Source organism: Pseudomonadota bacterium, from assembly GCA_027624715.1.
Lineage (GTDB): Bacteria > Pseudomonadota > Gammaproteobacteria > Burkholderiales > Eutrophovitaceae > Eutrophovita.
The window spans coordinates 1-57,671 of sequence record JAQBTV010000002.1 but is presented as its reverse complement, the minus strand read 5'-3'; the positions used below and the strand labels follow the sequence as shown (position 1 = coordinate 57,671).

Genomic DNA, 57,671 nt, shown 5'->3' with positions numbered 1-57,671 from the left:
CATACAATAAACAGTCCTATTCGGAGAACCCACATGCCCCATCTGCGAGGACATATTGACGACACTCGCACCTTTCTCAACTAAATCTGCAGACTTCAGCATCACTTGGACTGCTGACTGCGCAACTACAAAACAAGCCCGAACATTTAAATCAAGCATAATATCCAAATGATCGTCACTGACGTCGAGAAAAGGTTCTGGAAAATTTGTACCCGCATTATTAACAAGAATATCTAAACGTGATAACCCGCCTATCGCACTGCGTAGGTTTCTGTCATTCGTAACATCGCAGACGATTACAGAGGCCTCACCACCATTCTGGCGTATGGAATCAGCATTTTCTTGTAGGTAACTTTCGGTCCGCCCAAGTAAAACAACTGACGCGCCGGCCTTAGCATAAGCCATGGAAATCGACGCACCAAGGCCTTGGCCAGCTCCTGTTATCAGCGCCACTCGCCCGTCAAGTCGAAAAGAAGACATGGAAAACCGATCCGTCATGAGCTGATCCGTCGTGACTTCATGCTCCATTCCCGATTTACCACTACCGAACTAAGTCACCTCAAGTATCAGGCTGACTTACCAAACATATCGTCAACGTGTGCTTGTGGTAAACGTTTTGTTAATAGACTCACCACGATCATCGTGACTGCTGCCGCAATAATGCATAGGCCTGCGATCGAAAACGGATTTTTATAGGGCTCATCTTTAAGCACATAACAATAGATGATGCTGGCTCCAAAACCAAACACACCCACCAAGAATGAGGCAATTGCCCCAGCCTTAGTAGCCCTTCTCCACAGAGCACCAATCAAGAGAGGTCCCGTTGCTCCGGAGAGAATGCCACCAACCCCAATCCACAATAACACCACCAAAAACTGCGGTGGTTCCCACGCTAGCCAGCAAGCCACCACGCCAACCAAAACAACGCCAACTCGAGAAATATTGAGCGCTATTTGTTCAATTTGCTCTTTGGATTTGTGTTTATGGATGACTGGTGCAAAGGTCCTTTTATACAGATCGTTACTGAAAATAACCGCGATGGAGATAAATAGGCCATCAGCCGTCGACATAATGGCTGACAACACACCAATGCCTAAGAGTCCAGCAAAAAACGGGTGTAAGAGTTGTGTGAATAAAACAGGAATGGCCGCATCAGGTTTAATGTCTGCACCAAATAATGCTCGAGCGTGCAATCCACCCAAAACAGTAAAGCCTAAGATGGAACCGACTGGAATGGCGATTAGCATGAATGTACGAATTTGTTTGGGGTCTTTGAGCGCAAACGCTAACTTTCCGACATGTGGATTCATAGCGAACGGGAGGTGCGCAACGAAAAGCAATGTAACCAACCAGAAACTACCGAAGTATAAGTCACCCTCCTTAAAGTAGTTATCCCAACCCAAACTCGGGTCTTGCAGGACCAAGGCGTCGTTAATGACCGATGGACCCGTACCTTCGAGACCGACACCCATGAAAAATATCACGGCAATGAAAAGCGCGACCAAAACCATCACTACACCTTGTATGCCATCCGTCATAATGTCAGCATGAGAACCGCCCATAGCAACATAAAGGGCAATCACCCCAACACTGACTATAACTCCAACTTTATAATTTAGATTGAGTAATACCTCAAATATTGTAGCTGCTGCAACAATTTGAGCGGCTATATAATACACCAGCAAAATCGAGACGAGCGCAAACCCAATTCTCAAAAAGTCACTGTTATAACGCTGCCCCAAGAATTCAGGCAGTGAATTTGAGCGAAACTTATCTCCAGCACGCTTAATCAGTCTGATCGCTAAAAGCATCCCTAAGTAAATCGCAATCGGATATGTCGCAGGATACCAAATTGCTGCGAAACCTTTGGAATAAGCCATTCCCGGCACACTCATGAACGTCGCCCCACTCGCGATTGTTCCGGCAAAAGCAAATGCCAACGTTACGGGGCCATAAGCGCCACGAGCCACCGCGAAGTCCTCGTCTGTTTTGGTTTTCTTCATCCCCGCAAAACCAATACCGATAAACATCAATATAGACGCGGCTAATAAACCCCATCCCCACATTCCGATATACGTATCCATAGATTATTTGCTCTCTAAAAAAAATTTAAAACGAGACTAAATTGCACTTAGATACTTCATTTTTCCCAATCTGATTTTCTAGCTACATAGGTCATAGCAATTACCCAATAGCCGACGACGATAATGCACATGAGGGTTAGAACGTTCATAATGTATTCTCCTAACTAAATATTTTTTAGTTTTGAATTAATTAAAGAATGCTAACACTAATACAGCCAATACTATTTTTTTTAACTTATGCCACCATTTTTGCAAAGCACAAATATCCGCCTAATCAAACGTAATAACTGTAGCAATTAAAGCAATGCAATATTATTTTAACAATGACAATACGTTTGTGGCATCAGTAAGACAGATCTTAATCATATATTTATTAGGGAGAATTCTTCTACTTTTTGTCGGCGGGTTCTTCATTTCTGCGCATGCAGCATCAACTAATGTGTCAGTCATAAGTTTGGGAGAAATTGTGACCTACCCAAGCACGACCGCCTTCGCGTCCGTCATAACACTTAACGACAGTAGATTATCTGCAGAGGTGTCCGCTAGGATCTTGGCCATCAACGTAGAAATAGGTCAAGTGGTTGAAAAAGGTGATGTCTTAATCAAGCTAGATCCAACAGATCACAATATTGCATTGCAACAGGCAGAAGCAAATCTGACATCCGCTCAATCTAAGTTTGATCTCAGCAAAAGACAACTAGACAGAGCGCAAGCATTAGTCTCCAAAGGATTCATTTCTTCGGAAGCGCTAAACGTGAAGGAAACCGACTTTGCGAGCACTGAATCTTTGGTCGCCCTCTATCGAGCACAGTATGAGGCTGCAAAGCGATCGGTAGCAAAATGTACGATTAGAGCGCCGTTTAAATCGATCATTCGAGAACGGTTGGGCCAAGTTGGCGAAATTACAACACCAGGCTTTTCTCTGCTACGATTGAGCGATCTTGAGAAAATAGAGGTTGAAGCCAAAATTCAACCTAGAGATGTTGAATCTCTAAGAGCCAGCTCCTCCGTTAAGTTTATAAGTAGCGAGCAATCCTACCCTGTAACAATTAAGCGGATCGTTTCCGTGGTGAACGAGAAAGACCGCAATCAAAAGGTTCGTTTACGGTTTCTGAAAAAGAAACCACCAATAGGGTCAGCCGGAACCATTATGTGGTACACCAATAAACCGCATGCGCCAGCGAGTTTAATAGTTAAAAGAAATGGACAACTAGGCTTATTTACATACACCGCGGGGAAAGCAAGATTCTTGGCACTTCCTCATGCATTAGAGGGAAGCCCAGCATTCATTAACCTTCCACTCGAAACTTTAGTGATTCATCAAGATCAATATAGACTGCAAGACGGCCAACCTGTTTCGATTTCTGGTGGTCAGTAAATTATTAATGTCCCGCTAAATCATGTCACTGATTAAGCAATTCTTATCCAATCATGTGATCGCAAACTTGACATTTGTGATCGTCATACTCATGGGCATTGGTGGTTATCTCTCGATACCAAGAGAGCAAGATCCAGAAATTAATTTTAATTGGATCAATGTCACTACTGGATTGAGAGGTGCCTCAACCGAAGATATAGAGAAATTGGTAACGCAGCCACTAGAGGATGCAATTCGACAAGTTTCGGACATTCGTTATGTGTCATCGCGCAGCCAAGAGGGCGTTTCCACCATACTGGTACGTTTTCAAGATCTCTCGAGCGCAACCTTTGATAAACGTATTAACGATTTGCGTCGAGAAATACAAAACAAAGCCGGTCAAGAATTGCCAGCTGGAGTCAGTGATCCACGCATTATAGAAGTGACGACATCCAACGGTTTTCCATCGGCAATGGTTTTAGTTTTAGGTCAAGCTGATGACGAACTATTACGCAATTCGGCACGTCAAGTACGTGATGAGTTAGAAAGGTTATCAGGGGTAGATGACGTATTTGCCGTTGGGTTACATGACCCAGAATTGCTCGTCGAATTCAATCCTAGACAATTAGAAGCACATCAAGTATCCCCAACCCATGTTGCAGATTCGGTCTTTGCGTGGTTTCAAGACGTTTCTGCTGGCGGCATCACGGCGGGCAACCAAGATTGGCTAGTTCGTTTAGTGGGGAAAAAAAATGACCCGGAATTTCTGAATTCCATTCCGGTTAAGCTGATTAAAAACGCCGATTATGTCCCACTATCAGCAGTAGCTAACGTTTCGACATCCAGAGAAAAACCCATTCAACTTGCTAGCCAAAATGGGCAACACGGCATACTTCTATCAGTCACCAAAAAAAGCTATACGAATACGATTGATCTGGTTGATCGTATTAGCGCTTATCTTGATGAAAAAAATACCACTCTTTTTAAAAACGGTATCAGTCTGAACTTAGTGGACGACCAAACCATTCCGACCAAAGAAGCCATCAACGTCATGCAGGCCAATGCCGGCTTTGGATTGTTATTGGTCCTCGTAACAACTTGGGCTTTTCTCGGTAGTCGTATGGCCATTTTGATCAGCCTCGGTATTCCATTTTCAATTGCAGGAACCTTCGCCGTTATTTATGCCATTGGTTGGACACTTAACGTATCCATACTCCTTGGGGTCGTAATTGCTTTAGGCATGTTGGTGGATGACGTTGTTGTTGTTGTAGAGGCAATTTACTATCGACTTTCAAGAGGGTTTGACGCAGCTACAGCTTCTATAGAAGGGTTGCGAGAAGTTTTTGCCCCTGTACTGACGTCTGTACTCACAACAGTTGCGGCCTTTTTGCCACTCATGCTGCTACCTGGAATTGTGGGGAAATTTATGCTCGTGGTGCCCGCTGTTGTGACGCTGGCACTTGCATTTAGTTTATTGGAAGCGTTTTGGATCCTACCCGCGCACATCATGGCTATGAAGCTAAACTTAAACAGTAAATCCCGCGTGCACCGCATCAGAGAAAGTAAGACACGATTGATACGACACAGATATAGCAAAGCACTCCTGTTTGCTATCAGATGGCCAAAAACATTTTTATCAATTACGGGACTTAGTTTTGCCATCGCGGTATATGCATGCGTGGCGGGCTTCGTGCAGATTCAATTTTTCGCCTTTGATCCCATACGTATTTTTTATGTCAACGTTGATATGCCCTCTGGCACCCCATTAGAAGAGACCATGCGATGGACTAAAAAGATCGAAGCAAAAGTTAGAAATCACGTCTCTCCTGAAGAAGAACGTGCCATCACATCAATAGCGGGTATCAAATATACGGATACTGCTCCGCTTTATGAAAGCCGTTATGGTCAGGTGATTGTTAGCCTCAAACCGCATGAGGGCAATCTTAGGGAAGTAGATATGGTGATCGAAGACATGAGGGCTGAGGTAGGCACTAACAATGGGGTCGCGAATGTAACGTTTACCCGCATCTCGGGAGGACCTCCTCTCACCAAACCTATTAGCGTCAAAATCCGAGGTGATAATTTTGGGGACTTAAGAGCGGTTACCTCTCACTTGCAAAACTTTCTGGGCACGATCGAATCTGTATCGGATATCAGTAGTGACGATAGTCCAGGTCGAAACGAATTAAATTTGAAACTTAATTACGAATCAATCAATCAGATCGGAATAGACCCCCTATCGGTAACTCGATCAATCCGATTATTCGTCGATGGTGAAATCGTCACTTTCCTACAATCGGAAGGTGAAAAAATAGAGGTTCGTGTTAAAGCTCAATCAAACGACTTAGCGGGAATAGATGAACTTCTATCCCGTTCGATTTCAACGCCCTCGGGCGAGCAGGTCGCGTTGCGAGAATTAGTACATGTCGAAACAGGAAGGTCAAGCGAGAGCATTCAACATCACAACTTTCGAAGAACCATTACGCTTGAAGCGGATATTGATCGAGAAAAAATCAACGAAATAGAAGTTAATGGTCTCATTAAGAATGAATGGGAAAAAATCAAGTTAGATCACCCTAATGTCTCGCTCGATTTCTCAGGTACATTGGACGATATACAAGAAAGCCTAGATGCCATGCTGTTACTTTTCCTATTCGGTATCAGTCTCATTTACTTATTGATAGGAACACAATTCAAAAGTTACTTCCAACCACTGATGATTCTAGTTACCGTTCCCTTAACATTTATAGGGGTCGTTATTGGCCTCATCATTACGCAGCATCCGCTGAGTCTATACACGATGTACGGCGTTGTCGCCCTTGCTGGAATTTCTGTGAATAGCGCAATCGTTCTAATCGATGCTGCGAATACTCGCAGGAAAGAAGGTATGAATAGTACTCAAGCCATCGTATTCGCAGCACGTCGGCGCGTTATTCCTATTTTGATTACCTCTTTCACGACGATCGCAGGATTACTCTCACTCGGATTAGGTCTTGGCGGAAACTCTCTATTATGGGGACCGATTGCGTCGGCAATTATGTGGGGGCTGGGTGTGTCTACCTTAATGACGTTATTTGTGATCCCCCTGCTTTATAAAACGTTCTCGCGTTAAGTTCATTTTTTATCAGCGACCCAAATAGTTTCCAGCTCTCGTTCAGCGGCTTGCATCTGGCTAATTAAGTCAAGCGGACAATGAGAAATATGCAAGCTATCCAGATGCCGTTGACTCAAAAACTCCTTACTTACCATCTGATGGAGATATCCAATTAATCCGTCAAAATATCCTTCTACGTTCAAGATCCCTACCGGCTTTACATGAATGCCTAATTGGTACCAAGTCCACGCCTCAAAGAGCTCGTCCATCGTGCCTATGCCTCCAGGCATCGCTATAAATGCATCGGCCAAATCAATCATCTTCGCTTTACGCTCATGCATTCCTACCACCGTCACCAACTCAGTTAAGTTTTGATGTGCGCGTTCCTCTCCGCATAGTCCATGTGGTATCACGCCAGTCACCCGACCACCATGAGCGATAACCGTATCCGCCACAACCCCCATCAACCCGACTTTACCGCCGCCATAAACTAGCTCAATACCCGATTCGACAAGAACCCTACCAAGCTGAGTCGCCATAGATTCATAATGTTTCGAGATCCCTTTTTTGGATCCACAATAAACTGCAATACGCTGAATCATGTGTGATATTTTCCAGGCAATGGCAAAGCTGTTTTGTACTTAACTTGCTTGAGCGCAAAGCTTGATTTGATGTTACCAACGCCAGGTATCCTTGACAAAAAATTTAAAATAAAATCCTGTAGCGCCTGAATATCAGCAACTACGACTCTTAGCAAATAATCAGATTCTCCTGTCATGAGATAACACTCCATGACTTCTGGTCGTGACTGAATCGACTCTTCGAATCGCTCCAATGCGGACTCAACTTGTCGCTCTAATGCAACATTGATAAACACACTCACCTTCAGCCCAACCTTCAATGAATCAACCAATGACACATACTGGCTGATATATCCAGACTGCTCGAGAGCTTTAACTCGAGCTAAGCTCGGGGAAGGGGAAAGTCCAATAGCTTTGGAGAGCTCAACATTTGTAATTCTTGCGTTGTCCTGGAGGAGTCGTAAGATCTCCCAATCAATTGCATCAAGCATAATAAACAATATTAAATTTTGTATTTGAAGTATTTATAACATGATTATGCTTTATTTACCATTATTTATAAGCATAAACAGAATCACATGCTGAAAGAAATTAGCTATGATATGGGCCTGAATTTTAACGTTATAGCACAAAGGCTGGAGTAGGTTTAGATGACTGACATCTCCGATCAGAAACAAATGAATGTATCCGCGTTCTGGCGTGTACTGCCCCAAGATTTAGACCCCACCGAAACGCAAGAGTGGATCGACGCCTTCAATCAACTGATCGCAATCCAAGGCGAAGAACGGGCGACCTTTTTACTGATGAAGCTTATCGAGCGAGCAAGACGCCTGCGCGTTCCAATGCCGCCAATCCTTAACACACCTTACTCTAATACCATATCGCTATCGGATCAGCCCCCATTCCCAGGCAACCTCGAGACTGAGGCCAAACTCTCCGCCATCATCAGATGGAATGCCCTTGCCATGGTTGTCAGAGCAAACCGTGTGAATTCCGATTTGGGTGGACATATTGCGACCTACACCTCATCAGCCGATCTGTTTGAGGTCGGTTTTAACCACTTCTTTAAAGCTGGGCAAGTTGGTGACTGTGTTTACTTTCAACCCCACTCTGCCCCAGGCGTCTACGCGCGAGCCTTCTTAGAAGGCCGACTGAGCGAAGAGAATATTGCCAACTATAGACAAGAGACCGGAGGAGTAGGCTTATCATCGTATTGCCATCCATGGCTCATGCCTGATTTTTGGCAATTCCCAACAGGGTCAATGGGGCTTGGCGCAATTACTGCAATCTACCAAGCGCGATTCATGCGATATCTCGAAAATAGAGAGATACATGCCGATAGCGATCGAAAAGTATGGTGCTTCGTAGGCGATGGTGAAATGGATGAACCAGAATCAATTGCTGGTCTTTCGATAGCTTCGCGTGAAGGGCTCGACAACCTTATTTTCGTAGTTAACTGTAACTTACAAAGACTAGATGGCCCCGTTCGTGGCAACAGTTCTATTGTTCAAGAACTTGAAGGCCTTTTTGCAGGTGCGGGTTGGAATGTAATCAAGGTGATGTGGGGCTCCGATTGGGATCCATTATTTGCGCTGGATCACGATAACGTCCTCATTAAAAGACTGCATGAAACGGTCGATGGTGAGTTCCAGAAATATGCCGCAACAGATGGGCAATTTAACCGCGAAGCATTTTTCAATAAATATCCAGAATTACAAAAACTCGTATCTCATCTATCCGATGAAGATATTGACCGTCTCGAGCGTGGCGGGCACGACCCGATTAAGATTTATGCGGCCTACCACGCCGCTGTAAACCACAAAGGAAGGCCGACAGTTATTCTTGCGCAAACCAAAAAAGGGTACGGCATGGGCCATTGGGGCCAGGGGAAAATGACATCCCATCAACAGAAAAAATTAGAGAATGACGCGTTGTTAGCTTTTAGAGATCGCTTCTCTATTCCTTTGTCCGACGAAGATGTAGAAAACCTTCTTTTTTATATGCCTGAGGCTGGAACACCAGAAATGAAGTATCTGCATGGCCAACGACAAAAGCTGGGCGGCTACCTGCCTGCTCGGGTCAGACACGTAAAACCTATAATCGCCCCAAAATTAGAAGAATTTGCAAAGCTCACTGGCGGTACGGGAGAAAGAGCGCAGTCGAGCACGATGGTATTCGTACAAATGCTCTCCCAGTTATTAAAAAATAAAGAGTTTGGCAGTCGCGTGGTTCCCATTGTGGCCGACGAAGCGCGCACCTTTGGTATGCAGTCCTTATTTAGACAAGTTGCGATCTACTCCCCATTCGGTCAACTGTATGACCCTGAGGATCGGGATGAGCTGCTCTACTATAAAGAAGCTAAAAATGGTCAGATACTCGAAGAGGGTATTACCGAAGCGGGAGCAATATCATCATGGATAGCAGCTGCCACGTCGTATTCCACACATGGCACCACGATGCTTCCCTTTTATATTTTTTATTCATGCTTTGGCTTTCAACGAATCGGTGATCTAGTCTGGGCAGCTGGAGACTCTCGAGCACGAGGATTCTTACTCGGCGCAACGGCCGGACGTACCACGCTATCAGGCGAAGGGCTACAACATGAAGATGGCTCGAGCCACCTTTTATTCTCAACCGTTCCGAACTGCGTGGCTTATGATCCCACATACGGTTATGAAGTCGTGACTATTATTCAAGACGGCATGAGAAGAATGCTCGAAGAGCAAGACGATGTTTTCTACTACGTCACAGTAATGAATGAGAATTACCTCCATCCAGCCATGCCTCACAACGCTTCAGAGGGTATTATTAAAGGTATGTATCGCATCAAAGAGTGCGACACACACAAAGGCGCGCATGCCCAATTGCTGGGGTCAGGAACAATTCTTCGAGAAGTTTTGGCTGCGTCAGAACTACTACAAGCTGACTGGAATGTATCGACAGATGTTTGGAGCGTTACAAGCTTTACTGAGCTCAGACGTAATGGCTTAAGTATCGATCGAGAAAACATGTACAACCCTGAAGTGGCAGAAAAAAGTACCTGGGTTGAGCAGTGTCTTAAAGCCACGAAGGGGCCAATCATCGCCACAACCGATTACATGCGTTCCGTACCCGACCTCATCCGAACCTGGGTTCCTAGGCGCTATATAACCTTAGGCACCGACGGATACGGACGAAGTGATACAAGGAAATCCTTAAGAGATTTCTACGAAGTCGACCGCTTTCATATCACCCTTGCAACGCTCAAAGCACTCGCTGATGATGGAGCAGTTGCAAAAAAGATACTCTCAAAAGCAATCCAAAAGTATGGCCTTGAAGGCAACAGACCAAACCCATGGGACGTTTAATTTGTTTAACAAAAGTTTATAGTCACTCTTGGTAGTCATCAAAATGATGGGGGAACGTCCAGACCTTTGCAGTTCAGCTGTGCTTAAAATTGGCTTGTTTGTGTTCAGTCTATTTGTGTCGACCGCCTTCAGCGCGCCAATAAACAAATTTGTTCCCTGGGGAGAGAATCCAGCCCCCCCAACCCTCAACGTCACCACGCTAAAAGGGGAAGCAACCAGTCTTAAAAAATTTTTAGGGAAAGTAGTCATCCTAAATTTTTGGGCAACGTGGTGCGCCCCTTGCCTAAAAGAAATTCCCTCGCTTTTAGCACTCAAGAGACGATTGCCTGCAAAATATTTTGCAGTCGTCTTTGTAAACTACGGAGAATCAAAAACCCAGATAGAAAAAAAGTGGGCCGAAATTGGCGAGGGGGAGATTACACTTATAGATCCTGGCGCTCAAAACATCAGAGCTTGGATCGATATAGGACTTCCAACAACTGTTGTGCTTAATCAAGATCATAAAATTGTCTACAAAATTGTTGGTGATATTGATTGGTCACAACCCGACATAGTATCTATCATTAAAAGTATCCGTTAAGCATCATTTCTGCTCAAAGTTAAAGGCTAACAATCCGATTAAAATCATGAGTAACAAATAGTTCAAAATATCCGCAACTGGTAAGACTGAGAATGAGTTTAAGTAAGACAATCATAAATGACTTAGGAAATCAGCTATACGAAGCTTGGAATAATGCCACTCAAATTGTACCCATCACGGACTCCGTACCTGGCATTACAATTGAAGAGGCTTATCAGGTTCAACTAAGCATGATTAATCGACGACTATTGCAAGGTGAGTCAATCGTTGGAAAGAAAATTGGGATTACTGCTAAAGCCATCATGAACATGTTGGGCGTCAATCAACCAGATTTTGGACACCTCATGTCCGGGATGCAATTTAAAGAATCGCAAAGCCTACCCTTCGAAACATTTTGTCAGCCTAAAGGAGAGGGAGAAATCGCATTTCTGCTCAGAAAAGATCTCATGGGACCAGGCATCACAACGGATCAAGTAATAACCGCAATTGATTGCGTGGTGCCCGCTTTTGAGATCGTAGACTCACGCATTAAAAATTGGAATATCAAAATTCAAGATACAGTAGCAGACAATGCTTCAGCTGCAGCCTTTGTGCTTGGCTCTCCTCAAAGGAGCATCAAAGGTATTGACCTGGCGACTTGCGGCATGGTGTTAAAAAAAAATGGAGAAATAATCGGTACAGGCGTTGGGGCGGCAACGCTAGATCACCCACTCAACGCGGTCGCATGGCTTGCCAATATGTTAGGGAGCCTAGGCATGGGTCTTAAAGCTGGGGAGATCATCCTGTCTGGCTCGTTATCGATCATGTTTCCTATACATTCCGGTGATACATTGGAAATGGAAATAGCAGGAATTGGAAAAACGATCTGTCACTTCGATTAAAAAAGTTGACTCAACGCTTCCAAACACTAGGATGGCATCTCTGATAATTGGGCCCGTAATCAATATCTACACCTAATGCTTGCGCCGCGCGCCATGACCATCGAGGATCATCCATTGCCGCTCTCGCAATAGCGACAAGGTCTGCGGCACCTGAAGTTATCGCCTCTTCCGCTTGTGCAGGCGTTGTAATCATACCAACACCCATAGCTGCCATCGTAGTATCACTCTTAACCTTCTTCGAGAATGGTAAATTAAACCCGGGCGCAAATTCGATTTGCTGACGAGGATCAAGTTGACCCGATGTCACATCAACAAAGTGACACCCTCGTTGTTGTAATTCTTTCGCAAATACAATCATCTCTTCCGGATTTAAACCATCTTGCACCCAATCCGATCCAGAAATGCGAGCCCCTAGTGCAATACGATCCGGAACAACGGCCTTGACGGCATCAAAAACCTCGAGGGGATATTTGAGCCTATTAGACAAATCACTCCCACCGTATGTGTCAGTTCGCTTATTAGAAAGAGGGGAGGTAAATTGATTAAGAAGATACCCGTGAGCCGCATGAAGCTCTACAACATCAAACCCGAGACGCACCGCCCTCTTAGCCGCATCAACGAATTCAGCTTTAATTCTGGAAAGATCCTCAGTTTCCATCATTTTTGGCACATGCCAACCGTCCGTAAACGCTAACGCACTTGGAGCTACCGTCTCCCAAGGATTCTCGTTTGCTTTAAGTGCCGAGCCTCCCATCTTCGGTGTTTTCGCTGATCCTTTTCTCCCAGCATGCGCGAGCTGAATGCCTAATTTCGACTGACCATGCTTTTTACAAAACGTCACCACGTGCGCCAATGCACGCTCTGTCTCTTCATCATAGAGTCCAAGACACCCATGCGATATACGACCTTGGGCAGAAACATGTGTTGCCTCAAAAATCAACAAGCCGCCAGCTCCGATTGATAAATTGCCGTAATGCATTAAATGCCAGTCGTTAGCCCTGCCCTCTTCAGCCATGTATTGACACATGGGAGAGACGACGATTCTATTGAGCAAATCAATCGGGCCTAACCGAAAATGGGAAAAAAGTTTAGATGCCATAATTGTTCGCTGACTTAGACACTGCAGTCACTTGTAACACTCAAGCCTTTATATCTCTAATTTTTTAACTATTGTTTGTTGGGCACTTTCCACAAGCACCCGTAGGTTCGCATCCGAAACAACCTTTGGCACTCTTAGTTCCTCGGAAACCAGCCGCCGCATCGGGTATCGTTATGAAACTATTAGCCCACGGAAAAAATCTAAGAACTATTTGTGAAATAGCAACCTTTTGATTGGGAAGCCACCTATTCATGAGATAGATCAAACTACCCGATACAACCAACAGTAGAACAACAGATTCAATCACCTGATAAGACATCATCCGCACCTAAGAAAAGAGTTGGTAGACCAATAAGGACGCCAAATACGCCAAGCCAAACAAATACGTCGTGGCGACTAGAACAACCTTCCATGATTGTGTTTCTTTTTTAATAACTGCTAATGTAGCTAAGCACTGCGGTGCGAAAATGTACCAGACGAGTAAGGACATTCCGGTTGCAAAGCTCCAATAGGCAGATACGATTGGTAAAAGCTGAGCCGAGGGATCCTCAACACTTGCTGAAATCGCGTAGACCGTCCCCAGGGCGCTAACCGCTACCTCTCGAGCAGCCAAACCGGGTATCAACGCAACACAAATTTGCCAATTAAACCCGATCGGTTGAAATAACCATTCGATCGCATGGCCAATTCGACCCGCAATACTGTAATCAATCGGGACACCAACCCATCCCTCCGGAGGAGTTGGATACGTTGAAAGTACCCAAAGTATCACTGTGATTGCCAGAATCACTTTTCCCACCCTTAGAAGAAAAATACGTGTACGCTCCCACAACCCAAGCAAGATATCCCGCACATTAGGTAATCGATACGAAGGGAGCTCTAGCAATAACGTCGCAGCCTGGAGGCTACTACGTCTTAGTTTTTTCATTACAAATGAGACGATAAGTGCGCTGATGATTCCCGCAGCGTACAGGGCAAACAAGGTTATCCCTTGCAAATTAAACAACCCCCAAACAGTTTGATCTGGGATGAAAGCCGCTATTAACAGCGCATAGACGGGAAGCCTCGCAGAACAAGTCATCAAAGGCGCCACAAGGATTGTAGTAATGCGATCTCGCTGATTCTGGATCGTACGGGTTGCCATAATCCCTGGGATCGCGCAGGCAAAACTAGAGAGCAAGGGGATAAACGAACGTCCCGAAAGCCCTGCCCCAACCATAAAACGGTCTAGTAGAAATGCCGCTCGTGGAAGATAACCCGATTCTTCCAAAATTAAAATGAATAAAAATAGAAATAAAATTTGAGGCAAGAAGATTACGACACTGCCCACGCCACCTATCAGACCCTCGACAATGAGCCCTCTCAACGGCCCCTCCGGCAAAACTATTTCCACAAAACGTCCGAATCCGCTGATACCTGCGTCAATCAGCTGCATGAACGGGGCGGCCCAGAAGAAGACCGCCTGGAACATCAAGAACATAGCCAACGCCAAAATGATTAGACCAGCAACTGGGTGTAAAAAAACGCTATCTAAAACATCATCCGTACGGGAAGTTTTGTTGGGCATCCCCACATTAGAGAAAATTAGCCTTTTAGCCTCTTCGTGATAATCTATATCGTCAGCGAACCAAGGCGAGATTTGGGGCAGGTTTTGCTTTATTTCATTAATTAACTGATCTGCACCATTTTTACGAACAGCGATGGTTTGTATGACTTGGATGCCAAGTTGCTCTGACAACCCCTGAATATTTATTGTTATGCCGCGTCGTTTTGCTGCATCAGACATATTGAGCGCCAAAATCATCGGAATTCCGAGCGCCCTAACTTCCAGAGCAAATCTTAAATGTAACCTTAGATTTGTTGCATCAACAACGCAAACAATAACATCAGGGCATCTCTCACCTGAAACATTACCCAAGCAAATATCCTTGGTAACGATTTCATCTAAACTCTCGGTATCAAAAGAGTAAGCACCCGGCAGATCTAAAATCTCCCATTCTTGATTGCCACCCAAACGCATCAAACCCGACTTTTTTTCAACTGTAACTCCGGGGTAATTAGCCACTTTTTGCCGACTACCAGTCAACAAGTTGAATAGCGCTGTTTTCCCTGAATTTGGATTACCAACTAGAGCGACTCTCATGCCAGTCATCCGTCAGCTACTGAACTTCCACGCGACTTGCTTCGCTCGCACGAAGCGCGAATCTCGTGAATCCGATTTGCACTAGGAGTGGATCTTGACCGATAGGACCAAAAGTAATTAACTTTACTTCCTCTCCCTCAATAAACCCAAGGACTCTAAGCCTGCGCGCTATCGAATCATTTGCAGAATTTTGAACCACATTGGTAATTTTCGCCTGCTCTCCAAGCTTCATATCGGAGAGTTTTCTTTTATCCATAGCATCTAAACCTAAATGAGAATGATTTTCATTATATATTCATTTTCTGCTAAAGATCACTGTATTAATTGCCTACTTCCTAACGTATTAGTGCCTTGAGGGATATAAATTGATGGACAGTAGCTAAGCTTAAAGACTGGCCTGACAGCTAAATTCCGCCGCCAAGCTCAAGGTTAAGCCATCGCGAATCGCATAAATCACTTAAAATTAGATATATTAAAATGTACAAATCCCCTCAAATGATGAAAATCAGAATCATCCCCGTTACCCCTTTTTCGCAAAACTGCTCGTTACTTATTTGTGAAAATACTAAAAAAGCAGCATTAGTTGACCCTGGCGGAGATATTGATCGCATATTTGACGTGATCAACGAAGAATCAGTAGCTGTAGAAAAAATTCTACTCACACACGGGCATCTAGATCACTGTGGTGCCAGTAAAAACATTCGGGATCGGCTCAATATTTCGATTGAAGGGCCACACAAGGATGATCAATTCTGGATTGACCAACTCGAAGAGCAAAGCAAACAATTTGGATTACCCAATGCCTCTTCATTCATTCCCGATAGATACTTAAACGATAATGAAACTGTAGAATTTGGAGCAATTAAATTATTGGTAAAGCACTGTCCAGGGCATACACCAGGCCATGTTATCTTCTTTTCACCCGAAGAAAAAATTGCGATTGTCGGTGATGTGATTTTCAGTGGCTCCATTGGACGAACCGACTTCCCGCGAGGGGATTACGACACGCTCATCGAAGCAATCACAAACAAACTGTGGCCCTTAGGCAACGATGTCACATTTTTTCCTGGGCATGGACCAACTTCGACTTTTGGAAGGGAAAGACAGACTAACCCGTATGTAGGGGACCTTGTAACGGGCATTTAATTTTGGTTAAAATCACGGGTACTATTCCAATATTTCCAAAATGGGATTATTTGTGGCACTAACAATCACACCGATGCATTCTCTATTTGTCGCAGAGGTTAAAGGCCTGGACATTAGCATGCCATTATCGCCAGCAATTCAAACTCAAATTCAGAATTTAATTGACCAACATGGCATATTGGTATTTCGAGATCAAAATATTTCGAATGACCAACAAATTGCATTCACTCGATATTTTGGGGAAATTGAGATCGCTGACACTAAAAACAATATTACGAAACAGGAGGACCGCAGACTATCCAATATGTTAGCTGACATCTCTAACCTCAATAAAAATAACGAAGTTCACGAAACAGAATCAAGGCAACGAATCTTTAATTTAGGAAACAGAATATGGCACTCTGATAGCGCTTTTCGTCCAAATCCAGCGCGATACTCCTTATTATCGGCCAGAGAAATTCCGAGCAAAGGTGGTGACACTCAATACGCAGATATGCATACACCATATGAACGACTCAGCTCTGAAATGAAGGAGCTTATTGCGGACCTTCGATGCGAGCATTCTCTTATGTATTCTCGTGCTCGGCTTGGTATGGACTATTTTACTGAGCAAGAAAAAGAAGATTTCAAACCCGTAATACAACCTTTGGTTCGAACGCATCCCGCAACTGGGCGAAAATCCCTATTTCTTGCGTCACACGCGGGCCGAATAGTGGGCTGGCCGATAGCTGACGCCAAATTACTTCTTGAAGAATTAACTGAAATAGCCACGCAGAGGGAATACGTCTATACCCACAAATGGAAACATTATGATTTAGTGATGTGGGATAACCGACGCACAATGCATCGAGCGACGCGATTTGAGGACACGAAAGAGAAGCGAGATATGAGAAGAACGACAGTAGCGGGCGATCCTGCCTGATATCTCAACGATAACATTCAATAACACAAATTCGTTATAGAGAACATGTCGATACGATGGGGACTCAAATCTAGCCAAGGCTCAGCTTGAGTCTCGTAAGAGACGACGGATAATCTTACCGGTATTAGTTTTTGGCAAATCAGACAAAAACTCAATTTCTCTAGGATACTCATGCTTTGAAAGCCGCTCCCGAACCCATCCCTGCAACTCTTCTACTAATTTAGTATCTGGAGTGTAACCATCTCGCAACACGACATAGGCCTTAACAATCTCGGTCCGTGTCTCGTCAGGCTGTCCGACTACAGCTGCTAATTGCACAAATGGATGAGCAGTCAAGCAATCTTCTATGGGGCCAGGCCCGATACGATACCCCCCACTAGTGATCACATCATCATCACGTCCAACAAATGTAATATAGCCCTCATCATCAATAGATCCCGTGTCCCCCGTAATGAGCCAGTTACCGACAAATTTCTCCTTCGTTGCCTGCTCGTTGTTCCAGTAGCCAAGGAACATTACAGGGTCCGGTGCAGACACTGCGATCATACCAGCCTGTCCGTGAGGTTTTTCATTTCCATCCTCATCAACAATTGCAACTGTGTGCCCAGGCGCCGCGCGGCCAATCGATCCTGGTTTTAACGCATAAAGCGATGAGCAGCCACTCACCGTCATATTGCATTCCGTCTGCCCATAAAATTCATTAATAAAAATACCTAATGCATTTTGGGACCAATCCTGCAACTCAAATCCCAACGACTCGCCTCCGCTAGCTAACGATCTTAGTTTTAACGCACTAAAATTTTTTACTGGAATGGCCCGCATCATTCTCAAAGCAGTTGGAGGCATAAATACGTTTGTAATGGAATGTCGGATCATCAAATCAAGCGCTAAATCAGGTTCAAACTTATCAAAACGTCTTGCAATGACTGGAACACCTACTTGCCATGCAGCAAACAGCACATCAACTAGACCGCCAATCCAAGCCCAATCTGCTGGAGACCAAATCAAATCACCTTCTTGCCCTAGAAAATCATGAGAAAACTCAACTCCCGGCATGTGGCCAATCATCGTACGATGTGGCAGCAGTGCCCCCTTTGGGTCGCCCGTTGTGCCTGAGGTATAAATAATCATCGCCGGATCATCTGCCATCGTTTGCACTGATTCGAACGAATCAGAGGCGCGCTGAAGTAATCCGTGAAAGTCCTCTGTACCGTCACAGGCACCGTCGACATTGAGAACGATTTTCAGATCTGGTAATTCGTCTCGAATTGCAGCAATAGAATTTACTCCAACCGAATCGGTAACAACAAACTTTGCACCAGAATCTCGCAATCGATACCGTAAAGCATCTTGGCCAAAAAGTGTAAACAACGGCACCGCTATTGCGCCCGACCGATAACTCGCTAAGTGCGTCACAGCCACTTCAGGACGTTGCGGCAATAAAATACCAACCCGATCAAGGCGCCGCAGACCAAATACGGAAAACACGTTTGCCAGTTTATTCGATAGTAGATAAATATCTTTAAACGTGTACCGTTTTTGAATACTATCGACCGTCTCGTACACCATAGCTGTACGATTATCGTTCTCAATCCACTTGTCGCATATATCCCACGCTATGTTGTAGCATTGAGGCACATGCCATTTAAATTGACTAATCAGTACTTGATAGGAATTTGCTCTGAGTAACATGCGGCATGCCGTTTTTAAGTTAATGAAATGTTAACAAAAAACTGGCGCGGCAGATGGCCTACCTGAGGGTATTTATGCTAAGACCTCGAGCCAAATATTCTATATTGCAGATTGAAGGGTTTTTTACAGAAGAATTTTCGACGGGAGACAAGCTCCCGTCAAAGTACAACTTTTAAACTATTAGTCTATCGATTTGATATTAGTCGCTTGATCGCCTTTAGGGCCGCTCGTAACGTCATACGATACTTTTTGATTTTCTTCTAGGGTCTTGAAGCCATTCGATTGAATTGCTGAAAAATGCACAAACAAATCTTTACCGCCATCATTGGGAGTGATAAACCCGAAACCTTTTGAATCATTAAACCATTTAACTGTACCAGTACTCATTATGTCTTTCCTTGAAAATAATAAAATAAATGCCAAAACTTCAAGAAGAGACCGTCTTTCACCAGATACCAGATACTAAGAATATTTTCTTAATTAGGTGAGAAACTGGTACGACATCGTTAAATATCTTCCCCAGCTTGATAATCTTGCATGCGCCTTACAACGTATAAAGCTAGTCACGTCAAAATAAATTTTAGCCGTCACAACCTTTAAACTCTTAGATGTTTTAGTGGCTTTGCAACCACTCAATCATTAATATAAGGATGCACAGGATAACACACGCGACCTAAAGAGGGAAACACGAATGTCAGATGGACTAAAAGCTGCTGCGCTCGAGTACCACGAAAGCCCCAGACCTGGAAAAATATCAGTTGTTCCAACAAAAGTGCTAAGCAATCAGCGAGACCTGGCACTCGCGTACTCACCTGGGGTCGCTTATGCATGTAAAGCGATAGAAGCTGACCCTAGCCTGGCTGCCAAATACACCTCCAGAGCGAACCTAGTCGCAGTTATTACCAATGGTTCTGCTGTGCTGGGCCTAGGCAACATTGGTCCGCTAGCAGGGAAGCCTGTTATGGAAGGTAAAGCATGTTTATTTAAAAAATTTGCAGGTATTGACGTTTTTGATATCGAGTTGGCAGAGACTGACCCAGATAAATTAGTCGATATTATTGCAGCATTAGAGCCCACGTTCGGAGGGATTAATCTAGAGGATATCAAAGCCCCAGAATGTTTTTATATTGAGAAGAAACTGAAAGAGAAACTAAATATTCCTGTCTTTCACGATGATCAGCATGGAACTGCGATTATCGTAGGTGCCGCGATCATTAACGGGCTGAAGGTAGTCGGTAAAAACCTAGGCGAGGTCCGACTTGTTTGTGCAGGAGCAGGTGCCGCAGCTATAGCATGTCTTAATTTACTCACCATCCTAGGCATAAAAAAAGAAAACATCATAGTATGCGATTCAAAAGGCGTGCTCTCTAAAAATCGCAGTGGTACGCTGGACGAGAATAAAGCCATCTATGCCAGTGACACACCCTTTGTGTCTGTAGATCAAGCGATGCGAGGAGCTGATATCTTTCTCGGACTATCAGGGCCAGGCACGATCAAAAAAGATTGGGTCGCCAAAATGGCAGATAAACCCTTAATCTTGGCACTCGCAAATCCCACACCGGAAATCATGCCCGAAGAAATCAAATCGGTACGCCCTGATGCTGTGATCGCCACGGGACGTTCTGATTACCCAAACCAGGTCAACAACGTTCTATGTTTTCCATTTATCTTCAGAGGCGCTTTGGACGTCGGTGCAAGTAAAATCACCGAGGAAATGAAACTGGCGTGTGTTTACGCTCTCGCAGACCTAGCTCAAGCCGAACGCTCGGATATCGTCGCAACAGCTTATGAAGGTCAAGAATTGAGTTTCGGTCCTGACTATATTATCCCGACACCGTTCGACCCACGACTTATCACTCTAATAGCGCCGGCAGTTGCTCAGGCCGCGATGGACAGCGGAGTCGCAACACTCCCCATTAAAGATATGTCGGCCTATCGGGAAAAAATTTCCAACCTCGTATATCAAACTGGCTTTGTGATGAAACCAGTCTTTGAAGCCGCGAAAGCTGATCTAAAGAAAGTTATTTACGCGGAAGGTGAGGATGAAAGAGTGTTACAAGCGGTTCAAGTGCTTTCCGATGAGAAACTTTGTCTTCCAATTCTCATTGGACGACCCGACGTTATCGATTCAAGAATTGAGAGAGCTGGACTTAGAATAAAAGCTGGACAACACTTTGAGGTGGTAAATCCAGAAAACGACGAACGCTTCAAAGAAACCTGGCAGGAATACTATAAAATCATGAGAAAAAAAGGAGTATCTCCTGATGATGCCAAGATGGCCGTTAGAAGCCATACAACGCTCATTGCAGCTATGCTCGTGCGACGAGGGGACGCCGATGCACTAATCTGCGGGGCTATCGGACGGTACAAAGATCATCTAAAACACGTTGCTGACGTGATTGGCAAGAAAGAAAATACGTCTATTTTTGCAGCAATGAATTTATTACCTATGCAGAATCGAACGCTATTTATCAGTGATACGTACGTTAACCACAATCCATCTACTGAAGAAATTGCGGAAATAACTCTTATGGCGGCTGATGAGGTTAAGCGTTTTGGCCTTAAACCTAAAGTTGCGCTTATCTCTCACTCAAATTTCGGGATTGACGAGAGCCCATCAGCGAAAAAAATGAGCGCTGCGCTCGATATCATAGAAAAACTAGACCCCACTATGGAGATCGATGGAGAGATGCATGGTGATGCGGCATTAAACGAGATCATACGACAACGAATACATCCCGACTCAAAACTAAAAGGTGAGGCAAACCTATTGATCATGCCGAGCTTAGAAGCGGCTAATATTTCCTTTAATCTCCTGAAGATGGCTAGTAGTGACGGGATAACCGTTGGCCCAATACTATTGGGGACTAAAAAGGCAGCGCACATCATCACTCCTACCGCAACGGTTCGCAGAATCATTAATATGACGGCTTTAGCGGCAGTCGATGCCGCCTCTAGAGTTAACGCAATGGCTCGATAGATAACTTTTTAAGTTTATGGGATTTCAATATAGAATAAATGACGCATTCATTTTAAGCAACGACAAACATTCGCGAGAGTTGTCACGCACAATAAAAAGGAAGTAAAGATGTCTGACCAAAATTTATTTTCTGGAGAAATGACGGAAAAACAACGTCTATTCCGTGACGAGTATAAAAAAAATATAGCCAATTGGTATACAGGCTGGGGACACCTCCTATCAATATATGCGCCCGGACTCCTCGTCATAGCCTTTTGTATGCGGCACATTAAAAATCCTAACTGGTTAGAAATTTCATTGATAATACCCATTGTCATCATTTATAACTTCAACGAATGGTGGATTCATAAAAATGCAATGCATAAACCAATCAAGGGGTTCGGTGGGGCCATAATCCCAGTGTTTCACCGACATGTACATCAGCATCACCAATATTTCACCTCAAGAAGAATGACGTACGATACAAACCGGGAATGGCGCATTGTTTTATTTCCACCTTATGCCCTGTTAATTTTCCTGATTGGAACTGTCCCTCCAGCATTCCTGATAGGTCAATTGTGGAGCCCGAATGCTGGATATATACTGATGCTTTCCACGCCTTTTTATTACTTAAACTATGAAACCTTTCATTTATGTTGCCACGTTAAGGAGAATTGGTTTGTTCGCAATTGCCCTCTAGTGAATACAATTCGTCGACACCACGCCGCGCACCACAGCCAACATATTATGATGGCCAGAAATATGAATTTAACCTATCCAATCACAGATTGGTATATGGGTACCAGCGACCTTGATCGCGGCTTGCTAGGACATCTCTTTAACGGATACGATCAAAGTCATATCAAGAGCCAATTTCTATCCGACCAAGGTGCCGAGCTTGAACAAACCGCCTCAATATAAAAAACGACCATCTTAAAAGGTATTGCGTTATTAAGGCAAAGACTGCCAATAGAAAAAATGATTTTAAGCTGTCCTCAGCAGCTACTATGCCATGGCGGTGATCGAACTGGCCGAGGCGGTGGTGCTGAAAATGGGCAAGCCCTGAGGGAATTCGAGTATGAACCCGCTCAACCCCAAAAAATTGCTGCTGACCAAGTGGACAGCTGTCAAACCCGTGGCCAAGCAAAAGCACTTTTTGGTCAGCCGCGTCATTCAACCCGAACAGCCCGCCGATCCCATTGAACAGGTGGAGATCGAAGCGGTGTTTTCCAAAGCTGTGCAGGTCATTGCTTGGCGTGACTTGCAAGACGACAGCGTGTGGCGGCAGGGTTGGGTTTGACTGGATCGGAAAATCCGCATCTGTGAAAGTGCCTACAGGTTTGGGGGAATGCCAAATACATTCCCAAGAAGCGGCGCATGGAAAGTGTCACCGATGAGGAGTTGACTATGATCAAAAACAGATTGAATCACCGGCCCAGAAAGCGGCTGGGATTCAAGACACCCCACGAGGTGTTTCACACCTCGTTAAACCGTGTTGCAGTTCGTACTGAAATCCGCCACTTAAATGAAGTTCAATTTCATCTAATACAACAGCATCCTCTGTAGAATCAAATTTTCGAGCAAATAGATTAGAATTGATAATAAGCTGTCTTGTATCGGCGGTAGTAAAAGTGCGTGGCCTTAGTTTGATCATTCCATCAGGAACCCAATCAATAAAACGTAAATCATCTTGTACTATATCTCCATGGCAATCGTTATTCATCATGATAGTTTGGAAAAAACCTTCATCTGATATAAATGAATTTTTGTAGAATTTTTTGTATCGCGTAGTCTCAGTACTCGTTGATACAAACTCACAAAAACTTCTACTTACAATCATCCATTGTGTTCCAATATATGGAGTCACACCTTTAAGGAATCTTCGAGAAATATTTGGTCTATATATACGGTTTCCGAACTCAAAGCATATGTCTAATACTCTATGCATAGTTTCTGGGCGAATTTGAGCTTGATTGAATGCGCGAATGTATTCTTTACCTGAATTTTCAGTTAAAAATTGACGGATAAACTCCTGGGTTTTTAATGGGAAATCTTGGCCGCTAAGATTAATGAAATACGTCCAATCTTTACTTGTTTCTAAAAGATGTACCATTCCTCTAAGTACGATATTTACTAAGCTATAACCACCCCATAATGCTTTCTCTTGTTTAAGGGTAGTGGCGTTCGGGTAATCGTTTAAAAAAAGTTGAATATTTTCAAAAAGCTCATATCCTGCATTTTTATCTATATGAACTAGATAATGATTAAGAGGATGATAGATTGCTTTAAACATTCGTTTAAATTGTTCTGGATATCGATGAATCAGAATAAGATATGCAATCATGACAATTCCTTAGGTAGCAGAAATTTTGTTTTGAGCGCTCCTGTTCATTTTGTTAGGAGTTCATGGCAAGGCGTCTTGTTACAAACATAGATTGGGGCTAAAGTTAAAAAATCAAGTGGTCTATGCTTGCGAAATAGGCCGCGATTAGCGGCTGACTCTATTCTTTAACCGTTTGGGTTCCGCGTGAAATAAAAAGAGACCGCCCAGACAGATAGTACAATTAACCGAATTCGCTATGCAAAATACCGACGAGTGGACATTCCCTCAATCTTTGAGGCCTAGTTCAAAAAATCTGACGTTCAACCTCAGTAGAGCAGTGAATTCTGTTGTAAAGGTTCGAACGGCGATATCGGCCGAAGCATTCACGGCCGACATTCTTGGAACAGAACGCATCGGCAGTGGCGTCTTGATTAACGAACATGGGTTAATCCTTACAGTAGGCTACCTTCTGACGGAAGCCGAATCAGTCTGGATAACAACGAACCTTAACCAAAGTGTCCCAGGACACGTTGTAGCTTATGATCAAGCGACTGGACTTGGTTTGATACAGGCTCTTGGAAAGTTACATATTGAGCCCTCAAACCTCGAGACAAGTAATCTGATGAAGCCATCCGATGATGTTTACTTTGTCAGTCACGGAGGTCTTGAGCATGCCCTTCATTCAAAAATTGTCCGTGTCGACGAATTCGCTGGGTACTGGGAATATGTTTTAGATGAAGCAATCTACACCTCGCCACCCCATCCGCAATGGGGAGGCGCCGCCATATTTAATGGACGAGGACATGTCATAGGAATAGGCTCACTGTTTCTTCAAGAAGTTTTTGAAGGACAAAGCCAACAAGGCAATCTCGCTATACCCACCCACCTTTTAGAACCAATCCTAAGTGACCTATTAGAATTCGGACGACCATTAACCCCTGCCAGGCCTTGGATCGGCATGTACACAGTGGAAATTGGTGGGAAATTAATAGTGAGTAGCTTAGCTCGTTACGGCCCTGCGGAACTCGCTGGTATCTTACAAGGAGATCAAATCATATCTATTGGCGAGGACAAGACGTCTACTCTCGCTAATTTCTTTCGATCTGTTTGGAATCTTGGATCCGCAGGGGTTTCAGTGCCACTAAATATAAACCGAGAAGGAAACTACTTACAATTTATAATTAATTCGGTAGATAGAAATGATTTTCTTCTTAAACCAAAAACTCATTAAAAAAAACTCGCTGGTAAGATACTCAGATGAATGACCTTTTAATCAAAAACGGAATAATTATCGATGGATCAGGACAAGATCGATTCGTAGGAGACATCTCTATTAAAGATGGACTCATAAATGGCGTTGGCAATAATCTAGGCATAGCGGCACGAATTGTCGATGCGGATGGCCTCCTTGTCACCCCAGGATTCGTTGATGTACACACACACTATGATGGGCAAGTCACCTGGGATCCGTATTTAACCCCTTCGACGTTTCACGGCGTCACTACTGCTGTGTTTGGAAATTGTGGGGTTGGATTCGCTCCAGTTAGAAAAAACGATGTTCCCTACCTGATCAATCTAATGGAAGGAGTCGAAGACATACCTGGATCCGTGTTATCAGAAGGTGTGGATTTTAATTGGGAATCCTTTCCGCAATACCTCGATGTTCTTGACTCGTCCCCCAAAGCTATAGATATCGGTGCTCAAGTACCGCACGGCCCCCTGCGATTTTATGTGATGGGTGAAAGAGGAGCGGATCACCATGCAATTCCCACTGATGAAGAAATAGAGTCTATGGGCTTGATGCTCGAGGAATCATTAACCGCTGGAGCTATTGGATTTACCACGTCCAGAACAACCAAACACTTGAGTCGTGACGGAAAAAATACGCCGAGCCTATCGGCAAAACATGCTGAACTCCTTGGATTAGCCCTTGCTATGAAACGTGCTGACAAAGGGATTATTGAGGTTAACTCCGACTTTGGTCCAGGTGAATTTGAAATCATGCGCATGGTCAGCGAAGTGTCAGGTCGTCCTCTGTCTATCCTACTTCTCCAGACTAATAATTCTCCCGATCTTTGGCGACAAACTCGAGATCAAATCCATCAAGCCCGAGCGCAAGGTCTGAACGTCACCGGTCAAGTAGGCTGTCGACCCATCGTCCTCATTATGGGGCTCGAAACCACAATTAATCCGTTTTCGACGCATCCGAAATGGATACAATTGTCATCACTCACACCTTTAGAACGTCTTTCAAGAATAAAAAATGACGCACAGTTGCGTCACAATTTAATCCACCAATTGCCTAACGACGAACATACAAGACGGATTAAAGAATGGTTGCCCAGGACGTTCTTAATGAATAAAGGGTTTGATTACGAGCCCTCACCAGAAGATAACATCTGCGAAATTGCTCGGAAGAAAAGCGTAAGTCCTTTCGAGGTGGCCCTAGACAGAATGCTTCAAAACGAAGGCAAAGGGCTACTGGCGCATACTTTCGAAAACTATTTTGATGGTGATCTTGAGGTAATAAGAGAAATGTTGCTTGACGAAGGCACTATCATGGGTCTCGGTGATGGAGGAGCACATGTGTGTACTGTGTGCGATGAGGGTGCGCCAACCTATTTGCTGTCGCACTGGAGTCGTGACAGGAAACGAGGACCAACAATTCCTTTAGAATTTTTAGTAAAGAAACATACGTCCATTAGCGCAAGTGGCTATGGACTTCTCGATCGAGGGTTGATTCAAGCTGGATACAAAGCAGACCTTAATGTTATTGATTATGAACAGTTATCGTTATTAGATACTGAGATTGTCTATGATTTACCTGCCGGTGGAAAACGCTTAATTCAAAGAGCGCGAGGTTACCGTCACACATTTGTATCTGGAACAGAAATTATTCATCAAGACGAACAAACTGGAAATCTACCAGGACGCCTTATAAGATAGAACATAAGGTAATCAATATGGACCTAAAGGGCGCTGTCATCATTATTACCGGAGGGGGCACTGGAGTTGGCGCAGCCTGCGCGCAAGTTTTGGCTAAATGTGGCGCCCGAGTAGTCATTAACTACAACAAAAGCCAAGTAGGCGCGCTTGCAGTAGCGAAAAAGTGCAAACAATTAGGAGGCGACGCAATTACGACGCAAGGTAATGTCGTCCTAGATGATGATTGCAAAAAAATAGCCGCCGAGGCAATAGAGAGATGGGGGAGGATTGATGGGCTGGTTAATAACGCAGGCATCACCAAATTCGCCGCACCTCGAGATCTCGAAGCTCTGAGCTCCAATGACTTCATCGATTTATACTCGACCAACGTAGTTGGTTCCTACCAGATGATTCGCGCGTGCGCCGAGCATCTCAAAACGTCACGTGGCTCTGTCGTGAACATCTCCTCTATTGCTGGAATAAAAGCAATTGGATCTTCTACCGCATACATCGCTTCCAAAGCAGCGTTAAATGCAATGACCGTCGCACTTGCCCGTGCACTGGCTCCGGAGATCCGCATCAATGCAGTATGCCCTGGGCTTGTAGATACCGAGTGGCACTCAAAACGCTTCTCGAAAAAAGAATATAAATCATTTCTTGAAAATTATGAAAAAACAGTACCCTTAAGGTCCGCAGCAACGCCTGAGGATATTGCCGATAGCGTTATTTGGTTGCTCTCCTCAGCTAGATTGGTCACAGGAGAAACCATTCTCGTAGATGCTGGGCTACACTTAGGCATACCCATCTAGCAACTACAGCTTCGATTTTAGAAAAACCTTTAAAATTAGCGGAGCTTTTATGGCAAAAGACCAAACTCTAGGATTCATTGGTTTAGGCAAGATGGGACAACCCATGTTGCGACGATTAATCGAGTCTGGCAGAAAAATTATTATTTATGACACCAACCACGATGCATTGGACGCCGCGGTCGCCCTTGGCGGACTACGTGCTAAATCTACTCTCGATGTGGGCCACCGAGCGGAGGTCATTATGCTTAGTCTCCCAAACCCAGATATTGTTAAGGCGGTAGTGACTTCAGAAAAAGGCTTGATACATGGCGATCAAGTTAAAACGATCATCGACTTTTCAACCATTGGAGCGAGAGCTGCAAAGTTCATTAATGATCTAGTTAAAAAACAAAAAATAGCTTACATTGATTGTCCAATTAGTGGTGGCGTAAAAGGTGCGCGTGAAGGGACACTATCGGTCATAGTTGCGTGTCCAAAAATCCTATTCAAAGAACAGCAGAATCTCTTAAACATTTTCGGGAGACCGTATCACGTCGGCGAAAGTGCAGGCCAAGCCCAGTCCATGAAGCTTGCAAACAACCTACTATCATGCGCAGCAATTGCGATCACGTCCGAAGCCATGGTTATGGGAACTAAAGCGGGTCTAGATCCAGAGCAGATGCTTGAAATTATTAATGCCAGTACTGGTAAAAACACAGCGACTGAGCATAAGTTTCCTAAATCAGTCCTTACTGGAACATTTGACTTTGGCTTTTCAACAGGACTCTCGTACAAGGATATAAGCCTATGTATTGATGAGGCAGAAGCGATGGGCATTCCGATGTTTCTAGGTTCAACTGTTCGACAAATGTTAGCTGCCACAAAAGCCGAGTTTGGCGACGATTCAGATTTCACCTCTCTTTGCCGTTTAGTTGAGAATTGGGCACAAGTGGCAGTCAGAAAAAAATCACTAGGAGAAAATAATGAATGATGACTTATACCAAAAAGGCCTGAAAATCAGAAAAGATGTTTTAGGATCGGAATACGTGGAAAAATCGCTTGCAAATGCAAACGAATTCAATGAACCCATGCAAAGACTTGTGAGTGAATACTGTTGGGGAGCTGTTTGGGGTCGTGAGGAACTGCCCAAAAAAACCAGAAGCATGCTGAATATCGCGATGTTAGCCATACTCAATCGCCCCAATGAATTTAAGTTGCATATTCGCGGCGCGCTTAGGAACGGAGTGACGACAGCAGAGATTCGCGAAATTTTATTACAAGTGGCTATTTATGGCGGAGTACCTGCAGCTATTGACTCATTTAAAAATGCTAAAGAAATAATCGATGCTGAAGCCGCCATTTAAAACTCAACCAGCTCACCACTACTCAAAACTACCCCTATACGAATCGGCTTCATCTTTTTAATCTGCAGTAAGTCATCGCGATATTGAGTCAACTGCTTTTTATATTGACTTTGAATATCGTGGTTAGGGTGCACACTTTGATCCGATGAAATTTTGTAATCAAGAATCCAAAGTTCATCATCAAACTCAACAAGACGGTCAATCCGCTTGATGTTACCGTCATTATTCACATAAGCAACTTCATTCATAGCTTTAAGGTAATTGCCCGGCATAAAGAAACGCTTTAATTGTGGGGCTTGCACAATGCGAAGACTAACATCCCAAGCGGCGTCAAAGTTGGGCGACGACGCTCCACATAGCTGCTGGGTAGCCTCCTTACTGATCAAGTCAACATCAGCAGTTATAGTTTCCAGAATTTTATGCACCAGTATCCCGAATTCAATATCGGAATTGGTACAACGCTCTTTTCTTGTTCCTAACGAGAACTGCTCGGCAACGGCATCGCTTTCAATAATATCTTTAGAACTGCTATCGCTATTTATTTTCTCTCTAAGCTTAATATCTTCGGCTACTACGTCAAGACCTTTATTCTGACTGCACTGCCGTATTGCATCTCGTAATAAGGAATACCATGAATTTGGATTTTCTCTTGGTTGTGCTACACCAGACACAAAAAATGCCTGACGTGCACGTGTTACAGCGACATACAATAGATTAGTATCTTCTACTCTATTAAGAGCTTCGTGACGCGCAAACAACTCAGATCGCGCTTCTCCTCGCTGTATCTTTGAACTATAGACTGAAAAATGATTCGTCTCTTTTTCTCCGGGCGTCCAATCCACCAGAATGTCCCAATTATCAACACCTACTGCAGCATCGGCATCAGCCAAAAAAACAATAGGGGCCTCTAACCCCTTCGCACCATGAATCGTCATAATACGAACAGCATTCAGAGACGCCGACTGCAGCCCCTCCCCCGGACCCACTCCCTCCTCTGCTCGCACTAATCGAATTTTCTCGAGGAAACGCTCCAAACTAGGATATCGCCCAGCAGAAAAATCTAGTGAGTACTCCAAAAATGCAATTAGGTTTGATCGTACACGCTCAGCGAGGTGCGATAATGCATGGCCGGCATATCGATTGATTAGATCGGATTCTCCGTAAATCATGTCTAGTAAATCATGGGCCGGTACCGTGTCGATATTTTTAATCCAACTAGACAAACATCTTACAGCCGAATCAAATTCAGCTAAAGAGTTCGATTGTTCACAGCCTTGACCGTCGACCAATATGCTCCAAATGGATTGATCACCGCGTTTAATAAAGGTTTTTAATGCAGCATCATCAAACGAAAATATCGGTGACTTAAGGACATGAATCAAATAGTGATCAACGTGCGGCGTCAGGAGAAACTGTAATAGCGAAATGACGCTTTGAATCTCCAGCGACTCTAAAAGTGATCCATTCCTTTGACTGAAAAATGGGATACCTGATGTTCTGAGTGCGTCCTCATAGCTCTTTAAGTGCGTCCGACGCCGCAGAAGAATCATAATGTCTGAAAACCTAATAGAGCGACACCCGCCTTCGTCGTCGATAGCTTTGCTCAAGATTAACAAGTGAATCTTTTCCCCAATCATTAGACCTTCTTGAAGATACCGGTCATCCATTTGCTCTAACCTGGAAGATAACAGAGGATTTCTCCAGCGAGAGACATCGCAAGCGTCCACAGGCCCAACCGCCTCAACCAATGGCAATACTGCTAACTCCGAGGATAGTTCTGTATACACCGACTGTTGCGGGACGAAGTTGTTGATCCTAGTTTCAAAACACGTATTAACCAATTCTGTAATTCCAGGAGCATTTCGATAACTCTGATTTTGAATAACCTTACGTCCGCCCAAGTCAGATACAATTAGCTTCTCTGCCACCCCAAAAAGCCTTGGCTCAGCCCTTCTGAAGCGATAAATCGATTGCTTTGGGTCCCCCACAAAAAATAACTTAATGGCTGTGCCTGCTTGATTCGAAGCATCGATCCAAGATTTCAGAATAGTCCACTGAATTGGGTTCGTATCTTGAAACTCATCAACCAACAAATGCGTATAGCGAGAATCTAACCGATGCAGTACAAAATCTGCCTGATCATCATCTAGAAGTAATGATCTGACATTCCATTCAAGATCTGCAAAATCTATGATGTTAGAACTACTCTTAACCGACTGAAATGTTTTAAGTAAGCAATCTCCGACGATTTTCACAGCACGATCTAACTGAGCAGCAAACCACTCTACTCGTACTGCCTTCAGCTGATCTACGAGGGCCTTTAAGTCTGCACTAACACGAACGTAACTCTCCGCATCAGCAACCCCCATCCTGCTTATCATGGCTTGCAATAACCCCCTTTTTTTAGATAATTTTTGCAAACACACAAACCAACCCTCAGGATTATCGAATGCTTCAATCGATTCCAGTACTTCAAGCGCCTCCATCTCACTGGGTAGTTTGTTTTTTTTAATCAAAATCTTAAATTCGACAAAATTAGAGAGAAATGTCTGGTCGCATAGAAAGTCATCTAAAGGATCTTTATTTTGATTGCTACGCCAAGCCAGCACAGTTTCTCGAATTTCACTGCTTTCCAAACTGGCCCACCAATCCAACCGACTCGCCACGAATCGCTCAAGTATCTCACTTGTATTCTGAAGCTCATATATCCCATAAAGATAATCAAGAGCATCACTGACATCTCTATTAAAGGAAATATTTTTAAAAAATAACTCTAATGCGTCGCGGAGAATCAAACCGTCACTATCTGATAACTCCCGACCACGGCCTGATTGAGCTGCCCATGGGGCCAACTGTAGAATTTGTAAAAACCATCCATGAAATGTATTCACATTCACGCCGGAAGGGGTAGACAAATATTCTCGATAGAGTTTTCTGGCGCGAGGAATACATGCGTCTACATCATCAAGGCTGACACCTCGCTCTATTAAAAACTCTCTAACTTGCTCGTCATCAGAAATAGTCAGCGTTCTCAACCAATCGGTTAAACGGGATCTCATTTCTTGAGCCGCTTTACGAGTAAAGGTAATCGCTAATATTTCCGACGATTTGGTTCCTGACAAAAGTAATCTAATAATCCGCGAAGTCAGTAACCACGTCTTACCAGATCCTGCACACGCCTCAATAATCACGTCGTTGCGCGGATCAAGAACAAACGCTTTGTTACTGAGCCTAGGATTCACTCGGGTAGCCAAGAAAAATCCTTTCGGCATAAGCCCTGCACATCACAGAAGCGACAAATAGACGGTGCGCCATTTGCGGGTAATACCTGACCTTTTTCCATCTGACTAAAAAGACTCTCTAACCGATTTAAATGCTCCTCAATGGAGGATTCAATATCTTGTGTTTCTAACTCCACAACATCTACAGCATTTTTATCTAAAGCAAGGTACATCGCCTTAGTTTTATTATCGGGTTGTAGGGACACATACGATATCAATTGAGTATCCTCATCGTAAGAAGAAATAATCTTTTTTAAAATACCCTTAGCCCGAGATTTATAATCAATGACTACCCGCTTTCGGTCTCCATTGACACTCTGCTCATCAATTCGATCCACCCTACCGAAAAATTTTCTAGATATACCACCTTCAGTCATGAAATTCCGCTCGAAATCTGCTTCCATTTCAACAATGGTCCAGCCATCTTTTTCCCTCTGCACTTGCCACTCAAGGTAATGTTCAAACAAACCACGAAGCCGAGTCATCCAACCGTGAACGATGCCTCTCGATCCAACAAGCGCTGCCAACGTGTCACGGGCAATATTGATCATTTCCTGTTGCAGAACTTCTAAGTCAACGTTGATACATTTCGGATATCGAGTATGAAATTTCTCAAGAACCTTATGAATGACCTTACCCAATTCGCGCTTACTTGGATCCGCATCAAGCGAATCGGGCTCTCGAGTCCGCAACACATATTGCACAAAAAACTGATAAGGACAATCGAGCAAACTTTGATAACTCCTGACTGATATTTGAGTCGGAATTTCTGATGAGACGATACTAATATGAGGCTCGGGTAAAGGCTCATGCTTGTCTTGCAATTGCCTTTGCCGAGCTTCGAAAAAGTGAAGTTGTGACTCTAACTCTTCGTCTCTGAGGTCATCCCCCCAAAGCATTGTGTGGTACAACCTAAAATTTTCAAACCAAGGGCTTAAAAGATTATCCTCGTTATCTTTTTGTCTTTGCCAGGTAACAAAGACTGTTTGGCTTAAGAGTAAACATCCAAGTAAATCGACCTTATCTGCATATATAAAGTCCTCTCTCGTTCTCAAATCTAGCTGAGCTCGAACTCCATCTCCAAAATGAACACTTTTGAACTGAGCTAATGGAAAATTAATATCATCAGCTCCAGCAAAAATTACTCCATCAAAGCTTCTGAGTCGTGCGGCGCTGAGGTGGGTAAAGCTAATCGGACTGTCTATTTGTGCGTCTTTGAAGGTGCTAGCTTCCAGTTGCGCTTTGAACCAATCCAGCCAAGTGGTAAAACTAACTTTTCGATCAAAATGATTGAGCTCCGCTTCTAACGTATCTAGCAATTGCAAAAGCTGGATCCCGGCGTCATCTTGTTTGAGGATAACTTTAATATCAGCAAACTCCAGGCTCACCAAAACAGCGCGTATCCAATTCCGATGATTTCTCGATCTTAGACTATCGAATTGACGCTTCACTTCAAAGAGCTTGTCAGCAACTTCTCGCGCCTGGTCAATACCAACTTCTCTAGCTACCTTATGAAAACCGATCGCAGTAGTCTCTTTTCTATTTTTTTTTAAAGCATTTTCTAAAGCCACTCGAAATTGATCTGCTCCAAACATCTGACTGATCGTCGGCCGCTTTAAAAAACGAATTAACTTGGTTACCTCTAAATCACATGCAAGCAATTCCAACCAATCAACGAGCGTAGTAGCAACAGACGTCGTCGACATTTTCCATCCAAATTCGTCTCGTACTAGAATTTCAGACTGCTGCAAGAGCGCCCTAAGACGACGAGCGACCTTCCGGTCAAACGCTACAATTGCAATATTCTTTTTGCCCGCTGCTAGCCATTGTTGAATTTTAATTTTAATAGCCCGAACCTCTTGATCTAGGCTAATCGCAGAGAAATAATTGATCGTAGACGACCATGGACTATCTTTCAGACGGATCGTTTCGGATTGTGTTACCAGCAGTTTTTTAGTTTCGTTTTGATAAACGCTTCTACAAAATTCGGCTCTCGCGTCACCGCTGGCAGTACTCACGTCAGCCTCTAAAACAGTGGCGCAATTTCGGCTGGCATAATTCTCTATAAAACTTTGTTCGACAGAACTCAGCTCAGGGTACTTTAGAACATATAACCGTCGCGTCTCACGTTCTAACAGACGCGAGAGGCGGTAACGATAGGCATATTGTTCCGATGCCTGCCCCTCTCGAACGCCAGCAAAAGCATTCCACGTATCAAATAACAAGCGTGCTTCAAATCCAACGAGTTTTGGGGAACGAGTTTGATAGGCCTGACTGAATCGGTCACTCAACGCCTCCAAGTCTAAATCGATACCAGGTTGATACAAGTCCAACTCACCGATCAGCTCAGCCATATCCACTGCTAAATTCCAATTATTGCCCTGATCTAGCCATTGATACTTCTGTAGTTCGTGATAAATCAGAAGCTCACGGTAACGCTTGGCTTCCACTCCAAAAGGTAGATCCACTTGGCGTGACCAAGCATCAAAGGTGGTAAAAAATGGAAGAAGCACTCCGGTGCCGGTCAACGCCAACAAGCGATGTGAACAAGCAGAAGCTGCGCTTAAAGATGGCAAGACAACAACAATATCGGAAAAATCAAACCCATCATCAGAATCTGAATCATTCAGAATCCGTGAGGCCAAAACATCAATCAGCTGGTGGGGCCATACCTTATCGTGTCTTAAAATTCCTTTCATAGGACCTATACTTATGCTAGGTGGGGACTTACCTTTCCAGTAGGTCTCGCTTATTCGGCTTGTTTTGCCAGTCTGCCGCATCAGGAGGCGCATCTTTGCGCGCAGTAATGCTAGGCCAATGCTTCGCCAATTCGGCATTCAATGCTATGAAGTCTTTTTGATCCTCTGGCACATCGTCATCAGCGTAAATCGCCTCTTCGGGACACTCCGCAACACAAAGTGTGCAATCGATACATTCATCTGGATCGATGACCAACATGTTTGGCCCCTCTCGGAAACAATCTACAGGGCATACATCCACGCAGTCCGTCCACTTACATTTGATACAAGTCTCAACCACAACATAAGTCATTGAATAGCCTTAGAATATTTTGACATTGAACCCAAACTGACTTGGGTATTCTAACAAATTAAGAATAACCTTTACATAAATAGCTATTATAAAACCCAAAGTTTCATCTTGATCAGCTAACACCCCATTTGAGCAAAAAAAAATAAAGCAATTAAGAGGTAAGAATAGTTTTATAATAAGCAGTAGTTAGTGGTGGTCTTTAGCTGGCGGTGTAAGGCTCACCAATAATCAAACTGTCGAGTTTGTGAAGATTCCAAACTTAAATTCCCAAACAAGTTCTTTTTTATAAACCTAAATTGGATGCTTTAATAATGAGTGAACAAATTCATCATGTGACCGACGACTCGTTCCAAGACGAAGTTCTTAATTCCGAGTTACCTGTTTTAGTTGATTACTGGGCTGAATGGTGTGGTCCATGCAAAATGATTGCCCCTATTCTTGACGAAGTGGCTGCCGAATATTCCGGGCGACTAAAAATCGCCAAACTCAACATTGACGAAAATCAAGGAACTCCGCCTAAATTTGGCATTCGGGGAATTCCAACCTTAATGTTATTTAAAAAAGGGAATGCGGAAGCAACTAAGGTAGGCGCGCTTTCGAAATCTCAACTGACAACTTTTATAGACAGTAACATTTAACCCCCTCCTCCCAGCAACTTTAAGATTAAAATTTTAAATAATTTATTCTCTAAATGTTTTGCTAATTTTCTTCTTCCTTTTATACAATCAACTTTATGCATCTATCTGATTTAAAAGACCTCCACATTAGCGAGCTGATTGAAATGGCAATGGCTAACGACGTTGAAAACACTAATCGCCTGCGCAAACAAGACCTCATATTCGCACTATTAAAAAATCAAGCAAAAAAAGGGGAAAGCATTTCTGGTTCTGGCACGCTAGAAGTCCTTCCAGATGGGTTTGGTTTCCTGCGCTCGCCTGACACGTCATATCTAGCTGGCCCAGACGACATCTATATCAGCCCATCTCAGATAAGAAGATTTAACCTGCATACAGGAGATTCTGTCGATGGAGAAATCAGGACACCAAAAGAGGGGGAACGTTACTTTGCCCTCGTTAAGGTAGACAAAGTTAACGATGAGGTGCCAGAGAACAGCAAACACAAAACACTTTTTGAAAACCTGACACCTCTCTTTCCAACAGATAGGCTTCAAATGGAAAGAGACATTAAATCCGATGAGAATTTAACAGGTCGGATTGTAGACATCATTGCCCCAGTCGGAAAAGGCCAAAGGGGACTTCTCGTCGCTAGTCCAAAAAGCGGCAAAACAGTCATGCTTCAGCATATTGCCCATTCAATTGCATCAAACTATCCCGATGTTTATCTCATCGTCCTTCTCATTGACGAACGACCGGAGGAGGTGACCGAAATGCAACGTTCGGTACGCGGGGAAGTCGTGTCATCAACCTTTGATGAACCGGCAACACGACACGTACAAGTAGCAGAAATGGTCATGGAAAAAGCGAAGCGTCTTGTAGAGAATCGAAAAGACGTTGTGATTCTTCTAGATTCAATCACCCGACTCGCTCGTGCGTACAATACTGTTGCGCCAGCCTCAGGAAAAGTTTTGACCGGCGGTGTAGATGCCAATGCACTCCAAAGACCGAAACGTTTTTTTGGTGCTGCTAGAAATATCGAGGAAGGTGGATCGCTCACCATTATTGCAACCGCACTTGTCGAAACTGGCTCTAGAATGGATGATGTTATCTATGAGGAATTTAAAGGGACAGGGAACATGGAGATTCATCTTGATCGAAGAATGGCCGAGAAACGGATCTACCCTTCTATCAATGTGAACCGCTCCGGAACGCGTAAAGAAGAACTCTTGCTCGAGCCAGAAATATTACAGAAAGTATGGATTCTACGAAAACTGCTCTACCCTATGGATGAATTGGAAGCAACTGAGTTTTTAACCGGAAAAGTAAAAGCCACCAAGAATAACAATGAATTCTTTGATAGCATGAAAAAAGGTTAAGTCATAATTACATGATTTCTTGTAAAATTGCCCAGTTTCACGGATAATTAGGGCTCTTTTGACGGACACGAATAGCAAATTTAAGTAACACTTGGCGCAAATTCCGCCACACTATTTTCTTAGGATTATTACAAAATGAAAGCAGATATCCATCCAGGTTACTTCTCAGTCACAGTTACCTGCAGTTGCGGAGAGGTTTTTCAGACTCGCTCGACAAGCAACAAAGACATCTCAATTGAGGTCTGCTCCGTCTGTCACCCTTTCTACACAGGAAAGCAAAAGATCGTAGATAAAGCGGGAAGAGTTGAACGATTCAAGCAAAAGTATGCAAATCTCGGAGTCAAAGCTGGAAAGTAATAAGGTTGATTTTAGGTATGATGTTAAAAGGCAGCCATGGCTGCCTTTTTCAATTCTGAACATTTTTAATATTTTTCAGTACCTCTAGGGAACACTTAATCGCACAAAATTACGATGCTAAGACCAGGATCTTACTTTAGGCACGAACAAACGGCAGTCCGCATTACCAACAATCCGATGTTGCTAACTGCCCTGCTCTGCTTCGCGTGGACAATATTCGGCCTCATCGGTCATGACCCTTGGAAATCAGAAGAAGCGATACTTGTTGGTCACTTATCCCAATTCACAAGCGGTGATTTCTGCCTTGACCTACTAGCCATAAACGGTCTGCCATTAGCTGGACCACTGTTCTATGCGACCGCGCTTGGTTTTATTGAGGCTTGGGGCTCTATCCTCGCACCTCACGATGCCGCTAGACTTGCCCTATCTATTTGGCTTTTGTCCGCGATAATATTCACCGGGCTGACAGCCGGTGAGTTATGGGGACGCACCCAATCCTGGGTAGCGCCTCTGCTCCTTATAAGCTCTGTAGGACTCTTAGTTAAATCGCACCAGCTATCAGCCACTCCCGTACTCATTTCTGGGTTAGCAATCTTCTTTTATGGTCTTGCCACCGCACCACGACGATCGATGATTGGCGGAATATGGCTAGGACTAGGGGTCTCAATTATTCTCTTAGGAACTCCCACTCAAAATGTTGCTATTCCGCTTCTTACTATTGTTTTGATGTCACTTGTGAATCTCAGATACCGTGGATTGAGATTTACATCCTCTCTAGCAATTGCAGGTTTAATTGTTATCGCTGCTGATGGAATATGGCTGACTATTCTTTATCAAAGCGATTCTGCGCTTCCAGCACGCTGGATTGCTCATACTTGGTCAGAATCAACGCAGGCATTTAGGGTTCCCTCTGTGAATGACCTGATTTATCCGGCCTCGATATTCCCATGGTTTACCTGGCCCACTTGGATCTTTTTGATTTGGTCACTATGGGTTGAAGGAAGAGAGGGACTCAAACGCAAAGAACTACAATTACCGATCGTACTATGGATAACAATCACCTTAGTTTTAGGGTTCACAAACATAAATGAAGAATCTGAAGTAGCCCCAGTCTTATTACCCTTTGCTTTAATTGGATCCATTGCCGCAGCCCGTATACCCAGAAGTGTTGGCAATGCACTTTACTGGTTTGCGATCATGGCCTCGGCATTCTTCACTGTAGCGACCTGGGTATATTTTTCAGCCTCTTATTACGGATTTCCACAAGGCCTATCTGAACACCTATTGCGATTGCAACCCGGGTATGTATCTGAGAGTAGAAATATTACCGTATTGGCTGCCGCTCTGATTACTGCGACTTGGTTTTTACTACTTTTTAACATCAAGAAGCGGCCGGAAAGCTCTATTTTAATCTGGGCGATCAATTTGACATTCGGCTGGATACTGGTTGTCTTACTACTTTTTCATTATGTTGACGAACGCAAGACGTATGCGCCAATGGTTCATTCAATGATGCAACACATCGATCCGCATTACGAATGTATCATCGCCCAAGTAGGGCCCGCACAAAGAGGCCTAATTCATTACTTTGGAAAAATTGTAACCACCGATATTTATATAGGGAAAAATGGTCGAAGCTGTGACTACCTTATTTATCAAGATCATTCCGAAGTTGATAACCACATTGGATTACCTTGGTCTTTAATTTGGGAAGGCGGCCGCGCAGGGGATCCAGCGGAACGCTACAGACTATACAAAAGAAAAGTAGGTTTAAATTAGTGGAAAATACTGTGCAACGATTTTTGTTTGAACACTCGGACATACGTGGTGAGATTGTAAGCCTCGACAGTTCTTGGCAAAGTGTATTAGAGCGCAGGGACTATCCACCTTCAGTCAAAAAATTGTTGGGGGAAATTACTGCGGCTACAGCCTTGCTATCTGCAACAATAAAACTCGACGGGAACTTATCGATCCAATTCAAAGGCCAATCCGCATTGCTGTTATTGCTCGCAGAAACTACGGGCATATCCAGCTTTAGATCTACCGCAAAGTGGCAAGATAATGTAGAACTTGGAGAATCAAATGTAAATCTTTTAGCACAAGGAACACTCGCGGTAACTATTACACCAAAAAAATCAGGGCAAGCCTACCAGGGCCTCGTAAATGTAAGTAGTGACTCTGTTCAGAAATCTTTAGAGGACTATATGGAACATTCTGAGCAATTGACTACGCGACTATGGCTTGCGTCAAATGACCAAAAAGCTACTGGCATCTTGCTGCAAAAATTACCAACAAAACACCATGATGCATCAGATGATTGGCGTCGAATCACAACTCTCGCGGCTACAGTTACAAACGAAGAATTGCTAACCTTAGACTTTGCAACAATCCTCACTAGACTATTTCGCGAGGAGACCATTCGGGTATTTGAAGAAAACCCCGTTACATTTTTGTGCTCATGTTCAGAAAACAGAACTGATAGCATGCTTCAATCTCTCGGGGAGTCAGAAGTAAGAGCTATTTTAAGCGAAGAAGGCAACGTGAACATTACTTGCGAATTCTGCGGGAAGAATTATATTTACTCACCCTCTGGGATTGATCGAATATTTTCCTGTGAATCTCGAGAAGCCACGCAAAAGACTCATGGCTCTATAAACTAATAGGCGAAGTGCCTGTATACCTAACCACCTAATATTACGTCATGGCTGATGGAAAACAAGTACGATTAGACAAGTGGCTCTGGGCTGCACGTTTCTACAAAACCAGAGCCCTCGCCGCTAATGCAGTAACCGCCGGAAGAGTTAAGGTCAATGGCGTAAGAACTAAACCCTCAAAACAACTTAATGTAGACGACAAAATTAATATCCAATTGATTCCAGTTTCATGGGATATCCAAGTCAAAGAACTCTCCAACCAACGTGTTGCAGCCGATTTGGCTAAAAACTTCTATGAAGAGTCCGATGAAAGTCAGGCTCAAAGAAATACGCTAACCGAAACACTGAAATTGGCAAAACAACTGCAAACTCCTAATTACGGAAGCCGACCAACCAAGAGGGGGCGCCAACAAATTATCCGCTTCAAACAAAATAAAAGTTAAATAACGTTGTATATCGCGACAACTTAGCAAAAAATCATAAGTAATTATACTTACGGCAAGGTTGCTACGCTACACCGTTTTAGTCGGATCAAAACATTGTTTCAAAGATTATAAAAATACAACATCGATGGTCGTGAGCGTTGCGCCAACATAGCCGAGAAGTAAATAATTCAGAAGGGGAAGAAAATGATAGATGATCGCGAAGTCGCAGTTATACCTGGAGTAAGGGCAACGATTGGGGATTATGGCGGCTCTCTTAAAGGCTCCGCCATGCTTAAAACCTAGAAAACCTCTATTAATGTTAATTAAGGTTTTTTTCAGTTTGACGCTTTACCCAGCCAACCTTACTATGCGGCATTAGGATGGATTTTTAACATACCGACCATAGTGATTGAATACCGCTATTTACGTGGAAGAAACGAGTATCCTCTTTACCATATGCCTAGAATTTTTAACTCAGAAACATGGAAAAGTCTTGAGAATTGTGGGCAAGATCCAAACCTTGCAACGATTGCAGAACTCTTTAATAAAGATCCTAGTAGACCCAAAAAATTCTCACTTGAGCTCGGTGGACTCTATCTCGATTATTCTCGAAATCAAATTAACGAAAAAACTCGAGACTTACTTTTAACTATTTGTGATCACACGCACTTAAAAGATCAAATCACAGCGATGTTTTTGGGGAAAAAAATCAACACCTCGGAAAATAGAGCCGCGTTGCATACCGCTCTAAGGTCTAGCGGTAAAAAAACCCCCGAGGGCCCACTAAAAGAAATAAGAATATCCACCGATGCCAATCTGGCACAGATGCGCATACTGTGTAATAAATTTAGAGATGGCGCACTCATTGGTGCCACAGGACAAAAGATTGATGCCGTCATTAATATTGGCATTGGCGGCTCAGACTTAGGACCTAAATTAGTATATTCAGCGCTGAAGAACCATCACGATCCACATGTTCTATTCGTATCTAATATTGACGAATCAGACTTAACTGAAAAACTGAGAAACGTTAAACCAGCTAAGACATTATTCGTAATAGCGTCTAAAACCTTCACAACAGTGGAAACGATTACAAATGCAAAAAAAGCACTATCGTGGCTTACGCAAACATTAAACGTTGACGAAGATAGTGCACTTGAGCACCATTTTGTCGCAACTACGGCAAACCCCTCTGCCGCAGAAGAATTCGGAATCAAGTCAAAAAATATTTTTCAATTCTGCGATTGGGTTAGCGGTCGCTATTCGCTTTGGTCTGCAGTTGGCCTTCCGATTGCGCTAGGACTAGGATTTGAGAATTTCGAAGCACTTCTAAGAGGCGCTGAAGAAATGGACCTACACTTTAATAGCGCTCCCTCTGCGCTTAACTTACCAATCATGCTCGCACTAGTCAGTATTTGGCATGTTAACTTTAGAAATCACTGCGCTCACGCGATACTCCCTTACACAGAGCATCTTTCATTGTTGCCAGAATACCTGCAACAACTCGAAATGGAGTCTAACGGTAAAATGGTAGACAGATCCGAGTATCCCATAAAACACACCACCGCTCCAATCATTTGGGGCGCTAGAGGAACGAACTTCCAACACAGCTTCGCACAACACCTGCACCAAAGTCCAATCGTAACCCCCTGCGACTTTATTGCTGTCGTAGACGACGCTAAAAACCATCAAAGCGTCAAACCCTTGCTCGCCAACTGCCTCGCGCAGATCGAAGCCTTAGCATTCGGCAATCGAGGCCAAAAGAGATCTGATGAAGAAACAAAGCCTTCACGAATCATTGAGGGGAATCGCCCATCCAATGTAATTATATTGGACGAATTAAATGCAAAATCATTGGGTAGCCTGCTCGCTTTATATGAACATAAAGTATTTGTTCAGGGGGTCATTTGGAACATTAATTCTTTCGACCAATGGGGCGTTGAACTTGGCAAATCGCTCGCAAAAACGATTGAGGAACAGTTAGGCTCGGATGATCAATCCAACGAAAAACTTAAGTCCAGCGCCAATCTAATAGAACGTATCAGCACGCTAAAACAAAGATCTAACTAACAATAAAGTGTTCTCGATAATATTTAAGTTCATCGATTGTCTCCTGCACATCGGCTAGGGCTTCATGCTTCCCATGCTTCACTAGCCCTTTGATTGCCTCGGGCTTCCAACGCTTAGCCAGCTCTTTCAAAGTTGATACATCAAGATTTCGGTAATGGAAATAAGATTCCAATTCTGGCATCCATTTAGCCATGAAGCGCCTATCCTGACAAATTGAATTACCACACATAGGGGATGTATTCGGGGGCAAGAACCGCTTTAAATACTCAAGCGCTGACTGCTCTACCTCGCTTTCATGACTCGTAGACATCTTGACGCGCTCAATAAGGCCACTCTTCCCATGAGTTCCTTTATTCCAATCATCCATCCCATCAAGAATATCCTCAGATTGATGAATGACCCAAACTCCACCATCATCCAAAATATTCAATTCGGAGTCAGTGATAACGATCGCCAACTCGATAATACGGTCGCGCTCCGGATTGAGCCCCGTCATCTCCATATCAAGCCAAATTAAATTTTCAGTACTTTGAGGCATAATTCATGATTATAACTATCATTGACCATGAAGTTATTCGATAAAATTCGTAACACCTAACACTAGTCAACTAATTATGATGAATAATGCATTTTCTTATGTCTTTCTGCTTTTCGTATTATCTTCAGCAAGTATAAAAGTTTGGCTCTCTATGCGCCAAATCAAGGCCGTGAAATCCCACCAAGATCGAGTGCCTACAGCCTTCTCTGAAGACATTTCTCTGGAATCTCATAAAAAGGCTGCAAACTATACAGAAGAAAAAATGAAGCTATCAAATGTTGCCACCTTTGTGGATGCGGCTTTGCTTCTTGCTTTAACATTCGGAGGCATACTGAATTGGCTTCATGACTTTTCATCGGCGACCGAATCAGGGACCATTCTGTCGGGATTATTTTTCTTTGGGCTCCTTGGTCTATTTATATCCATGGTCCAATTACCCGTTGACTTATACAAGACATTTATCCTAGAAGAAAAATTCGGATTCAATAAGATGTCTTTTTCATTATTTTTTAAAGATTTGATAATCGGGCTCACAGTCTCAGCGGTTATCGGGTCAATTTTCATCGCTGGGCTACTTTGGGTAATGGAGACGGCAGGTGTTAACTGGTGGTGGTATGCCTGGCTGCTTGCTATCACGTTCTGGTTCTTTATCCAGTATATCTCCCCAACGGTCTTAGCGCCAATGTTCAATAAATTTTCACCACTCAATAACGACAAACTAAAAGAACGTATTGAGAGCTTACTAAAGAAGTGTGGCTTTCAGTCTAGCGGGTTATTTATAATGGACGGTAGCCGCAGAAGCAGTCACGGGAATGCGTACTTCACTGGATTCGGGAAATCCAAAAGAATCGTATTTTTTGATACACTGATTAACAAACATAGCGCAGATGAAATTGAGGCTGTTCTAGCACACGAATTGGGACATTTTAAGTTGAAACACGTGTTTAAATTAACATGCTTTTTAGTTCTTACTAGCCTGGTGTTCTTTGCATTACTTAGCGCGCTTCAACAGTCAGAATTTATCCACGCAGCACTCAATCTACACGCGTTCGGCTCGTCTTCTTTGCTGTTGGCCGCTTTTTATTTTGGTCTACCGCCATTCTTGTTTCTATTTCGACCATTATTTGCAGCCTACCTAAGAAAAAATGAATTTGAAGCAGATGCGTATGCCGCGCAGCAAGCTCCCGCGAAAGATCTAATTAAAGCACTCATAAAACTCTACAAAGATAACTCGTCGACGTTAACGCCTGATAAATTATACTCAGCGTTCTATGACTCACACCCACCAGCCGCAGCACGAATTTCAAGACTTGAAGCACGTATTAATTAATTTAGCAATAACAAAAAAATGAACAATAAAATTACTCAGAATCTTATAAAACAAAAATGTAAGCCTTGCGAAGGTGGCGTAGATCCCATTCCTGAAACTCAAGTTCATCTCATGCTCAACGGCTTGTCGGGATGGAGTTACACTGAAAATCGCATTAGTAAAGAATATAAATTTAAGGATCATTATCAGACACTTGCATTCGTCAACGCATTAGCGTGGATTTCTCATCGAGAAGATCATCATCCGAATCTCTCAGTTGGATACAAAACATGCAATGTGAGCTACACAACCGATGCAATCAATGGGCTCAGCGAGAATGATTTTATTTGTGCAGCTAAAGTCGACTACCTCTTTGACTTATAAACCACTCCCATTATTCCCGCTGCATCACTAACGCAATGAAACTGTTCGTTTGAATACCGAATCGTCACAACTGAAAGGTACGATCATATCGGCTCACGGAAGGCACTACTCCGTGGAGCTAACTGATGGATTTATCATCATGGCTTATCCTAGAGGTAGATCAACGAAATATGCCTGCGGAGATGAATGCCTTCTCAGCGTAAAAGGCTCAGAGGGCAGAATCATTGCCATTGATGACCGTTCATCTATTTTTTGGCGATCCGACACCTTTAAACAAAAGCTAATCGCGGCAAACGTAACCATGATTATCTTAGTGGTAGCGACTGACCTGCCCATTAATTACTCTCTGATTACACGTTGCTTAGTTGCTGCGGAAGAACAGCGCATTTCAGTGAGGATCCTAGTTAATAAATCAGACTTGGGTGAAAACACCTCATCGAACAACTTCATCAAGCAATATAGGAGTCTCGGATACGACCCTATTGCTGTTTCCGCAATCACCGACACAAAATCGATAAAGGAAATAATTAAGGATCAAAGAATAGTACTTGTTGGCCAATCTGGGGTTGGAAAATCAACAATCGTAAATAATATTATCAGTGCGGCACACGCTAAAACGAAGTCCATATCCAGTAAGTTAAGAACTGGGAGACATACAACGACTCATGCCCAACTCTATCGATTAAACGATTCAACATCATTGATTGACTGCCCTGGATTACAATCATTCGGACTGAACCATATCAATCCACGACACCTAGCCGATTATTTCACGGAATTCCGTAATTATCTCAGTCAGTGCCAATTTTCCAACTGTACACACACGGTAGAGCCGAACTGCCATGTGATTACCGCCGTTAAAGATAAGCTTATTCTCTCTACTAGATGGGAAGAATACAAAGCGATATTGGCAGAAATAATCGGGCATTCGGTAAAAGGAACGTACCTCCTGAATCCTATCAAATTAAAAAGTCTGATATAAACAAGACAAGTACCGATAATAAAAAGCAATGCAAAACGAACGCCACTAAGATGAGTCACTCGTCAGAAAAATAAAACATGATAGCCGGAGTAAAGACATACAAACTAAACAACAAAGGTAGACTTTTTAAAAAAATAAGTTACGTGATTACCAAGATAATAAATAGAAATCCAGAAAAAAGTGCTTCAAAAAATCATGGATTACCATCTTTAACTGATCATCAAAAATACAGCTGCAAATCACCTTACTAATAAATACAAGAAATTTCACGCAATTATTTTCACGAAAGAAATTTGTTACTAAACGAAAACTATAAATTATGAAAATATACAAACCAGTATACCTTTGTATATACCATTTCAAAACGCCTATCAAAACTTAACTAGAATAAACGTTATTAGCCAGTAACCTATTCAGCTCAATATTCAAAAAATAAAATCTTATGCAGACTTCAAATTTTAAGCACGTGAATATCACAATAAATCAAAAGGTCGCTATGGTGACTATCAACCGACCAGAAAAACGAAATGCTCTATCCCCTGAGGTTCTACAAGAGGTCACGACGGCCTTTGAGACGTTACCCCAAGAAACTGGAACACACGTAGTAGTATTTACCGGAGGAGAGCAGTACTTTTCGGCTGGCTTCGATTTAAATGAGATTAGGAAGCTTGAGAAACTGAATAATGAATCCTATACAGCTATGTTTCACCGAACTTATCGGTCTATTTTGTTTTGTCCATTACCCGTGATATGCGCTGTTGGTGGCCCAGCTATAGCTGGAGGATTCGATCTTGCGATGATGTGCGACTTCCGTTACGCGTCGACAAAAGCCAAATTCGGGCAGCGTGAAATAGCGTTATCGCTAACACCAATACTCGATCCCCTTTGGCGCATCATTGGTCTAGGTAGGGCCAAGGAGTTAACACTTACTGGTCGCCTTTATGATGCACTAGAAGCAAAAGAAATTGGTTTTATCAATGAGGTTTATCCAACTGGAGAGCTGTTAGATCATGTTCTCGAAATCGCAATAAATATGGCCAAATTTGACAGACAATGTCTTATTGAAACTAAACAACTTTCAAATCAATTACTCAATCAAGATCTCGAAAGCAGCATGCGCATTCAAGAGTGGTTATTTAGGACTTATATTGGATCAAAGGAAAATCATGAACGAATTGATACTCTCCTAGAAAACCTGAAAAGAAACAAATCTTAAAAAAAATATCAATAATACTCAGTCTATGTTTAAACTCGGTCAAAAGAGATCTGGATCACGGGTCTCGATACTTATGGTATTGATTATTACCTGCATTACAGGAGGGTTGGTCTACCTTAATGCCTCGATTGATCCAAATAAAACAGAGCCACGAGCGGTAACTCCTAGAGGCCCCTTAACTGATGAAGAAAACGCAACCATATCTATTTTTGAACACGCTAAAAAATCAGTGGTTTTTATCAGTACAAAACATCGCGTTAGAGATTATTGGACACGCAATATATTTTCAGTTCCAAGCGGAACAGGCTCCGGATTAATATGGGATTCACAAGGACATGTGATCACTAATTTTCATGTTATCAAGGGTAGTAGCGAAGCTACTATCAGGCTAGAGGATGGAAGAGACTATAAAGCCAGCTTAGTCGGCGTTAGTCCATCGCACGATCTTGCGGTTCTCAAAATTATAGTCACGACCCAATCACCGCCCCCGATCCCTATTGGGGAAAGTGAGAACCTTAAAGTAGGACAAAAAGTATATGCGATAGGTAATCCATTTGGCTTGGATTGGACGCTAACAACCGGAATAGTCTCTGCTCTTGATCGCAGCCTCAGTACGGAAAGCGGGCAGAATATTGAACACCTAATTCAAACGGATGCCGCAATTAATCCTGGAAACTCAGGAGGGCCCTTGCTTGATTCTTATGGACGATTAATCGGAGTCAACACGGCTATCTATAGCCCATCAGGAGCTTCTGCTGGTATTGGATTTGCAGTTCCAGTTGATACGATCAATCGAGTTGTCCCTCAGTTAATACAACACAAAAAATACACGCCGCCAAGCATCGGTATACAGCTTGATCCTGACCTCAATAAGCGCATTACCGAAACCATGGGCATTGAGGGAGCGGCCATTCTCAGAGTTTTTCCAGGATCTTCGGCTGCAAAGGCCGGGCTTGAGGCTGCCAGACTAAGATCGGATGGTGTTATTGTCCCTGGAGATATAATTACCAAGGTCCAGGGGATACCAGTTGAGTCAATCAGCAAATATTATGGCTTAATGGATAATTTTAAAGTTGGGGAAGAAATTACACTTACAATTCATCGTCATGGTGAGAATTTAGATGTTGTCGTTAGCGTCCAAGGTACATAAATTCTCTTATACCACCGCTATAGCTCACCTTCAATTGCCACGCTCACAGGTACGACATTGAGTACATCTGATAACACACTAGGCGCAAGACTCACTAAGAAACCCCTTGCCCCACCATTTATATAAATTCTGGGCAGATCGAGAATCGATTTCTCTATGTAAATCGGCATATCCTTGCGGGTACCAAAGGGGGACGTCCCTCCAACCACATAGCCCGAATGCTTACTCGCGACGTTAGGGTCGCACGTTGTAATACTCTTTGTCCCAATCAGGCGAGCTAGACCTTTGGTAGAGACATTTTTATCGCCATGCATTAGCACAATCAGAGGCTTACTATTTTCAGTTTGCATGATAAGCGTCTTCACCACGGCATGCTCCGGAACACCCAATTCATAAGCAGAAACACTTGTCCCTCCCCGTTCCTGATAGACGTATAAGTGTTCAGCGTAGGGTACCTTATGCGCTCTCAGGAATCGAACAGCTGCCGTGACTGGTGATTTCACTTGAGTTAAACCTCCAACAGTGCGGACGCCAAAATATGTAGCATTCCAGCAGTCGCTCCCCAGATCTCGTGATCAAGATAGGGTAAACGGTAAAAACATCGTTCACCAAAATCGTCAGGGCTTGAGGAGATTTTATAATTCCCAAGGTTTAAAACAAAATCCATTGGCACTTCAAATATTGACTCCACCTCAAAAGAATCCAAAACACAATCAATAGGAGCCTCAATCCAGGCAACAAACGGAGTGACCCTAAAACCTGTTCGAATATCATATTCAGGTAACTGTCCTAATAAGTCAGAATCGTCGAGCCTTAAACCGATCTCCTCTTTTGTTTCTCTCAAAGCGGTTGTCTTCCTGTTCTCATCATCATCCGAAACCCTTCCCCCGGGAAAGCTGACCTGACCTGCATGATTTTTCAGATGACCAGTTCGTTTCGTCAATAAAATAGACAACCGATTAGCTCGATGAATAATTGGAACCAGCACCGCGGCTGAAATAGGCCTCACCTCAACAGAGTGCTTAAACATCAGATGCCCTGTATTTTCAACCATTGGCTTGAACGACGCTAATCTTTTAGATATAGTTTGACGAGTAAGCAATAGTGACATTTCCGTATTTTTTTAAATCAATCTTCAACTACACTAGTATTACATAATCTCAAATCAACAAAAATACGAATACGTTTCCAAAAATTCTGAGACATATGCCTTATGGTTTATTCACGCTTCTTAAGAATCATACTTTGCACAGCCCTTCTAGGCGCCATCGCCCAACAACAGAGTGTGGCGGGGTGCTCTACAGAAATTCGTATTTTAGGCGATGATTTGGTTGATATCAAACTGTCGCCGCAACAAACCCAATTATTAAACGATCGAATTCTGCGTGCAAAACGATATTGCTTTTATGGGGAAGAAAACAAAGCTATGGATCTCATTAATGCGGCAAGAGAACTCTCGGGTCTTCAACCAACAACCGGAGAATTCGATTGGGAAAACATACCCATTGAAGACTTAAATCGACAGCCTACAAACTAACCCACAAATCAGCTGTTCGTTGCGGCATCGACTAATACAACCCAGACATATTCACTAATCGGCTTACCACGGTCTTTGGCGTCGGTACAGTACGACCCTATTCAGACCAAGCAGTATGGGGCCAATGGAAATAACTTTTCCCACAGTGACCTTCATCAAATTTAAAGGTAATATTTACCGCATCCAGATTAGGCATAATTAATAAATTAGTCTCATCAGTAATCTGAGAATTACGAAAAATTGTCTATCGAATCTACTCGCCTAAACCGGAGTCTCCATATATCTGCCCCTCAACCTCTAATGTAGGACATCGCTCAATAATTATGTCTCTTGCAAGAGACATTTTGCTAAAATGATAAAAATTAACAGAGTAGCATCACCCGTGTATTACAATGTTTTTAACATCTTAATATGTGGCAAAGTCGCCTGAACAAACTCGACGCCATATTCGGTGAACCCTAACTTATGATAGAACCCTTTAACCGATGTGCGTGCATTCAGCACAATTTGACTTACTCCATGCACGCGGCACCAAGACTCAACGTGCTCAAAAAGCAGACGTCCCATCCCACACAACTGATACTTTTTTGCAACGGCCATCTGGCGCAACTTACCTTGCTGACCAGAGTTTTCCATTGACAATACAACGCAAGCACACAGATCTCCAGATGAATTAAAGAGGCCAAAGTGATGCTGCCTGCGTTCATTTTCTAGGTCGGAATTAGTGAGAGTCAAGCCTATAGGTGCTCTAAGTTGACGCTCCCTTAAATTGAGCATCGCCGTATATTCGACGCTCCCAAACTGTACCTTTAAAAATTGCGTGATTGCTCTCCGTTGGACACTTTGACTACTACTTTATCTTTATTTAATTTGTTTAATTTTTCAGCAGCCCTAACCCTGCCCACTGGCGGACATTTGCATCTACGACTATTAATTTAGTAATTTTTTCTCAATTTTTCTAGGATCTATCGTTAGTTGGCCTAGCCCTAAAATTTACGCGCCGAGCCAATCCTATAGTTTTTGAAACTATTTAGTCCAAATCTTTGGCTCCGGAAACATCACTCATTATTACCCAATGCACAGAAGAAATCATTTACTACATCGTAGGACCGAGAACCCAAGGCGCAAACTCATCCTCGCCATACCCCCACTGCTCGCTCTTGGTTTGATCTCCGGAAGCAACTTCGAGAATTCGATTAAATATTTCCTGACCAACCTGCTCAACTGTGCAAGTACCATCGACAATAGTGCCACAATTGATATCTATGTCATCTTCTTGCTTATTAAATAAAGAGGTGTTGGTTGACAATTTAATGCTCGGAGAAGGCTTGCAGCCGTATGCGGAGCCTCGACCGGTCGTAAAACAAGCTATATTAGCTCCACCAGCAACATGTCCTGTTACTGATACTGGGTCATAACCCGGAGTATCCATAAATACAAAACCCTTTTGAGTAACTTGTTCCGCATACTTGTACACCTCCATCATGCATTCCGTGCCGCCTTTTGCTACAGCCCCAAGAGATTTTTCTAAAATCGTTGTTAAACCACCAGCTTTATTTCCCGGAGATGGGTTATTGTTCATCTCCCCACCCAGTTTCGTCGTATAGTCTTCCCACCATTTAATCCGTTCAACCAGCTTTTCTCCAACCTTCCTCGACGCTGCTCTACGTGTCAATAAATGCTCTGCGCCATAAACCTCTGGGGTTTCACTCAAAATGGCAGTACCGCCATTTTGTACAAGAAGATCTGCCGCCGCACCCAATGCAGGATTTGCTGAGATTCCTGAATACCCATCAGACCCGCCACACTCCAGCCCAAGAATCAAATGACTCGCTGAAGCTGGTTGACGTTCGACTTTGTTCGCATCAGCTAGCATCTCCTTGATCATATCGATACCTTGTTGAACAGTCTTTCGAGTTCCACCGACCTCTTGAATCGTGAAGGCTTTTAATTGGTCACTCCTACTCAAACCTTGTGCCGCAAGCAAATTATTAATTTGATTAGCCTCACAACCGAGACCAATCAGTAATGTCGAGTAAAAGTTAGGATGTATGGCATACCCACCGAGAGTCCGTCTCAGGTATTCCATGGGCTCCCCTTCTGCCGCCATACCGCAGCCTGTACGGTGATGTATTGGCACTACCCCATCAATATTCGGATAATCCGCCATTACTTCGTCATTGAAAAATTTGGCAATCAATCGACACACATGTGCCGAACAATTCACGCTGGAAATAACACCTAAGTAGTTGCGGGTGGCGACACGCCCATCCGTTCGTTTAATCCCCATAAATGTAGCTGGATGAGGATTTAGTTCAGTGGGTACGAAGTCCTCACAAAATGCATAATCTCGCTCAAAGTCACCCATCGCCAAATTGTGCACATGCACATGATCACCCGAAATTATTGGCTGAGTGACAAAGCCAATAATTTGATTATATCTTCGCACACAGTCCCCAATGTTCAAAGACCTCACCGCTACCTTATGTCCAGCGGGTATAACCCCCGTAGTTCTGATTTTCTCCTTTAGAATTTCCGTCCCCCGCGGGAGTTCAGTTCTCGCAATCACTACATCATCCGCAGCATTTAGTCTTATTGTAAGGTCTGCCGTTTGAAGCATTGATCTACTCCTTAAGTAAGTAGTTATATGTTTGTGTTCTTATCCGACCGTGGCAATCTGAAACAGTGAAAAAACGATGCTTCTGGTGTCACCATACATTTGCCGGTTGCCTTGAAAGAGAAAAGTCACACCTTCCAAAACTTAGTCTGTTCCGCTATCTAAGCTTAGCCCCACACTATGGCACAATATTGTATCATCCCAAATCAATCATGCTAATTATGCCTTCAAATCGACTCGCTGGAAAAACAATATTCGTAACTGCAAGTGCACAAGGCATTGGGAGAGCGTCAGTAATTGCCTTTGCACAAGCAGGTGCACGCATAATTGCCACTGACGTAAATAAGGACAAACTGAGAGAATTGGCAGATATTAGTGGAGTCACAACCAAGGTTCTGAACGTTCTAGATCATGCGGCTATCCAGTCGGCAGCAGTTGAGTACGACAACATAGACGTGATCCTCAACTGCGCTGGCTACGTACATCACGGCACCATTATGGAATGTAGCCAAGAAGACTGGGCCTATTCGTTTGACCTAAATGTTAAAAGTATGTTTATGGTCACCAAATCATTTTTACCTCATCTATTAGCTAAGAAAAATGGCAGTATTATTAATATTGCCTCGGTTGCAGGATCAATCAAGGGATTCGTAAACCGCTTCGCCTATGGTGCTACAAAAGCCGCGGTAATTGGGCTCACTAAATCAATAGCAGCTGATTATGTGGCGCAAGGCATTCGTGCAAATGCCATTTGCCCAGGCACTGTCGACACACCAAGTCTATCGGAGAGAATGCAAGCCACTGGAGATATCACTGCGGCTCGAAAAAATTTCATTAGCCGACAACCCATGGGCCGGCTTGGAACACCAGAAGAAATTGCCCATATAGCGGTGTACCTCGCGTCTGATGAATCGAAGTTCATGACTGGGCAAACAATCGCGGTTGACGGCGGAATAACTATCTAAACTCATAATTAATACAGGGGGAGATCTAAATGAAACTTTTACGTTACGGAGACATTGGGCAAGAGAAACCTGGAATACTCGATTCTGAGGGGAGTCTTCGTGATTTGTCTAACACGATCTCGGATATTAACGGAGACTTCCTTAGCCGCGGCGGAATAGAGGAAATTACCAAACTGAACTTAAACACTCTACCCAAAGTCTCCGGCAACCCGCGACTTGGAATACCGGTATCTGGCATATCTAAGTTAATCTGCATTGGTCTTAATTATGCTGATCATGCCAAAGAATCTAATGCGCCGATTCCAACTGAACCAGTCGTGTTTATGAAAGCAATTAGTTCACTCAACGGACCGAACGACGATGTTAGGCTGCCTAAAAACTCAATCAAAGGCGATTGGGAAGTAGAGCTGGCTGTTGTAATCGGAAAAAAAACCAAGAACGTCAATGAATCAGATGCGCTCTCACATGTTGCGGGATACACAATATGTAACGATGTTTCCGAGCGTGAGTGGCAACTGGAGCATGGTAACCAATGGTCAAAAGGGAAAAGCTTTGACACGTTCGCACCCGTAGGACCTTGGTTAGTTACCAAAGATGAAATCACGAATCCGCACAACTTAGCGATGTGGCTAGACCTCAATGGCAAGAGGAGGCAAACAGGAAATACCAACACCATGATATTTGGTATCGAAAAATTAATTTCCTATCTCTCATACTTTGTGACGCTACATCCCGGCGATATTATTTCTACCGGCACACCTCCAGGAGTTGGCATGGGAACCAAACCTGAGCCCGTATTCCTAAAGATTGGAGATAAAATGCGGCTTGGTATCGATGGCTTAGGTGAACAGAAACAAGCTGTTGTAGCCGATCGATAAAATGTAACCGTCAAGCATTTTGAAACCTCACCCCCCCGAAAGGCTTAAGACACCCCATAACTCTCAACTTTTTTTCATTCAAAAGTTGTAATACTTGCTAGGCTGAGCTAAGACGTGAATAAAGTTAAAGCATCAAAAAGCTATTAAGCTCAATGAGTACAGTACTTGAAGATCCACACAGACTATGTACCGCACCGATGCTTGATTGGTCAGATAGGCACTGCCGGTTTTTATTCCGACTATTTGCACCACACGCAATGCTCTACACCGAGATGGTCACCACTGGAGCAATTATCCATGGGGATCAGAAACGTCATTTAGACTTTTCTGAGGAAGAACATCCACTTGCGCTGCAATTGGGTGGGAGCGCTCCAGAGGAACTAAAATACTGTACAACACTCGCATCTCGTTGGAGCTACGACGAAATCAATCTCAATTGTGGATGCCCCTCTGAGAGCGTTCAAAAAGGTAACTTTGGCGCTTCGCTAATGCTCAAGCATGAATTAGTTGCTCAATGCGTAAAATCTATGAGCGAGGCAACAAATATTCCCATCACAGTCAAACATCGCTTGGGCGTCGATGATTATGATAGCTATGATTTTGTTTCTCAATTTGTCGGGACAATACGCGATGCTGGTTGTACAACCTTTATCGTCCATGCACGTATTGCCGTTTTAAAAGGACTGTCCCCTAAGAAAAATCGTGAAGTACCTCTGCTTAACTACGAATTTGTCTATAGACTGAAGCAAGAATATCCGGATTGCACATTCGTCATAAATGGCGGACTAAACGAACACACTGAGTTCGACTCTATTTTGAAAAAAGTTGATGGTGTCATGATTGGGCGGGCCATTTACCATTCTCCTGAGCTCCTAGGGAAATTAAGTCAATCCATTCATGGAAGTGCTACTCAAAATCTAGACAACATCATGTTACGAATACATAACTACGCTGTAGATCAAGTTCGCAGCGGTATCCCATTAAAATCAGTTACCAAACATCTTATGGGTCTCTTTCATGGTCGCAAAGGGGCGAGAATGTGGAGGCGCGCCCTTTCCAATCCAAATCATCTAAAACACAATGATCCAGACTTAATTATGCGCGCCTACCAAGAAGTTTATTAACGCGCTCTCCCTCTCAAAGATGCAGGAGTACCGGGCAAATCGATACGTGTCCCACCATCAATTAATTTTTGACTTTCCATCGACGAGCACAGGAACTTTGCCACGAGGGTTCATTGTTAGGAAAGATTCTTTTTTAAAGTCTCCATTTTGGACCGAGAGGTTGATTCATTGATATTGCAAACTCTTGTGCTCTAGAGCCAACCAAACACGCCAAGCATAGGGAGACCCTGATAAATAATAGAAATCAATCATATTTATTCTTACGGAAATAGGTTATTTTCCACTTATGCTGATAACTAAACCTAACATAAAATGGCCTAATGTCCCAGACGTTTATAACTGGCTAACACTGGACAATCGGGGTAATTGGCTGATCAAAAGAGAAAAAATACATCATCAAGGATTAATAGATTTTATTAATGCACACTATACAGAGGATAAAACAGGTAGGTGGTTTTTCCAAAATGGTCCACAAAGAGTATTTGTATCACTTAAATACACACCTTACGTACTGTCTATTGGATCGGACGATACATCAATTCATTTCAAGACACAGACCAATGAAGTTATCCCAAGCCTCGATCAATTGTGGCTTGATAATCATGGTCGAATGCTCGGATCTTGGAACCGGCATATCGGACTAATCTCTGACCGAGACCTACCTATGCTGATTGAGCATTTGGCGCATAAAAATAAACCCTACGATCCAATCAACGCAAGTGATTTAGAAAAGATTCTAAAATCAACTTTGTCAAAAGGTGAAACGCCTTTCATTACGCTACTTAATCAAAAACGATATGACATCGCTTTTATACACGAAGACGAGGTGCATCACGCGTTTCACTTCAATCCGCATCCGACGCCACCAGATGGCTCTGCCGAATGTTAAATACAGTGACTTATAAGATATCCGCAATCGAATATTTTATAAGGAAGCCTCTCTAACAATATCCTTTAAGAGGTCATCAATTTGCTGGAGTACTTCCCGAGTTTTATCATCTGCAACATTTCGAGCAATGCGTTTAAACGCCACATAGGTAATGTGCGGCTCTCCGTACAGGGTGTAGACCGAAATTGCATAAGGACAAAAAGCTAGAAACGCTGGTGCAAATTCCGCCATACGCCTTGAATACAGAGCGCTACAAAACTCCAGTACCTCAGCATTTTCGTAAATTGTTTCGTTTTCCCCCAAATCCTTACCTGTACGAAAAAGCATACCGCCGACATCAGACACATGATCAACCACAAGCCCTTGACTCTCAACAGCGAAGATTACTCTGTCCCTCACATCACTAAACGCACCCCCTATCGGTACGACCGTTACAAGCTCTGCAACATCATTCGCATTGGAAGTGGTCGAAAAAAGGGCCGATACATAAATAACAAAAATTGTTAAATAAATTTTGTTTCGCATTAGCTAGCTGAATTGAAATTACCGTAAACTGAGTCTAACGTAATTTACTGGCTAACTCAAACATGCGACAAAATAGGGAAGGCAATCCCGACCTGGGACCAGCCCTTAGATAAACTCGCAGATCAGCAGCTAAATAAAAATTGAATACCAATCTGCGAGTATCGAGGACTAGCCGAGTCGGTTACCAGCGACCGGAAATGGCCAAGCTGCGGGCGCAGCCATAGAGCGTGGTGCTGCAGCTGTTCTTCTAACTGGCTTTTTAGCTGCTACTTTCTTAGCTGCTGGCTTTTTCTTAGCCGCTGCCTTTTTCTTAGCTGCTGGCTTTTTCTTAGCTGCTACTTTCTTAGCTGCTGGCTTTTTCTTAGCCGCTACCTTTTTCTTAGCTGCTGGCTTTTTCTTAGCTGCTGGCTTTTTCTTAGCTGCTGGCTTTTTCTTAGCTGC

At 43.4% G+C, this 57,671-nt stretch carries 53 protein-coding genes (1 of these 53 running past the window's edge); 32 read left to right on the top strand and 21 right to left on the bottom strand.

All coding sequences use genetic code 11. The annotated features are described in order from the left end of the window. Window positions 1–528 carry the 5' portion of a glucose 1-dehydrogenase gene (locus O3A65_01770; protein ID MDA1331188.1) on the bottom strand. 282 nt of this gene lie to the left of the window's left edge, so only the first 528 of its 810 coding nucleotides appear in the window; it begins with the start codon at window positions 526–528; its stop codon lies beyond the left edge, outside the window. Window positions 529–566: 38 nt separating this feature from the next. Continuing rightward, the gene (locus O3A65_01765) at window positions 567–2,084 is read right to left on the bottom strand and encodes a sodium:solute symporter family protein (protein ID MDA1331187.1); all 1,518 of its coding nucleotides are present in this window, start codon (window positions 2,082–2,084) and stop codon (window positions 567–569) included. Between the two features lie 304 nt (window positions 2,085–2,388). Between O3A65_01765 and O3A65_01760 the strand changes: the two genes are divergently transcribed. After that, window positions 2,389–3,462 carry an efflux RND transporter periplasmic adaptor subunit gene (locus tag O3A65_01760; protein MDA1331186.1) on the top strand — a complete coding sequence of 358 codons (1,074 nt, stop codon included), beginning with the start codon at window positions 2,389–2,391 and terminating at the stop codon, window positions 3,460–3,462. Between the two features lie 22 nt (window positions 3,463–3,484). Further along, window positions 3,485–6,553: an efflux RND transporter permease subunit gene (locus tag O3A65_01755; GenBank protein ID MDA1331185.1), complete on the top strand. Its 3,069-nt coding sequence runs from the start codon at window positions 3,485–3,487 to the stop codon at window positions 6,551–6,553. Window positions 6,554–6,555: 2 nt separating this feature from the next. On the opposite strand, the gene O3A65_01750 is transcribed toward O3A65_01755, so the two are convergent. After that, window positions 6,556–7,137, bottom strand: a complete 582-nt coding sequence (locus tag O3A65_01750; protein ID MDA1331184.1) for a TIGR00730 family Rossman fold protein — start codon at window positions 7,135–7,137, stop codon at window positions 6,556–6,558. Further along, on the bottom strand, window positions 7,134–7,607 hold the full coding sequence (locus O3A65_01745; GenBank protein MDA1331183.1) for an Lrp/AsnC family transcriptional regulator: 474 nt from the start codon (window positions 7,605–7,607) through the stop codon (window positions 7,134–7,136). Before O3A65_01745 ends, O3A65_01750 begins: the two co-directional genes overlap by 4 nt. Window positions 7,608–7,766: 159 nt before the next feature. On the opposite strand from O3A65_01745, the gene aceE reads away from it, so the two are divergent. From aceE to O3A65_01730, 3 genes are all read left to right on the top strand, one after another. After that, the gene (aceE, locus tag O3A65_01740; GenBank protein MDA1331182.1) at window positions 7,767–10,463 is read left to right on the top strand and encodes a pyruvate dehydrogenase (acetyl-transferring), homodimeric type; all 2,697 of its coding nucleotides are present in this window, start codon (window positions 7,767–7,769) and stop codon (window positions 10,461–10,463) included. 43 nt (window positions 10,464–10,506) lie between these two features. Beyond that, window positions 10,507–11,043 carry a TlpA disulfide reductase family protein gene (locus tag O3A65_01735; GenBank protein ID MDA1331181.1) on the top strand — a complete coding sequence of 179 codons (537 nt, stop codon included), beginning with the start codon at window positions 10,507–10,509 and terminating at the stop codon, window positions 11,041–11,043. A gap of 92 nt (window positions 11,044–11,135) precedes the next feature. Next, window positions 11,136–11,924 carry a fumarylacetoacetate hydrolase family protein gene (locus O3A65_01730; GenBank protein ID MDA1331180.1) on the top strand — a complete coding sequence of 263 codons (789 nt, stop codon included), beginning with the start codon at window positions 11,136–11,138 and terminating at the stop codon, window positions 11,922–11,924. A 10-nt stretch (window positions 11,925–11,934) separates the two neighbouring features. On the opposite strand, the gene O3A65_01725 is transcribed toward O3A65_01730, so the two are convergent. The 4 genes from O3A65_01725 to O3A65_01710 all read right to left on the bottom strand — a co-directional run bounded on the left by O3A65_01725 (window position 11,935) and on the right by O3A65_01710 (window position 15,422). Then, a complete protein-coding gene (locus tag O3A65_01725) occupies window positions 11,935–13,023 on the bottom strand; it encodes an NADH:flavin oxidoreductase/NADH oxidase (GenBank protein MDA1331179.1) in 1,089 nt (362 codons plus the stop codon). 64 nt (window positions 13,024–13,087) lie between these two features. Beyond that, window positions 13,088–13,345: a hypothetical protein gene (locus tag O3A65_01720; protein MDA1331178.1), complete on the bottom strand. Its 258-nt coding sequence runs from the start codon at window positions 13,343–13,345 to the stop codon at window positions 13,088–13,090. A gap of 6 nt (window positions 13,346–13,351) precedes the next feature. After that, entirely contained in the window at window positions 13,352–15,166 is a 1,815-nt protein-coding gene (locus O3A65_01715) for a ferrous iron transporter B (GenBank protein MDA1331177.1), read from the bottom strand. Between the two features lie 16 nt (window positions 15,167–15,182). Then, window positions 15,183–15,422, bottom strand: a complete 240-nt coding sequence (locus O3A65_01710) for a FeoA family protein (protein MDA1331176.1) — start codon at window positions 15,420–15,422, stop codon at window positions 15,183–15,185. 242 nt (window positions 15,423–15,664) lie between these two features. Here O3A65_01710 and O3A65_01705 point away from each other — a divergent pair, with 242 nt between their 5' ends. Beyond that, entirely contained in the window at window positions 15,665–16,312 is a 648-nt protein-coding gene (locus O3A65_01705; protein ID MDA1331175.1) for an MBL fold metallo-hydrolase, read from the top strand. Between the two features lie 52 nt (window positions 16,313–16,364). Next, entirely contained in the window at window positions 16,365–17,234 is an 870-nt protein-coding gene (locus O3A65_01700; GenBank protein ID MDA1331174.1) for a TauD/TfdA family dioxygenase, read from the top strand. 81 nt (window positions 17,235–17,315) lie between these two features. Here the strand turns inward: O3A65_01700 and O3A65_01695 are convergent, their stop codons facing one another. After that, on the bottom strand, window positions 17,316–18,926 hold the full coding sequence (locus tag O3A65_01695; GenBank protein ID MDA1331173.1) for an AMP-binding protein: 1,611 nt from the start codon (window positions 18,924–18,926) through the stop codon (window positions 17,316–17,318). Between the two features lie 180 nt (window positions 18,927–19,106). Beyond that, window positions 19,107–19,313: a cold-shock protein gene (locus O3A65_01690; GenBank protein ID MDA1331172.1), complete on the bottom strand. Its 207-nt coding sequence runs from the start codon at window positions 19,311–19,313 to the stop codon at window positions 19,107–19,109. Window positions 19,314–19,617: 304 nt separating this feature from the next. Here O3A65_01690 and O3A65_01685 point away from each other — a divergent pair, with 304 nt between their 5' ends. From O3A65_01685 to O3A65_01675, 3 genes are all read left to right on the top strand, one after another. Further along, window positions 19,618–21,906, top strand: a complete 2,289-nt coding sequence (locus O3A65_01685) for an NADP-dependent malic enzyme (protein MDA1331171.1) — start codon at window positions 19,618–19,620, stop codon at window positions 21,904–21,906. Window positions 21,907–22,014: 108 nt separating this feature from the next. Beyond that, window positions 22,015–22,806 (top strand): fatty acid hydroxylase family protein, encoded by a 792-nt coding sequence (locus O3A65_01680; GenBank protein ID MDA1331170.1) that lies wholly within the window; start codon window positions 22,015–22,017, stop codon window positions 22,804–22,806. 157 nt (window positions 22,807–22,963) lie between these two features. After that, the gene (locus O3A65_01675) at window positions 22,964–23,185 is read left to right on the top strand and encodes a TIGR02450 family Trp-rich protein (protein MDA1331169.1); all 222 of its coding nucleotides are present in this window, start codon (window positions 22,964–22,966) and stop codon (window positions 23,183–23,185) included. Between the two features lie 153 nt (window positions 23,186–23,338). Here O3A65_01675 and O3A65_01670 read toward each other — a convergent pair whose 3' ends face one another. After that, window positions 23,339–24,229 (bottom strand): glycosyl transferase, encoded by an 891-nt coding sequence (locus tag O3A65_01670; GenBank protein ID MDA1331168.1) that lies wholly within the window; start codon window positions 24,227–24,229, stop codon window positions 23,339–23,341. A 235-nt stretch (window positions 24,230–24,464) separates the two neighbouring features. On the opposite strand from O3A65_01670, the gene O3A65_01665 reads away from it, so the two are divergent. From O3A65_01665 to O3A65_01645, 5 genes are read left to right on the top strand one after another with little or no spacing between them, the layout of a single operon-like run. Then, entirely contained in the window at window positions 24,465–25,439 is a 975-nt protein-coding gene (locus O3A65_01665; GenBank protein MDA1331167.1) for a S1C family serine protease, read from the top strand. Between the two features lie 26 nt (window positions 25,440–25,465). Further along, on the top strand, window positions 25,466–27,154 hold the full coding sequence (locus O3A65_01660; GenBank protein MDA1331166.1) for an amidohydrolase family protein: 1,689 nt from the start codon (window positions 25,466–25,468) through the stop codon (window positions 27,152–27,154). 17 nt (window positions 27,155–27,171) lie between these two features. Continuing rightward, window positions 27,172–27,942 carry an SDR family NAD(P)-dependent oxidoreductase gene (locus O3A65_01655; protein MDA1331165.1) on the top strand — a complete coding sequence of 257 codons (771 nt, stop codon included), beginning with the start codon at window positions 27,172–27,174 and terminating at the stop codon, window positions 27,940–27,942. 49 nt (window positions 27,943–27,991) lie between these two features. Continuing rightward, a complete protein-coding gene (locus O3A65_01650) occupies window positions 27,992–28,912 on the top strand; it encodes an NAD(P)-dependent oxidoreductase (protein ID MDA1331164.1) in 921 nt (306 codons plus the stop codon). After that, window positions 28,905–29,285 carry a carboxymuconolactone decarboxylase family protein gene (locus O3A65_01645; GenBank protein ID MDA1331163.1) on the top strand — a complete coding sequence of 127 codons (381 nt, stop codon included), beginning with the start codon at window positions 28,905–28,907 and terminating at the stop codon, window positions 29,283–29,285. The genes O3A65_01650 and O3A65_01645 overlap by 8 nt, the downstream gene beginning before the upstream one ends. On the opposite strand, the gene O3A65_01640 is transcribed toward O3A65_01645, so the two are convergent. Genes O3A65_01640 through O3A65_01630 form a run of 3 tightly spaced genes read right to left on the bottom strand, consistent with a single transcriptional unit; the run spans window position 29,282 to window position 35,617 of the window. Then, on the bottom strand, window positions 29,282–32,557 hold the full coding sequence (locus tag O3A65_01640) for a UvrD-helicase domain-containing protein (protein MDA1331162.1): 3,276 nt from the start codon (window positions 32,555–32,557) through the stop codon (window positions 29,282–29,284). The genes O3A65_01645 and O3A65_01640 overlap by 4 nt on opposite strands. After that, the gene (locus O3A65_01635) at window positions 32,524–35,265 is read right to left on the bottom strand and encodes a PD-(D/E)XK nuclease family protein (GenBank protein MDA1331161.1); all 2,742 of its coding nucleotides are present in this window, start codon (window positions 35,263–35,265) and stop codon (window positions 32,524–32,526) included. Before O3A65_01635 ends, O3A65_01640 begins: the two co-directional genes overlap by 34 nt. A 28-nt stretch (window positions 35,266–35,293) precedes the next feature. After that, on the bottom strand, window positions 35,294–35,617 hold the full coding sequence (locus O3A65_01630; protein ID MDA1331160.1) for a ferredoxin family protein: 324 nt from the start codon (window positions 35,615–35,617) through the stop codon (window positions 35,294–35,296). A gap of 311 nt (window positions 35,618–35,928) precedes the next feature. On the opposite strand from O3A65_01630, the gene trxA reads away from it, so the two are divergent. From trxA to pgi, 7 genes are all read left to right on the top strand, one after another. Beyond that, entirely contained in the window at window positions 35,929–36,255 is a 327-nt protein-coding gene (trxA, locus tag O3A65_01625; protein ID MDA1331159.1) for a thioredoxin TrxA, read from the top strand. Between the two features lie 95 nt (window positions 36,256–36,350). Next, window positions 36,351–37,610 (top strand): transcription termination factor Rho, encoded by a 1,260-nt coding sequence (gene rho, locus O3A65_01620; GenBank protein ID MDA1331158.1) that lies wholly within the window; start codon window positions 36,351–36,353, stop codon window positions 37,608–37,610. 135 nt (window positions 37,611–37,745) lie between these two features. Beyond that, window positions 37,746–37,967: a 50S ribosomal protein L31 gene (rpmE, locus tag O3A65_01615; GenBank protein ID MDA1331157.1), complete on the top strand. Its 222-nt coding sequence runs from the start codon at window positions 37,746–37,748 to the stop codon at window positions 37,965–37,967. A 114-nt stretch (window positions 37,968–38,081) separates the two neighbouring features. Then, the gene (locus tag O3A65_01610) at window positions 38,082–39,746 is read left to right on the top strand and encodes a hypothetical protein (protein ID MDA1331156.1); all 1,665 of its coding nucleotides are present in this window, start codon (window positions 38,082–38,084) and stop codon (window positions 39,744–39,746) included. After that, a complete protein-coding gene (locus O3A65_01605) occupies window positions 39,746–40,627 on the top strand; it encodes an Hsp33 family molecular chaperone HslO (protein ID MDA1331155.1) in 882 nt (293 codons plus the stop codon). Before O3A65_01610 ends, O3A65_01605 begins: the two co-directional genes overlap by 1 nt. A gap of 41 nt (window positions 40,628–40,668) precedes the next feature. After that, window positions 40,669–41,064 (top strand): S4 domain-containing protein, encoded by a 396-nt coding sequence (locus O3A65_01600; GenBank protein MDA1331154.1) that lies wholly within the window; start codon window positions 40,669–40,671, stop codon window positions 41,062–41,064. A gap of 438 nt (window positions 41,065–41,502) precedes the next feature. Further along, window positions 41,503–43,116: a glucose-6-phosphate isomerase gene (gene pgi, locus O3A65_01595; GenBank protein ID MDA1331153.1), complete on the top strand. Its 1,614-nt coding sequence runs from the start codon at window positions 41,503–41,505 to the stop codon at window positions 43,114–43,116. On the opposite strand, the gene orn is transcribed toward pgi, so the two are convergent. Continuing rightward, window positions 43,109–43,654, bottom strand: a complete 546-nt coding sequence (gene orn / locus O3A65_01590) for an oligoribonuclease (protein MDA1331152.1) — start codon at window positions 43,652–43,654, stop codon at window positions 43,109–43,111. The two genes, pgi and orn, sit on opposite strands and share 8 nt — an antisense overlap. Before the next feature lie 151 nt (window positions 43,655–43,805). Between orn and O3A65_01585 the strand changes: the two genes are divergently transcribed. From O3A65_01585 to O3A65_01565, 5 genes are all read left to right on the top strand, one after another. Continuing rightward, window positions 43,806–44,984 carry a M48 family metallopeptidase gene (locus tag O3A65_01585; protein MDA1331151.1) on the top strand — a complete coding sequence of 393 codons (1,179 nt, stop codon included), beginning with the start codon at window positions 43,806–43,808 and terminating at the stop codon, window positions 44,982–44,984. 18 nt (window positions 44,985–45,002) lie between these two features. Beyond that, a complete protein-coding gene (locus tag O3A65_01580; GenBank protein ID MDA1331150.1) occupies window positions 45,003–45,347 on the top strand; it encodes a 4a-hydroxytetrahydrobiopterin dehydratase in 345 nt (114 codons plus the stop codon). Window positions 45,348–45,396: 49 nt separating this feature from the next. Beyond that, window positions 45,397–46,329 carry a ribosome small subunit-dependent GTPase A gene (rsgA, locus tag O3A65_01575; GenBank protein MDA1331149.1) on the top strand — a complete coding sequence of 311 codons (933 nt, stop codon included), beginning with the start codon at window positions 45,397–45,399 and terminating at the stop codon, window positions 46,327–46,329. A gap of 442 nt (window positions 46,330–46,771) precedes the next feature. Next, window positions 46,772–47,545 (top strand): enoyl-CoA hydratase/isomerase family protein, encoded by a 774-nt coding sequence (locus O3A65_01570; protein MDA1331148.1) that lies wholly within the window; start codon window positions 46,772–46,774, stop codon window positions 47,543–47,545. Between the two features lie 73 nt (window positions 47,546–47,618). Next, window positions 47,619–48,695: a trypsin-like peptidase domain-containing protein gene (locus O3A65_01565; GenBank protein ID MDA1331147.1), complete on the top strand. Its 1,077-nt coding sequence runs from the start codon at window positions 47,619–47,621 to the stop codon at window positions 48,693–48,695. 17 nt (window positions 48,696–48,712) lie between these two features. On the opposite strand, the gene O3A65_01560 is transcribed toward O3A65_01565, so the two are convergent. Next, window positions 48,713–49,198: an aminoacyl-tRNA deacylase gene (locus O3A65_01560; protein ID MDA1331146.1), complete on the bottom strand. Its 486-nt coding sequence runs from the start codon at window positions 49,196–49,198 to the stop codon at window positions 48,713–48,715. Between the two features lie 5 nt (window positions 49,199–49,203). Then, window positions 49,204–49,797 (bottom strand): CoA pyrophosphatase, encoded by a 594-nt coding sequence (locus O3A65_01555; protein MDA1331145.1) that lies wholly within the window; start codon window positions 49,795–49,797, stop codon window positions 49,204–49,206. Window positions 49,798–49,908: 111 nt separating this feature from the next. Here O3A65_01555 and O3A65_01550 point away from each other — a divergent pair, with 111 nt between their 5' ends. Beyond that, window positions 49,909–50,232, top strand: a complete 324-nt coding sequence (locus O3A65_01550) for a hypothetical protein (GenBank protein ID MDA1331144.1) — start codon at window positions 49,909–49,911, stop codon at window positions 50,230–50,232. 387 nt (window positions 50,233–50,619) lie between these two features. Here O3A65_01550 and O3A65_01545 read toward each other — a convergent pair whose 3' ends face one another. Then, window positions 50,620–51,009 carry a GNAT family N-acetyltransferase gene (locus tag O3A65_01545; GenBank protein MDA1331143.1) on the bottom strand — a complete coding sequence of 130 codons (390 nt, stop codon included), beginning with the start codon at window positions 51,007–51,009 and terminating at the stop codon, window positions 50,620–50,622. A 319-nt stretch (window positions 51,010–51,328) separates the two neighbouring features. Beyond that, window positions 51,329–52,852: an altronate dehydratase family protein gene (locus tag O3A65_01540; protein MDA1331142.1), complete on the bottom strand. Its 1,524-nt coding sequence runs from the start codon at window positions 52,850–52,852 to the stop codon at window positions 51,329–51,331. 218 nt (window positions 52,853–53,070) lie between these two features. Between O3A65_01540 and O3A65_01535 the strand changes: the two genes are divergently transcribed. The 4 genes from O3A65_01535 to O3A65_01520 all read left to right on the top strand — a co-directional run bounded on the left by O3A65_01535 (window position 53,071) and on the right by O3A65_01520 (window position 56,705). Next, window positions 53,071–53,814 carry an SDR family oxidoreductase gene (locus O3A65_01535; GenBank protein MDA1331141.1) on the top strand — a complete coding sequence of 248 codons (744 nt, stop codon included), beginning with the start codon at window positions 53,071–53,073 and terminating at the stop codon, window positions 53,812–53,814. Between the two features lie 29 nt (window positions 53,815–53,843). Next, a complete protein-coding gene (locus O3A65_01530) occupies window positions 53,844–54,692 on the top strand; it encodes a fumarylacetoacetate hydrolase family protein (GenBank protein ID MDA1331140.1) in 849 nt (282 codons plus the stop codon). A 152-nt stretch (window positions 54,693–54,844) separates the two neighbouring features. Next, window positions 54,845–55,816, top strand: a complete 972-nt coding sequence (dusA, locus tag O3A65_01525; protein MDA1331139.1) for a tRNA dihydrouridine(20/20a) synthase DusA — start codon at window positions 54,845–54,847, stop codon at window positions 55,814–55,816. Between the two features lie 286 nt (window positions 55,817–56,102). Beyond that, window positions 56,103–56,705, top strand: a complete 603-nt coding sequence (locus tag O3A65_01520) for a DUF2946 family protein (GenBank protein ID MDA1331138.1) — start codon at window positions 56,103–56,105, stop codon at window positions 56,703–56,705. 36 nt (window positions 56,706–56,741) lie between these two features. On the opposite strand, the gene O3A65_01515 is transcribed toward O3A65_01520, so the two are convergent. Beyond that, the gene (locus tag O3A65_01515; GenBank protein MDA1331137.1) at window positions 56,742–57,230 is read right to left on the bottom strand and encodes a DUF302 domain-containing protein; all 489 of its coding nucleotides are present in this window, start codon (window positions 57,228–57,230) and stop codon (window positions 56,742–56,744) included. A gap of 168 nt (window positions 57,231–57,398) precedes the next feature. Further along, window positions 57,399–57,671 (bottom strand): hypothetical protein (locus O3A65_01510; GenBank protein MDA1331136.1); only part of this gene is annotated, 273 nt, incomplete at its 5' end.

Coding starts and splice junctions, on each gene's coding strand:
- O3A65_01565 (MDA1331147.1), top strand. CDS start 47,619: ATGGTATTGATTATTACCTGCATTACAGGAGGGTTGGTCTACCTTAAT.
- O3A65_01515 (MDA1331137.1), bottom strand. CDS start 57,230: ATGCGAAACAAAATTTATTTAACAATTTTTGTTATTTATGTATCGGCC.
- O3A65_01670 (MDA1331168.1), bottom strand. CDS start 24,229: ATGATTGCATATCTTATTCTGATTCATCGATATCCAGAACAATTTAAA.
- O3A65_01715 (MDA1331177.1), bottom strand. CDS start 15,166: ATGAGAGTCGCTCTAGTTGGTAATCCAAATTCAGGGAAAACAGCGCTA.
- O3A65_01550 (MDA1331144.1), top strand. CDS start 49,909: ATGGTTTATTCACGCTTCTTAAGAATCATACTTTGCACAGCCCTTCTA.
- trxA (MDA1331159.1), top strand. CDS start 35,929: ATGAGTGAACAAATTCATCATGTGACCGACGACTCGTTCCAAGACGAA.
- O3A65_01545 (MDA1331143.1), bottom strand. CDS start 51,009: ATGCTCAATTTAAGGGAGCGTCAACTTAGAGCACCTATAGGCTTGACT.
- O3A65_01520 (MDA1331138.1), top strand. CDS start 56,103: ATGCTGATAACTAAACCTAACATAAAATGGCCTAATGTCCCAGACGTT.
- rho (MDA1331158.1), top strand. CDS start 36,351: ATGCATCTATCTGATTTAAAAGACCTCCACATTAGCGAGCTGATTGAA.
- O3A65_01695 (MDA1331173.1), bottom strand. CDS start 18,926: ATGTTACTCAGAGCAAATTCCTATCAAGTACTGATTAGTCAATTTAAA.
- O3A65_01750 (MDA1331184.1), bottom strand. CDS start 7,137: ATGATTCAGCGTATTGCAGTTTATTGTGGATCCAAAAAAGGGATCTCG.
- O3A65_01685 (MDA1331171.1), top strand. CDS start 19,618: ATGTCAGATGGACTAAAAGCTGCTGCGCTCGAGTACCACGAAAGCCCC.
- rpmE (MDA1331157.1), top strand. CDS start 37,746: ATGAAAGCAGATATCCATCCAGGTTACTTCTCAGTCACAGTTACCTGC.
- O3A65_01640 (MDA1331162.1), bottom strand. CDS start 32,557: ATGCCGAAAGGATTTTTCTTGGCTACCCGAGTGAATCCTAGGCTCAGT.
- O3A65_01610 (MDA1331156.1), top strand. CDS start 38,082: ATGCTAAGACCAGGATCTTACTTTAGGCACGAACAAACGGCAGTCCGC.
- O3A65_01745 (MDA1331183.1), bottom strand. CDS start 7,607: ATGCTTGATGCAATTGATTGGGAGATCTTACGACTCCTCCAGGACAAC.
- O3A65_01645 (MDA1331163.1), top strand. CDS start 28,905: ATGAATGATGACTTATACCAAAAAGGCCTGAAAATCAGAAAAGATGTT.
- O3A65_01635 (MDA1331161.1), bottom strand. CDS start 35,265: ATGAAAGGAATTTTAAGACACGATAAGGTATGGCCCCACCAGCTGATT.
- O3A65_01710 (MDA1331176.1), bottom strand. CDS start 15,422: ATGGATAAAAGAAAACTCTCCGATATGAAGCTTGGAGAGCAGGCGAAA.
- O3A65_01585 (MDA1331151.1), top strand. CDS start 43,806: ATGCGCCAAATCAAGGCCGTGAAATCCCACCAAGATCGAGTGCCTACA.
- O3A65_01540 (MDA1331142.1), bottom strand. CDS start 52,852: ATGCTTCAAACGGCAGACCTTACAATAAGACTAAATGCTGCGGATGAT.
- aceE (MDA1331182.1), top strand. CDS start 7,767: ATGACTGACATCTCCGATCAGAAACAAATGAATGTATCCGCGTTCTGG.
- O3A65_01680 (MDA1331170.1), top strand. CDS start 22,015: ATGTCTGACCAAAATTTATTTTCTGGAGAAATGACGGAAAAACAACGT.
- O3A65_01665 (MDA1331167.1), top strand. CDS start 24,465: ATGCAAAATACCGACGAGTGGACATTCCCTCAATCTTTGAGGCCTAGT.
- O3A65_01720 (MDA1331178.1), bottom strand. CDS start 13,345: ATGATGTCTTATCAGGTGATTGAATCTGTTGTTCTACTGTTGGTTGTA.
- O3A65_01675 (MDA1331169.1), top strand. CDS start 22,964: ATGAACCCGCTCAACCCCAAAAAATTGCTGCTGACCAAGTGGACAGCT.
- O3A65_01755 (MDA1331185.1), top strand. CDS start 3,485: ATGTCACTGATTAAGCAATTCTTATCCAATCATGTGATCGCAAACTTG.
- O3A65_01690 (MDA1331172.1), bottom strand. CDS start 19,313: ATGAGTACTGGTACAGTTAAATGGTTTAATGATTCAAAAGGTTTCGGG.
- O3A65_01650 (MDA1331164.1), top strand. CDS start 27,992: ATGGCAAAAGACCAAACTCTAGGATTCATTGGTTTAGGCAAGATGGGA.
- O3A65_01725 (MDA1331179.1), bottom strand. CDS start 13,023: ATGGCATCTAAACTTTTTTCCCATTTTCGGTTAGGCCCGATTGATTTG.
- O3A65_01735 (MDA1331181.1), top strand. CDS start 10,507: ATGATGGGGGAACGTCCAGACCTTTGCAGTTCAGCTGTGCTTAAAATT.
- O3A65_01660 (MDA1331166.1), top strand. CDS start 25,466: ATGAATGACCTTTTAATCAAAAACGGAATAATTATCGATGGATCAGGA.
- O3A65_01600 (MDA1331154.1), top strand. CDS start 40,669: ATGGCTGATGGAAAACAAGTACGATTAGACAAGTGGCTCTGGGCTGCA.
- orn (MDA1331152.1), bottom strand. CDS start 43,654: ATGCCTCAAAGTACTGAAAATTTAATTTGGCTTGATATGGAGATGACG.
- pgi (MDA1331153.1), top strand. CDS start 41,503: ATGCCTAGAATTTTTAACTCAGAAACATGGAAAAGTCTTGAGAATTGT.
- O3A65_01535 (MDA1331141.1), top strand. CDS start 53,071: ATGCCTTCAAATCGACTCGCTGGAAAAACAATATTCGTAACTGCAAGT.
- O3A65_01630 (MDA1331160.1), bottom strand. CDS start 35,617: ATGACTTATGTTGTGGTTGAGACTTGTATCAAATGTAAGTGGACGGAC.
- O3A65_01705 (MDA1331175.1), top strand. CDS start 15,665: ATGAAAATCAGAATCATCCCCGTTACCCCTTTTTCGCAAAACTGCTCG.
- O3A65_01760 (MDA1331186.1), top strand. CDS start 2,389: ATGCAATATTATTTTAACAATGACAATACGTTTGTGGCATCAGTAAGA.
- O3A65_01730 (MDA1331180.1), top strand. CDS start 11,136: ATGAGTTTAAGTAAGACAATCATAAATGACTTAGGAAATCAGCTATAC.
- O3A65_01580 (MDA1331150.1), top strand. CDS start 45,003: ATGAACAATAAAATTACTCAGAATCTTATAAAACAAAAATGTAAGCCT.
- O3A65_01655 (MDA1331165.1), top strand. CDS start 27,172: ATGGACCTAAAGGGCGCTGTCATCATTATTACCGGAGGGGGCACTGGA.
- O3A65_01765 (MDA1331187.1), bottom strand. CDS start 2,084: ATGGATACGTATATCGGAATGTGGGGATGGGGTTTATTAGCCGCGTCT.
- O3A65_01530 (MDA1331140.1), top strand. CDS start 53,844: ATGAAACTTTTACGTTACGGAGACATTGGGCAAGAGAAACCTGGAATA.
- dusA (MDA1331139.1), top strand. CDS start 54,845: ATGAGTACAGTACTTGAAGATCCACACAGACTATGTACCGCACCGATG.
- O3A65_01570 (MDA1331148.1), top strand. CDS start 46,772: ATGCAGACTTCAAATTTTAAGCACGTGAATATCACAATAAATCAAAAG.